Genomic DNA, 57,671 nt, shown 5'->3' with positions numbered 1-57,671 from the left:
CCAGACACGTTCATGCTCGGCGGAGCGGCGCCGGCCACGCGCGCGTTGTAGCAAGGCGTCGAACAGCTGGCGCAGCAGCGGCGTCTCCCAGCTCTCGCGTCCGCCCAGCCCCCGTTCCAGGTGCTGGCGCAGCTGGCGCACTTCCTTGGTGTCGACCTTTTGCGCCTTGCCGCCGAAGATGCGCTCGATTTTTTCGATGGCTTCCTTCACGTGCGGCGAGGCGGTGGACGTTTCGGCGTGTTTTTCCTCTTCGCCCCGTAACTGGAATTCCAGCAGCCAGCGCTGGCCGGCATCGGCTTCGGCCACGCAGTGTACTTCCAGCGTGCCCACTTCCGTCATCACGGTAGCCAGTTGCACGGTGATTTCGCGCTTGTCGCCGGCATCCTGTTTATCATGCAGCACGCTAGCCAGCGGTGGCAGGCGCAGGTACTCGCCTGCGTCCAGGTCGACGATGTCGCCCAGCTTGGGCGGCGTGCCCGCTTCCGAGATCGAGGACGCCAGGTGGAAGCGCACGGGCCGGCCCAGGCGCAGCGCGAACAGCCGCTCGCTCAAGCGGATTTCCTCGCCGCTGGCGCTGGCACGGGGCAGGATGCAGACGGCGCGGTTGTCTTTGCCCGCTTCGCCCAGCACGAGAAAATAACTGCGCGGCGAGCCGCCACCGATGCGCGGCGCCTGGCCACGCCGCGCCAGCGCGTAGGCGACGGCGCCACGCGCCACGGCCACGTCGGGATTGTCGTTGTGCAGGATGGTGAGGGGCTGACCCCTCCAGTGTTCCAGGGTGGCGGCCAAGCGGCGCGCCAGCGCATCGGCGCGGAACACGCCGCCGTTCAGCAGCAGGGTGTCGGGCAGCTCGCCCTGATGCTGGTGCAAAAAGCTGGCCAGGTGGCGCGTGATGGCCGCGTCCTGCGCGTAGGGCAGACCGAATTCGACGATGCCGGCGCGGCCTTTTTTCGCCGTCTCGCCCAGTTCCACCTTCGGGAAAAAGCCATCGACCACCAGGGCCGCCACTTCCTCGCGCGTGACGTCGGCGGAACGGCTGGCGCCAATCAGGCGCGAACCGGCGCCCAGCAGGGTGACAGTGGCGCTCTCCGGCGCGTCGTTCGACAGCAGCAGTTCCTTGGCGGCGCGGCAGCGCTCCATCAGCTGCGACAAGCGCGCGGCGGACAGCTTCATGCCACCTTCGACGCCTGCCGCCATGCGCGTTTCCACCAGGTGGGCCAGCGCCAGGTCCATATTGTCGCCGCCGAGTATCAAATGGTTGCCCACGCTGCTGCGCGTGAGCTGCGGTTCGCCATCCTCGTCGAAGGCGACGTCGATCAGGCTGAAATCGGTGGTGCCGCCGCCCACGTCGCAGACTAGAATGCGGCGCGTATCGGCCAGGTCTGCGCGCAGGGTGTCGCGCCTGCGCTGCAGATAATCATAAAAGGCCGCCTGTGGCTCTTCCACCAGGCGTAGCGTGGGCAAGCCCGCCAGACGCGCCGCTTCCAGTGTGAGTGCGCGCGCACCCTCGTCGAACGAGGCGGGGATGGTCAGCACCAGTTCCTGCTCTTCGAGCGGAGAATCCGGGAAGCGGTGATTCCAGGCGGCGCGCACGTAGGCGAGGTAGCTGGCGCTGGCCGCCACGGGCGACACCTTGGCCACGTCGGCATCGGCGCCCCACGGCAAAATCGGCGCCTGACGGTCCACGTTCGCATGCGACAGCCAGCTCTTCGCACTGGAAACGAGCCGGCCCGGCACTTGCGCGCCGAGCTGGCGCGCGAGCGCCCCCAGCACGGCATGCTCAACGTCCTGCTGCGGCCACGGCAGCTGCAAGTCGCCCACCGCCAGTTCGCCGGCAGCGGGGTGGTAGCGCAAGGAAGGCAGCAGGGGGCGTGCGCCCACTTCGCCGGGAGCGAGCAGCTGTTCGATGGCGAACAGGTTTATGCCCGCCTGCGCATCGGCCGCATTGGCATAGGCGACCACCGTATTGGTGGTGCCCAGGTCGATGCCGACCAGCCAGGCCGGCTTGCCCACAGCGCCGCGCATGCTTATTGCTGCGGCGTGCCGCGCACGTCGAATTCCACCTTCCAGCGTTCGGCGCCGTCAGGGGAGACGGCCAGCAGCTCCAAGGTGCCCGCTTCCGTGACTCTGGCGTGCAGTTTGACTTGCACCACGTCGCCAGCCGAGCGGCCTTCGGCGGACAGCGTCGCCTGGATTTCGCTCAGTTCCTGCAATTCATCGGGGCCCCAGAAGTCGAGCAAGTCGCCGATCTGGTCGTTGCGGCGCGTGGACGAGGCGAAGAAGCGGAAGTGCACGGGCTCTCCCACCACCAGGCCGAATTGCTGGCCTGGCAATTCCAGTTCGCTGCCTTCTTCCATGCCGAACGGCGCCACGCACAGGGCCTGGATCGGCGGTTCCATGCCGGGAATGGCGGGCATGGCCGATTCGATGGCCACGTAGAAGGCGCTGGCCGTGCCGCCGCGGATGCGCACGCCATGGCCGCGCCGCACGTAGCTGTAGTAGGCGGCGCCGCGCGCGACGGCCAGGTCCAGGTCGGCCCCGGCCAGCATGCGCGCCGGTTCCGCGCCTTCCAGGTACAGCCAGTCGTTGACTGTCGCCATGATGCGCTGCACCAGCAAGTCGGACTTGAAGACGCCGCCGTTGAACAGCACGGCGGTCGGGTGCAAAAAGCTGGCATCTTGCGACTGGCGGCCCGCGAAGCCTTCCAGTTCGCTGGTGGCCGCCACTTGGCGGCCCAGGAAGGCTGCCAGGTGGCGCGTGATGGCCGCGTCCTGCGCATACGGCAAGCCCAGTTGCGTCAGGCCGGCGCGCGTGCGCACGGCAGGGCGGCTCGATGCTTCCACCTGCGGGAAGAAACCGTCGAGAATGAAGGTGGACACTTCCGCGCGCGTCAGTTCCGTGCGGATGGAGCCGCCGATCAGTTTCGAGCCGCGGCTGGGCACGACGATCGGTGCCACATCGAGGCCGCTGTCGGCCAGCAGGCTTTCCTTGGCGCTGCGGCAGCCGTAAGTGAGCGCGCGCATTTGCCAGGCGTCCAGCTGGGTGCCGTTGGCGGCCAGCTTGCGGGCCACCAGGTGGGCCAGCGCCAGGTCCATATTGTCGCCACCGAGCAGGATGTGCTCACCGACGGCGACCCTGTGCGGTTCCAGCACGCCATCGCGTTCCAGCACGGCGATCAGCGAAAAGTCGCTGGTGCCGCCGCCCACGTCGACCACTAAAATGATGTCGCCCGGCTTGACTTCCTTGCGCCAGCGTCCTTCGCTGGTCTGGATCCAGCTGTACAGGGCCGCCTGCGGTTCTTCCAGCAAGGTCAGCGAGGTGTAGCCGGCCGCCTGCGCCGCTTCCATCGTCAGCTCGCGCGCGGCCGGGTCAAACGAGGCGGGGATGGTGACGGTGATTTCCTGCTGCGCGAACGGCGCTTGCGGGTGGGCGTTGTCCCAGGCTTGGCGCAAGTGCGTCAGGTAGCGCGTGGCGGCCGTGATGGGCGAAATGCGCGCCACCTCAAGCGGCGCGTCGTTCGGCAGAATCGCCGCGCGGCGGTCCACGCCAGGGTGGCACAGCCAGCTTTTCGCGCTCGAGACCAGACGAATCGGCGTGGTGGCGCCGCGGCTGCGGGCCATTTCGCCGACGACGAACGGCGCTTCGGCTTCCTCGGTGACCCAGGGCAGGGCCAGGTCGCCCGCCGTCACTTCGTCGGCGTGCGGCAAATACACGAACGACGGCAGCAGCGACAATTCTTCTACCGTGCCGGGCGCCGACAGTTGCGGGACTTTCAGCACGCCGTGGCTGGAATTTTCGCCATCGCTTTCGACCAGGTTCACATACGACAGGGCGCTGTGGGTGGTGCCCAGGTCGATGCCGATGGCGTAGCGCGGGGTGTTGTTGGCTTGATCGCTCACAGTTCCACCTCGGCTGGCGCCAGGATGGCGGCGTCGTGCTGCTCGCTCAGTTTCGGCAGGCGCACGCTCGAAGCGCGCCAGCCGCGGTGGCTGAGGGTGCCCGTGAACGGCGCGGAACCGACGACGTTGCCAGTCAGGCGTACCTGGGCACTGTCAAAGCCTTCCTGCAGGACGATGCGGCTGCCTTCGGCTTCCTGGCGCACGGCGTCGATGGTGAAATACTCGCGCATGACCTTGGCGCAGCCTTCATGCACGACGCGGGCGGCCGCGCCGATGTCGGCATCGGCATGGCTGCCCAGGTTTTCCTGGGTGAAGTCGATCAATCGCGCTTCGCGTTGCAGCAGGGTCAGCAGTTGCAGGGCGGCGTCCGGCGTCGCTTCCTTCAAAATGACGGGTGCGGCGGCCGGCGTTGGCACGGGGGCAGGCGCAGGAACAGGGGCCACCGGCGCCACCTCGGGCAAGGACAGTTTTTCCACGCGGGCCGCATAGGCGGCGTCCGACAGGGTGCTGAAAAAGGCGCCAAAAGCCAGCGGGACTCTGCGCCAGAACGATGGGTGGGACGATGAGGTGCTCATAGGGAACTCGTTTCTCTGATCTGTAGGGTGGCGTCGGCGGCGCGCCGGGTGGCGGGGCCGCTTCGCAGGGTAGTGCGTGTGCCGGCCCCGTCGTACATATCGGGCCGGCTGCGTTTGCCCGCATGATACCAGCTACCGGCCCGCCGCCAAAGCCGCCGGCCCCGGCGCAGCCAGCCTGACGCATGGTTTTTCTTTGTTCCTGCGCAAGGAAACGCTCGATTCCGGGCCGTTTCGACTAGAATCGCGCATTATCTTTTCGCCAGACCTTGATGCCATGGCTACCGACTTTCCCCTCGACTTTTCCCTATATCTGGCAAGCAGCACATATATCGACAGCGAGCACCCAGCCGTGCGCGCCAGGGCGGCCGAGCTGGCTGTCGGCGCAGTGGGTGACGCCGCCATCGCGGCCCGCTGCTTTGCCTTCGTGCGCGACGAGATCGCCCACAGCTGGGATTATCAGCGCAATCCCGTCACCTGCCGCGCTTCCGACGTCTTGCAGCATGGCACGGGTTACTGTTATGCAAAGAGCCATCTGCTGGCCGCGCTGCTGCGTGCCAACGGCATTCCTGCCGGCCTGTGCTACCAGCGTCTGGCCGTGGGCGAAGTGGGACCGCCATTTTGCCTGCATGGCTTGAACGCCGTGTATCTGCAAGCGTTTGGCTGGTACCGCATCGATGCGCGCGGCAACAAGCCTGGCGTCGACGCGGCGTTCGTGCCGCCACGCGAGCAGCTGGCCTTTCCCGTGCTGGCGCCCGACGAGCGCGATTTGCCGGAAATCTGGGCGGAACCATTGCCGCAGGTGGTGGCGTCCCTGACCGGCCATGCGACGGTGCAGGACGTGGCGGCGCACTTGCCCGATATCGAATTGTTGCCTCTGCAAAAATAATCCAAAGAAAGAAACCATGAAAAAAGTGTATATCAGCCTGATCGGCCTGTTGCTGCTGGCCGGTTGCGGCGGCAAGGGCGAGAGCGCCGGACAGTCCAGCGCCGCGCGCCTCGATGGCAAGGAAAAAGGCAGCGAGTTTCTTGCCTATGAGCACAATGTCAGTGTCGATACGAATGAGGCGCAAGTGCGGCCCCTGTATGAACAAGTGGTCGCCGCCTGCAAGGCCGACACGGACAATGGCTGTCTGCTGCTCGACTCCAGCATTGACGGCGGCCGTTACGTGCATGCGCGCATCAGCATGCGCGCCAAGCCGGCCGGCATCAAAAAGCTTGTGGCGCTGGTCGCGGCCGGAGGTGATGTCACCAGCCAGGGCACCAAGGTGGAAGACCTGGGGCGTCCCGTGCTCGACAGCAAGAAACGCCTGGACATGCTCAAGCAGTACCAGGCGCAATTGCAGGACCTGGAAAAGCGCTCGGGCGCGAATGTCGATGCCCTGATCAAGGTGACCAAGGAACTGGCCACCGTGCAGGTGGAACTGGAGCAGGCGACGGCGGCCAATGCGCTGTTGATGCAGCGCATCGACACGGACTTGCTGAACGTGGCCATCAGCGCCGAAGGCAAGCAGTCGTTCTGGCGCCCCGTCAAGCGCGCGCTGGGCAATTTCACGGAAAACCTGTCCGAAGGCGTGGCCAACGCCATCACGGCCATGGCGTATATCCTGCCATGGCTGATCGCGTTCGTGCTGCTGTTCCCGCTGGGCCGCAAGGGCTGGCGCCGCTTGCGCGGCATCAAACGCTAGGCGCGCACCGCAAATGTGAACAGGGCCTGCGCGTTGCAGGCCCTGGAACGGCGTCACACGCTTGCCGCAGCTTGATTAGACGCTGCGGTTTGCCGTGATGGCAGACACGACTTCGGCCGTTTTTTTCGGACGCTTCTTGATATTGCTGCCCGTACTGCCTTCATCGTCAACCTTGACCTGGCTCGTGCTTACGCCATCCGCCGGGGTCGTAGGTGCGGCACATGCGCTCAACAGCAACAGGGCGCACACGCCCGCGATCATATTTTTCATGAGTGAACTACCTAAGTGAGTTAAGTAAAGGGAAAGAAGCAAGTGCCACGCTGATTTCAGTTTACTTACGCCGCCAAGCAATGCGACGCAAGAGAATCACATCTTAGTGCGCTTATCAAGAAAGCTCAATTAGTTTTTAAGTAATTATATTATTGGCATTTCCTCGCCGTTTTTCCTGTCGACGGCGCACCCCTCCCCCGGATTCCCCAGGAAGTGGCGCTGCCGCACCAAAACGGTGGGCCGCGCGCCACCCTTGCTGCCCATTCCCCGCAACTCCAGGGCAATGTGCCTGGCATGCATTCTGCTTTAACAACATCGTATGCCCAGTCCGTCACCCCACGAACCATTCACAGGAGTCCCCATGTCACGACGCATTATCCTGAAAGCGGCTGCCGCCGGCGCATTCGCCCTGGCCACGTCCACTTGCATGCAGGCAGCCTTGGCCGCTGATACCATCAAGGTGGGCATCTTGCACTCCCTGTCGGGCACCATGGCCATTTCCGAAACGTCGCTGAAAGACGTGGCGCTGATGACGATTGCCGAAATCAATGCCAAGGGTGGCGTGTTGGGCAAGAAGCTGGAAGCCGTCGTCGTTGACCCCGCGTCGAATTGGCCCCTGTTCGCGGAAAAAGCGCGCCAACTGGTGGCGCAAGATAAAGTGGCCGTGGTGTTCGGCTGCTGGACGTCTGTCTCGCGCAAGTCGGTTTTGCCCGTGTTCAAGGAACTCAACAGCCTGCTGTTTTACCCCGTGCAATACGAGGGCGAGGAGCTGGAAAAGAATGTGTTTTATACGGGCGCCGCACCGAACCAGCAGGCGATCCCCGCCGTGGAATACCTGATGAGCAAGGATGGCGGCGGCGCCAGGCGCTTCGTGCTGCTGGGCACGGACTATGTGTATCCGCGCACCACCAACAAGATCTTGCGCGCCTTCCTGAAAAGCAAGGGCGTCAAGGATAGCGATATCAGCGAGGTCTACACGCCGTTCGGCCATGCCGACTATCAAACCATCGTCGCCAACATCAAGAAGTTTTCCACGGGCGGCAAGACGGCCGTCATTTCCACCATCAATGGCGATTCGAACGTGCCGTTCTACAAGGAGCTGGGCAATGCGGGCCTGAAAGCCACGGACGTGCCCGTCGTCGCGTTTTCCGTGGGTGAGGAAGAGCTGCGCGGCATCGATACCAAGCCGCTGCTCGGGCATTTGGCGGCGTGGAATTACTTTGAATCCGTCAAGAACCCCGTGAATACGGCCTTCATCAAGCAGTGGAAGGCGTATGCCGTGGCGCAAAAGTTGCCGAACGCGGGTTCGGTGGTGACGAACGACCCCATGGAAGCGACTTATGTGGGCATCCACATGTGGGCGCAAGCCGTGGAAAAGGCCAAGTCGACGGACACGGACAAGGTCATCGCCGCCATGGCCGGCCAAAGCGTCAAGGCACCATCGGGCTTCACCCTGACCATGGATGCGACGAACCACCATCTGCACAAGCCCGTGATGATCGGCGAGATCAAGGCCGATGGGCAATTCAATGTCGTGTGGAAAACCAAGGAGCCGATACGCGCCCAGCCGTGGAGCCCGTATATCAAGGGCAATGAGGGCAAGCAGAAGCTGTAGGAGCTCTCACCCACCAGCAAATGCCGGGGTCGGACCCTGAGGGACTAGGCGTCCCCATCCGACCCCAGTCCTCGCCTTTGGGGGAAGCGTTCGCCCCGTGCAGTTTTTCCATGGAATTTACAATGAGGTTCATCCCCAAACTGCTGGTCCTCTCCTGCCTGTTGCTATCCTCGCTGGCGCAGGCCGCCATCCCTCCAGAATTACTCAAGCCGCTGTCCGGCGACGACCCCGACAGCAGGATCGGCGCCGTGGCGCAGATCGCCGCCCTGGCCACGCCCGAGGCCGCTCGCGTACTGCAAGCCTTGCAGGACGACGCCTTGTATGCCGCGCCCGATGGCAAGGTGTATGTCGTCGATGGCGAGCAGGCGTATGACCCGGCGATCGGCCAGAACGTGCCGCTGCCGGACGGCATCGATAGCGTGATGGTCAACAACCGCTTGCGCGCGGCCGTGGCGGGCGCCTTGTCGGGCCTGCAGCTGCTGGCGCCGGAACGGACGGTACGGCTGGCGGCCGCGCAAGCCTTGCAGAAGGCCGTTGATCCCGCGCAGCTTCCCCTGATCCGCACCGCGCTGGCGCGGGAAAACGACGCTGACATCAAACGGATCTTGCAGGTGCTGATCGCCAGCGCCAACCTGCATGCGCCCGATGCTGCCACGCGCAAGGCCGCCGTGCAGGACCTGGCCGGCAGCAGCGATGCGCGCTTGCTGCCCGTGCTGCAAGCCATGCTGGAGAAAGAGGGGGAGCCCGACGAAGCCGTGCAGCTGGCCGCCATCGAGACCATGCGCCAGATCAAGGGACGAGTGTCACGCATGGAATTGGCCGGCAATGTGTTCTACGGCATTTCCCTGGGCAGCGTGCTGCTGCTGGCGGCGCTGGGCCTGGCCATCACCTTCGGCTTGATGGGCATCATCAACATGGCACATGGCGAATTGCTGATGATAGGCGCTTACACGACCTATCTGTGCCAGCTGTTTTTCCGCAGCTACTTGCCGGCCGAGCAGGACTGGTATTTGCTGGCTGCCTTGCCGGCCGCCTTTGTTGTTGCCGGCCTGGTGGGCGTGGCGCTGGAACGCACGGTGATCCGCTGGCTGTATGGCCGGCCGCTGGAAACCCTGCTGGCCACCTGGGGCATCAGCCTGATCCTGATGCAGGCGGTGCGTACGATCTTCGGCGCGCAAAACGTGGAAGTGGCCAACCCGGCCTGGATGTCGGGCGGCGTCACCGTGCTGGGTGGCCTCGTGCTGCCGTACAACCGGCTGGCCATCATCGTCTTCGCCATCGTCGTCGTCATGGCCGTGTGGTTGATCCTGAACAAGACACGGCTGGGCCTGTTCGTGCGGGCCGTGACGCAAAACCGCCGCATGGCCGATTGCGTGGGTGTGGCCACGGGCAAGGTCGACATGCTGACCTTCGGCCTCGGTTCCGGCATCGCGGGACTGGGCGGCGTAGCGCTGTCGCAGCTGGGCAACGTGGGGCCGGACCTGGGCCAAAGCTACATCGTCGATTCCTTCATGGTGGTGGTGCTGGGCGGCGTGGGCCAGCTGGCCGGCACCGTGATCGCCGCGCTGGGCCTGGGTGAAGTCAACAAATTTCTTGAGCCGGTGGCGGGTGCCGTGCTGGCGAAGATCGCCATTCTCGTATTCATCATCATTTTCATCCAGCGCCGGCCGCAGGGCCTGTTTGCCATGAAGGGACGCAGCGTCGAATGACTACCTCCTACCCGATAAAGCAGGGCCTGTTCACGCGGCCCGTCTGGCTGGCGATTGCCGCATGCACGGTGCTGGCGGCGCTATTGCCGATTTTTAACCTGGCGTTTGCCGAAGGGCATGCGCTGCACGTGTCCGCCTACACGGTGGCGCTGGTGGGCAAGTTCATGTGCTACGCGCTGGCCGCGCTGGCGCTGGACCTCGTCTGGGGCTACACGGGCATCCTGTCCCTGGGCCACGGCGTGTTCTTTGCGCTGGGCGCATATGCGCACGGCATGTATCTGATGCGCGCCATCGGCGACCAGGGCCAGTACCACAGCAGCTTGCCCGACTTCATGGTCTTTCTCGACTGGAAGACTTACCCTTGGTACTGGGCCTTCACGGAACACTTCTGGTATTGCATGGCCCTTGTCGTGCTGGTGCCAGGCGTGCTGGCTTTTGTCTTTGGCTATTTTGCGTTTCGCTCGCGCATCAAGGGCGTGTATTTTTCCATCATCACGCAGGCGATGACGTATGCCTTCATGCTCTTGTTCTTCCGCAATGACACCGGCTTTGGCGGCAACAACGGTTTCACGGATTTCAAGACGATCTTGGGCCACAGCATCACGGCGCCCGCCACCCGGGCCGTGCTGTTCCTGCTGACGCTCACCTTCCTGCTGGCGGCGCTGGTCGGTGCGCGCGCCATCGTGCGCTCGAAGCTGGGCCGCGTGCTGCAGGGCGTGCGCGACAGCGAGGCGCGCTTGATGTTCCTCGGCTACAACCCGCTGTGGTTCAAACTGTTCGTCTGGACCCTGTCCGCCGTGCTGTGCGGCATCGCCGGCGCCCTGTATGTGCCGCAGGTGGGCATCATCAACCCGTCCGAAATGTCGCCCGCGAACTCCATCGAGATGGTCGTGTGGGTGGCGGTGGGCGGGCGCGGCACCTTGCTCGGCCCCATCCTGGGCGCGTTTACCGTTAACGGTCTGAAAAGCTGGTTCACGGCCGTCTTGCCGGAACTGTGGCTGTTCGCGCTGGGCCTGCTGTTCATCGTCGTCACCCTGTTCATGCAGCAAGGCATGCTGGGCGTGTTGAGCAAGCTCAAACGCAAGCCCGTCGTGGCAGAGGAGGCCGCATGAGCATCCGCATGTTGCCCGGCATGGCCAGCGCGGAAGCTGGCCCCACGTATTCGCGCGTGAAAGGCGAGGGCGTCGACACCACGCATGGCGCCATTTTGTATCTGGAAGACATCAGCGTGTCGTTTGACGGCTTCAAGGCGATTAACAAGCTGAGCCTCGATATTTCCGTGGGCGAATTGCGCTGCATCATCGGCCCTAACGGGGCGGGCAAGACGACGATGATGGACGTGATTACCGGCAAGACGCGGCCCACCTCCGGCACGGCCTGGTTCGGCCAGACCATGAATCTGGCGACGATGACGGAAGCGCAAATCGCCCACGCGGGCATCGGCCGTAAGTTCCAGCGCCCCACCGTGTTCGAACAGCACACTGTGTTCGATAACCTGGAACTGGCCATGAAGATGGACAAGCGCGTGGCGCCCACCCTGTTTGCGCGCTTGTCTTCCGAGCAGGCGGGCAGGATCGAAGCCATATTGCGTTTGATCCGCCTCAACGGTCACGAGGCGCGGCCGGCCGGCTTGCTGTCGCACGGGCAAAAGCAGTGGCTGGAAATCGGCATGCTCTTGATGCAGGAGCCGCAGCTGATCCTGCTGGACGAACCGGTGGCCGGCATGTCGGACGCGGAAACGGCGCGCACGGCGGAATTGCTCAATGAATTGCGCGGCAAGCACTCGATCATGGTGGTCGAGCACGACATGGGTTTCGTCACGGACATTGCCCAGCAAGGCATCGTCACCGTGCTGCACGAAGGGGCAGTGCTGGCGCAGGGCCGCATGGACGAAGTGCAAGCCGACGAGCGGGTCATCGAAGTCTATCTGGGGAGGTAACCATGCTCGAAGTGCAACAGTTAAATCAATACTATGGCTCCTCGCATACCTTGCGCGGCATCAATCTGTCGGCGCGCAAGGGCGAATGCCTGGCCTTGCTGGGGCGTAATGGCGTGGGCAAGACGACCTTGTTGAAATGCCTGATGGGCGTGCTGCCCGTGGCGCAGGGCAAGGTGGTGTTTCAGGGGCGCGACATCACGAAGCTGGCGCCACATGCGCGGGCAAAGCTGGGCATCGCCTACGTGCCGCAGGGGCGCGACATCTTTGCGCGCCTGACGGTCGAGGAAAACTTGCTGATGGGTATGGCGGTGAAGCGGGGCAGGCAAGCCTCGCGCATCGATCCCCATGTGTATGAACTGTTTCCGGTGCTCAAAGAGATGCTGCAGCGGCGCGGCGGAGATCTATCTGGTGGGCAACAGCAGCAGCTGGCCATCGCCCGCGCACTGCTGGCCGAACCGCAATTGATCATCTTCGACGAGCCGACGGAAGGTATCCAGCCTTCCGTCATCAAGGATATCGGCCGTGTCATTTCCTTGTTGAAACAGCGGGGCGACATGGCCATCGTGCTGTGCGAACAGTATTTTGATTTCGCCCGCGAACTGGCCGACGACTTCATCGTGCTGTCGCGGGGGCAGGTGGTGGCCAGCGGCAAGGCGGAACAGATGGATGGCGAGGAGGTGAAGCGGCACCTGGCCGTGTAGCAACTACACCAATTGCAGCCAGCCCAGCACGGCGCCGGCCGCCAGCAGCCACAATAAATGGATTTTCGTGCGCCAGATGATCAGGCCGGCCACGATGGACAGGCTCCACAGGGGCCAGTCCGTGCGGATGTCATGGTTGGCGCCGCCCAAAATCATGCCGGTGGAAATCAAGAGGGCGACGACGATGGGCGCCATGCCTTGCTTGAAGGCGCGCACGGGGCGCAGGTCGCGGTTGCGGTAGCCCCACTGGGCCGCCACGTAGGTGAGGGTGGTGCTGGGCAGCATGATGCCCACCATGGTCACCAGCACGCCCAGGTACGCGGCCGTGTAGCTGCCCGCATTCATGCCCACGTTCCAGCCCATCAGGGCGACGAACAGCACGTTCGGGCCGGGCGCGGCCTGGGCGATGGCGATCGATTCATTGAATTGCGCCTGCGTCAGCCAGCCGTGCTGCTCGACGAGGAAACGGTGCATTTCGGAGGTGGTGGAGATGGCGCCGCCGATCGACATCAGCGACAGCATCAGGTAGTGGCCGAACAGGTTCAGCCAGTCGCCCGTGCTCAACACCAGTTGCAGTGGCGGATTCATGCGGACAGCTTTCGGTAGGTCAGCAGGCAGCCGATGCCGCCCAGGCCCAGCAAGATGTACAACAGGGGCCAGCGCAGCACGGCCACCATCAGCACGCCCAGCACGGTGATGGACAAGGTCAGCCACAGGGGCAGCGGATGTTTGACAAGCGCGGTCGCCAGTTTCACGCCCGTGGCGGCGATCATGCCGGCCGACACGGCGGCCATGCCGCGCAGGGCGCCCGCCATCTGCGGATTGTCACCGAAGCGCGTGTACAGCACGCCCAGCAGCAGCACGATGACGAGGGGCACGGCCAGCATGCCGGCCAGCGCCGTCAGTGCGCCCTGCAAGCCGAAATAGCGCCCGCCCACCATCAGTGACAGGTTGACGACATTCGGTCCGGGCATGATTTGCGCCACCGCCCAGTCTTCCAGGAATTCCTCTTGCGTCAGCCAGCGCTTGCGTTCGACCATTTCGCGCTGGATCACGGCCAGCACGCCGCCGAACCCCTGCAAGGCCAGCCAGGTGAACGAGAAGAACAGGTCGGCCAGCGATGCCGGTTGCGGGCGGGACCGGTCGGGTGGGAGGGCGGCAAGGGGGGATGAGGGCATGGCTGATTATCGCCGTGGCCGATTGCGCTTGTCCATCGCTTTCGGCTCCAGTTGTGCCTGCAAGAAAAAAACTGTGGCTCATGTTTCCCTGCCATTGACATCGAGAGTTTATCAGCAATACTTTATCGGCAACACGACCACTGTTCCTGTCAGCGCTGGTGCGGTTCGTACCGCTACGCCGTCTCCACCCCTCCGTTCCCCTTCGCAGGAGTTGTTCATCATGCCTAATTCCACAGAAACGCTGCATATGCCCGTCAAAACCGTGGTGCCGCATGCCCGGGTCGATCAAAAGATGTGCGACATCGTCAATCTGGGCATCGCCGTGCAGGCCGCCTTCAGTACCTTGTGTGCGCTGGAATACCTAAAGTCATACAATGTCGCCCCGGAATTGATCGAACGCGTGCTGCTGCATCCGGAGCAGCGCCGCCAGACTGTGCATTGAGTATCCGCACAGCAACTGTGTTGCCGGCAGCGCCAGTTCGGTGTTGTCGGATTGATCATTACGGCTCAGTTATGCACAAATGATGGGTTAACGAAATTGGCGAAATAATTTTCTTGTGATTATGTGTGAATTTCTAAGTAGTTGATTTTAATGGTTTTTATTTTTGCTGTTTGATTGAGCAGTTTATTGAAAGCCGCACGGGCTGTGGCTTTGAAGCCTGTCAATAGGCGCTTATCCACAAAGATATCCACAGTCCGTGTGGATATCTGAAAAAGCGCTTAACAATCCGCTACTTAGGAAATAGGCGCCGGTCAGCGCATGCGATCGGCCAGCAAGATGGGCCAGAATGGGGCATGTTGCAAGCCTGTATGCCTATCCAGTGCTTTTGTTTTTATGACTGAAAGTAGCGGCAGATGGTCAGGGCTTGCCGCCGGCCGGTTGCGCTGGCGCGTCGCCGCAGTGGGCCAGGGCGGCGGCGAGGTCGGCGACTTGTTGCTGCGCTTCGCGCAAGGTGGCGTAGGTGCGCAGCGAGGCGATCACGGTAGTAAACAGCTTGCGCGTGGTCAGGTCGGTCTTGCACCAGAAATCATTGATGTCGTAGTCGATGATGATGCGGTGTTCCAGTGCCTGCCCAGGCTGGCCCGTGCGCAGGATGATGCGCACGGCACTGTTGTGCAAGTCTTCGCGAATCTGGCGCGCCACTTGCAGCCCGGCATCCTGGGTTTCCATGATGACATCGAGCAGCACCACGGCGATATCTTGTGTGCTGCGCAGCAAGGCGAGCGCCTCGGCGCCCGAATATGCGTGCAGAAAGCTCAGCCTGCGGCCCTGGAAACTGGCCTGGCTGAGGGCGAACTTGGTCACCACGTGCACATCGACATCGTCATCGACAATCAGCACGCGCCATGGCGCCGCGTTGGCGGACTCTGCCGCGGCGTCTGCCCGCCCGAGTGGCTCTTCGACCAGCCAGTCGGGTTCGTCCGCTCCCTTGGCGGCACTGTCGCTATCCATATTCATGCATTTATCCACCGTTGATCGTGCTCACTCACTCCACACTATGCCAGTCTGCGGGGTTTGTCAAAACAATGCGGTTCAGGCAAGACGGCCTGGAGCAAGATTGCTGATGCACAGAAAAATATATTTTCATGGTGTTCGAGTAACTTTGCTTTGGCGCAAAACCATGATTCTAAGTCATTGATTTCATTGGGGTAAAAAATTGCCTGTGAAATCAGCAAATTGTTGAAAGCCGCATCTATACTCGCGTTGCGGCTTGTCAAGAGGGGCTTATCAACAACTTTATCCACAGTTGCTGTGGATATCTGAAAAAGCCGTGCAAAAACCGGGGCTTAGCGCCCGTTTGTGCGGCAGGGTGGAAGCATTCACGCTGCCAGCCCCAGCCCGCTCAACTGGGCAAAGGCATGCAGGAAGCGCTGTTTGGCTTCGGCTGGACCCATGGCGTCGATTATACCGGGCAAGGGGGCGATGCCGTCAAGGTAAGCCCAGCGCTCGGCCGAGTGCGGCATCAGGTCGCGCTTTTCCGTGGCCAGCGCGATCAGGTCGGCTCGCTTGATGGGGGCGTAATCGGAAAAATCCAGGCCGTACGTGGCGGCGATGATGGCGCTGACCTTGTCTTCCAGTATGGCAAATTCCGGCAGCAGCACTTTCAAGGGCTTCACCATGTCGCCCAGGTAGGCTTCCGCCGCGTCGTGCAGCAGGGCGGCCAGGCGCAAATGGGGCGGCACCAGTTCGGCGACGATCAGGCTGTGCTGGGCGACAGAGTAAAACACTTGCGTCTGTCCATTGAAGCGGCACTGATAAGCGAGGCCGTGGGCAATGTCTTCAATGACTACCTTGTCGATATGCGGGCGCAAGGGATAAAAACGGTTGCCGGAGTAAGTGGAAACGTAGTCGGTGGTAATCATTGCCTGTGCTCGGATATGCAAGATGGCTCATCGTACACCCGATGGCCCAGGCTTGCCCCGGCCGCCACGCGTGTGGCGGGCTGCTGAGCCTATGCATCTTGGCAAATCCTTTCATTTATTTCATATCATTCATTGTTCTTTCTCAATACACTGTAGCAATCTTGTTTGTCTGAAACTTCATAGGGGCAGGGCAATGACGGCGCAACCTTCGGCAAGACCTTCGTATATCTATCAGGGCGGTTCGGTGATGATGCACTCGCCGCTGCAATTGAAACAGTCGGAAATGTACGGTTATTTCGTCAGGGGCGACCTGGCGAAACTGCAAGCGACCGTGAATACCACCCTGAACCAGGTGGCGGGCAGCAAGATGACCCTGAAAGCCCTGTCGCCGTATGTGATGCTGACGTTTACGCGCGTCAACCATGCGGATTCCGCCAATCCCGTCGACCAGGCCAAGGGCTGGATCACGGAAGTCGACATCGTCACCTGGATCATGGTGGGCCAGATGGATGCGGCGGGCAAGCTCGCGCATATCTATTGGTACCCGTGCCATATTTTCGTCGATGACGCCATGGCCCTGATCAACGGGCGCGAACTGTTCGGCTATCCGAAATACCTGTGCGACTACGAGATTCCCGCCGCCGGCAGCGAGCCGCTGCGCTGCGCCGTCGTCGCCAAGGGTTTCCAGCATTTTTCGCCGGAAACGAAACTGGCGCTGCACCCGCTGCTGGAAGTCAATGCCACCGTGCAGACGGGGCTGCACAAACCCGTCAACAGCTTCCTGGAACTCATCGAGCAGGCCTTCCAGATTTTCCTCTCCATTCCCGATTTCTTCGATATGGACCAGGCCGGCTGGGCCGACATCCTGTCGCTGTTGCGCAAGCCCCGCATCGACCAGATTTTCCTCAAGCAATTCCCCGACAGCGCGGGCGTGAAAGCCGTGTACCAGGCCCTGGTGGCCGCGCCGGCCGAAATCAACCGCCTGCACAGCGCGCGCCTGCTGGGCTACGAGTATGAATGCACCTTGCACGCCTTCGACAGCTTCCCGCTGGACCAGACCCTGGGCTTGCAGCTGGGGCCGCAGGCGGCGATATTGCCATTCCATGTGAACTTCGACTTCACGGCCATGCCGGGCGAGGAATTGGTCGACAATTCGCAGATCGCGCCGGAAAAGATCGCCATCCTCGGTGGCGGCGTGGCGGCCATGACGGCGGCCTATTATTTGACGAGCCAGCCGGGCTGGGAAAACCGGCACGCCATCACCGTCTACCAGCTGGGCTGGCGCCTCGGCGGCAAGGGCGCCAGCGGGCGCAATGCGCAAGTGGGCCAGCGCATCGAGGAGCACGGTTTGCACATCTGGTTCGGCTTTTACGCCAACGCCTTCAAGATGATCAAGGAAGCGTATGCGATCCTGGAACGCCCGCCCGGCGCGCCGCTGGCCACCTGGCGCGACGCTTTCAAGCAGCACGATTACGTGGCCCTGTCGGAAGACGTCAAGGGCCAGTGGCGCAACTGGTCCATCGTCTTTCCCACCTTGCCGGGCGAGCCGGGCGAGGGCGGCGAAGACATCACCCTGTGGCAGATGGCCATCGCCATGGTGGGCTGGATCGAGCAGTGGATACGCCAGATCCGCCAGGTGGCCGATGCTGACGCGCGCATAGAGCGTGCCAGTGCCAGCGCCAGCGCGTCGCAGGGAGAGGGCGTGTGGCCGGGCTGGCTGCGCCGCCTGGCCGACGAGGTGGTGGGGCAGGCCGATGAACTGGGACTGGACGTGGGCCTGTCCGTGGGCGCCCTGGCGGCGCTGGTGGCCGACCTGGCGCCGGACTCCACACGCCACGACCAGGCCCGCCACCAGCTGCTGGCCAGCACCCTGAACGGCATCCGCGCCTGGCTGCGCCTGCGCTACCGCGCGCTGATCGACGGCGACGATGCATTGCGCCGCCTGTTCACCTGCCTCGACCTGGGCATCACGGTCATGAAGGGCATGTTCGAGGATGGCGTGTTCAAGCACGGCTTTGACGTCATCAACGACATCGATTTCCGCGCCTGGCTGAGAAAACATGGCGGCGACGAGCAGTTCAGCGTCAATTCGGCGCCCGTGCGGGGTTTTTACGACCTGGTCTTCGCCTACGAGGGCGGCGATTTTGCCAAGCCGAACATCGAGGCGGGCACGCTCTTGCGCGCGATGGCGCGCATCGGTCTGGCCTACAAGGGCGGCATCATGTTCAAGATGCAGGCCGGCATGGGCGACACGATTTTTACGCCGATGTACGAGGTGCTGAAAAAAAGGGGCGTGGAATTCAAATTCTTCCAGCGCGTGGAGGAGCTGGTGCCGGGCGCGGGCGACATCGACAGCATCCGCATCACGCAGCAGGTGCAATTGAAGGACCCTGCCGCCGGCTACGCGCCGCTGGTGGACGTGAAAGGCCTGGCTTGCTGGCCCAGCGCGCCCGATTACGCACAGATCGAGCCGGCCCAGGCGGCGCTGCTGCAAGCGCAGGAAGTCAACCTGGAATCGTACTGGAGCGACTGGCCGCAGCAGTATCAGCAGGCGTTCGGCCGCCAGCTGCCCGCCACGGTCTTGAAGAAGGGCGTCGACTTTGACAAGGTGGTGTTCGGCATTTCCATCGGCTCGTTGCCCGCCCTGTGCCCGCAACTGCTGGCGCAAAGCCCGGCCCTGCAACTGGCGGCCGAGAAGGTGAAAACGGTGGCCACGCAGGCTTACCAGGTGTGGTTGAACAAAAACCTGGCGCAGATGGGCTGGACCACGCAGCCGAAAGGCCAGCAACCGGTGCTGTCGGCCTTTACGGAGCCATACGACACGTGGGCGCCGATGGATCAATTATTGGCGCACGAAGACTGGCCGGCGGGGCTGGAACCGAAAAACGTCTCGTACTTTTGCAGCGCCTTCCCCGTCGACAGCTACCCGCCCATCACCGACACGGGCTTTCCCGCCCGCTGCGCGGCCAGGGCGAAACAGGGCGCGCTGCATCAGCTGGAGCGGGAAATCGGTGCGCTGTGGCCCGAGGCGGGCGCGCCGGGCGCGTTTCCGTGGCAATGGCTGGTCGATGCGAAAGCTGGCACGGGGCCGGCGCGCTTCGACAGCCAGTACTGGCGCGCCAACGTCGACCCGTCCGAGCGCTACGTGATGTCAGTGGTGAACAGCACGCAGTACCGGCTGGCCACCGACCAGTCGGGCTTCAGCAACCTGTTCCTGACGGGCGACTGGATCAAGACGGGCCTCAACGCGGGCTGCGTGGAAGCGGCCGTGATGGCGGGCATGCAGACTTCGCGCGCGATGACGGGCTATCCGGCCGTGATCCAGGGCGAGACGGATTTCTAGCCATGCTGCGCCCGATGCTGCTGTGTCTTGTCCTGCTCCACCTGCACGCGGCTGCCGCGCCGGCCGGCGCGCTTCTGCTGTGGCCGGGCGCGCCGCCCGGCGGCGCGGCGCCGGGCCCGCAGCGCGACAGCGCCAAGGGTTCCATCACGCAGGTCGAACAACCGTATTTGATCGTGCACCGTCCGGCGCAGCCGAATGGCATGGCCATCCTGCTGGTCAGCGGCGGCGGTTATGCGCATATCGAGGCGGGCAAGGAAAGCGGCCCGGCCGCCAGCTGGCTGCAGGCGCAGGGCGTCACGGCGTTTGAACTCGTGTACCGCTTGCCGCAGGAGGGCGGCGGGGTGGCCGCGCCCTTCCAGGATGGCCAGCGGGCCATGCGCGTGATCCGCGCGCGCGCCGCCGAGTGGCGCATCGACCCGGCGCGCATCGGCATGCTGGGGTTTTCCGCCGGCGCGCACCTGGCCGGCATGACGGCCGTGCAGCCCGACGCGGCCCTGTATGCGCCCGTCGATGCGATCGATGGCGTATCGGCGCGGCCCGACTTTGCCGTGTTGCTATACCCCGTGCTGACCATGCAGCCGCCATTCGACACGACGCATGCGAAGAAGCAGTTGCTGGGAAGCCACCCCACGCAGGCGGCGCGCGACGCGCTGTCGGTGGAACTGCACGTCGATGCGGGCACGCCGCCCACTTTCATCGCGCAGGCGCTCGACGACCCGATTGCGCCGCCCGAGAACAGTCTATGGATGGCCGCGGCCCTGCGCCGCGCGGGCGTGCCCGTCGAGCTGCACCAGTTCCAGAGCGGCGGCCATGGCTGGGGCCTGGGCAAGCCGGGCAGCGAGCCGGCCGCCTGGCCGCAATTGCTGCTGGCGTGGCTGCAATCGCATGGCTGGCTGCCTCAAGCGCCGGGCTGAGCTTCCAGGTCGCGCCGCGCCACGTCCAGCGCCGCCTGCAACTGTGGCAGCAATGGCCCCACATTGTCGAGCTGGCCGTTCGAGGCCAGGGTTTCCATCTGGTGGCACAGGCCGTGCAGGGTGGGGCGGCTCAGGTAGCCGGCGCTGCCCTTCAAGGCGTGGAAGGCGGCAGCGGCCGCGCTGGCGTTGCCATCGCGCACGGCGTGGCAAGCCAGGTCCAGGCGCCGTGGCGCTTCCATCAGGAACGCTTGCGCGATGCGCTGCAAGTGCTGCGGCGACAAGCCTGCCAGCGGCAGGATGTGCACGGGCGCCGTCATGGGATCGGCCGGCGCGGATGGCTCGTCGTCGGCGTCGTCCAGGCCGAACTGGCGCGCCAGCGTGTCGTCGTCGACCGGCACGGCCGGCGGCAGCGCATGGCCGCGCGCCAGCAGCAGGTCGATGATGGCGTCGATTTTCTGGAACAGCAGCGCTTCGTCGACGGGTTTGCTGAGGAAGTCGTCCATGCCGCAGGCCAGGTAGCGTTGCCGGTCATGTTCGCTGGCGTTGGCCGTCAGCGCGAGGATGGGGATGTGCGCGTCGGGAATGGGGAATTGCGCGTTGCCGCCGTCGCGGATCAGGCGCGCGGCCTGTTCGCCATCCATCAGCGGCATGCGGCCATCCATCAGCACGCAGTCGTAGGCGCCCGTGCCCAGCGCGCGCAGCGCCTGTTCGCCATTTTCCACGATGGTCACCTCATGGCCCATGCTTTCGAGCAGGGTGCCGATGATGATCTGGTTGGTGCGCACGTCTTCGGCGCACAGGATGCGCAGGCGGCAGGCATGGCGCGCCTGATGCGTGGGCCGGCGCGCGTCGGCCGCCGGCGCGCTGCCGTCATGCAGCGGCAAGGTGAAATGGAAGCGCGAGCCGATGCCGACCCGGCTTTCCACGCCGATGCTGCCTTGCATCAGTTCGACCAGTTCCTTGCAGATGGCCAGGCCCAGTCCCGTGCCGCCGTAGCGGCGCGTGGTGGAATGGTCGGCCTGCTCGAATTTCTGGAACAAACGCGGCAAGGTGTCCGCGTCGATGCCGGGGCCCGTGTCGCTGATGATGAAGTCGATCTCGCTGCGGCCATCGCGGCGCGGTGGCGTGCGGGCGCGCCGCACTTCCAGCAGTACTTCGCCATTGGCCGTGAATTTCAGTGCGTTCCCCAGCAGGTTGATGAGAATTTGCCGCAGGCGCGTGGGATCGGCGCGCACGTAGCGCGGCAGGTCCAGCGCCAGTTCGCGGCGCAGCAGCAGGCTCTTGGCGTCGGCCTGGCCCTGCACGATGCCGGCCGCGTCGCCGATCAGCGCCAGCAGGTCGAAGTCCACCGTTTCCAGGGTCAGCTTGCCCGCGTCGATCTTCGAGAAATCGAGGATGTCGTTGAGAATGGTCAGCAGCGAGACGCCATTGTGCAGGCCGATGCGCAGGTATTCCTGCGTGCGGCCTTTGACGGACTGGTCGCGCAGGGCGAACTTCAGCATGCCGATCACGCCGGCCAGCGGCGTGCGGATGTCGTGGCTCATGGCGGACAGAAAATCGATGCGGTGGCGGCTGACCACTTCCGCGTGCTCCTTGGCCTTCAGCAGGGCGTCGTTGCTGAGGGTCAGCGCCAGGGTGCGTTCCTGCACGCGCTGTTCCAGGTTGTTGCGCAGCAGGCGGATCTGGTCGGCCAGGGCAAAGGCCAGCAGCAAGCCGTCGAGCGTGCCACCGAGCAGGGTCACCAGCTGGGCGTTGGCCACCATGGCCGGCATCAGGCCCAGGTTGGCCGGCAGGATCAGGAAGCCGGGCAGCATCAGGGCGACGAAGGCCAGCACGAAGAAGCGCGCCGGCTGGTAGCCGCGGCACCAGACGACGATGCCGCAGATCAGCGCCAGCAGCATCCAGATGCTGATGACGATGGTGGCCAGGGTGTGCGCATACGACAGGGCGAAGAAACAGCTGGGCAAGAGCAGCAGGGGCAGCACCAGGTTGACCTTGCTGAGGTGGTACAGCAGGGGCGAGTAGTCGCGCAGGCGCAGGAAATGCATGTAGAACAGGGTGCTGAAGACGGGCAGCAGGAAGAACGGCACGTAATGCAGCTGCAGCTGGTGCCAGTCGAACAGGTCGGCAAAGACGTGGAAAGTCATGGCCCAGGCCAGGCCATACGTCAGCACGTACAGCGCGTAATACGCCGAGGCTTTGTCCAGGGTGATGGAAAAAATGAAGAAATTGAACAGGCCCAGCGCCAGCAGGGCGCCGATGGACGCCACCATCAGGAAGTTTTCCTTGCCCACCAGATTGCGGTAGTCCTGCTGCGTCCTCACGCCGAACTGGGGCGCGCGCGCGTAGTAGGGGCTGGAAAAGCGGATCAGGATGTCATACGTGGCGCCCGGCGCCAGCTGTACGTTCCTGCCATAGTGCAGCAAATACTCGTGCGGGCGCTGGTAGCCCGTCAGCAAGGTGAGCGGCGCCGCATGCGGTGCGGGGCCATACACGTGCAGGTCGACCAGGTCGATCAGGGTGTCGTTCGGGTCGATGACCCAGGCCGCGACGCTGCTGTCGTTGCGCACCTGCGCATGCAGCCAATAGGCGCCGCCGAACAGGTCGACCCGTTCGGCCGGGCGCTGGCGCGTCAGCCAGGCGGGCAGGGCGGCCGCATCGGCAGGCGCGGTGTCATTTCCGGCGAAAAACAGTTGCCCGCCGCTGCCCAGGTGCGCAATGCCTTGATTGCTCAGGGACAAGGGGGCCGCCCGCGCCGTGCTTGCCAGGCCCAGCAGACCGAACAGCAGGCCGAACAGGAGCGGCCAGCCGCATAGCCAGACGCTGACGCGGGAGCGGGAAGCGCGGTGGCGGAAGAGGGGCGGGTGGATAGGCATCGATGAGTGTGGTGATGGTCGCGCGGGAACTGGCGGCAACGCCGTTTGTTGTTGAGTAGCCATTTTAATCGACTCTTGGTGGCGCACGGGTACTCATGTCCTGCCGGCATGGCGCGCCCTCCGGTATCATGACGCCTTTTGCCCGCGAGTTCACCATGCTCAGTCCCGACCAGTTCCTGGCCTTCCTGGCCGCCGCCGTTTTGATCACCGCCAGCCCCGGCCCCGACAACCTGATGGTGCTGGGCGTGGGCATGTCGCGCGGGCGCCGCCAGGGCATGGTATTCGGCCTGGGCTGCGCCCTTGGCTGCCTCACGCACACGCTGCTGGCGACCATCGGCGTGTCGGCCCTGCTGGCCGCCTCGCCCACGGCATTTACGGCGCTGAAAGTGGCTGGCGGCCTGTATCTGGTGTGGCTGGGTATCGGCGCCTTGCGCAGCCGTGGCGGCGCCAGAGTCGATGGCGCGGGCGCCTTGCCCGACGAGTCCTTGCTGCGCCTGTTCGGCAAAGGACTGTTTGCCAACAGTATCAATCCGAAAGTCGTGCTGTTTTTTCTGTCGTTCTTGCCGCAGTTCATCGTCGCGGGCCAGGGCAATGCCAGCTGGCAAACGGCGCAGCTGGGCCTGGTCTTTACGGCGCAGGCTTGCGTGCTGTTCGGCCTGCTCGGCTATTTTTCCGGCGCCGTCGGCCTGTGGCTCAACCGCCGCCCGCGCGCCGGCCTGTGGCTGGACCGCGTGGCCGGCACCATCTTTATCGGCCTGGGCTTGCGCCTGATCCTGGCGCGCTGAGTTTTTGCCGGGCGGTAATGCGAAACGCCAGTTCCATCTGGTCCTGCACGGCCATGGCGCCGCCCAGGATGGCGAACGGCACGATGCCGAAGTCGCTCTGTTTCAGCAGCAGGCTGCCGCTGGCCTGCAGGCGTCGTCCATCGGCCGCTTGCTCGATCCGCACTGGCAGCTGCACCGTGCGCGTCACGCCATGCAGGGTGATATCGGCCTCAAACACCTCTTTGTCCCCGGTGCGGCGCGCCTCGATGCTGACCCACGGATAACGCTCGGCGTCCAGCACGCGCACCAGCATATTGTGGCGCGTGCCGGCGATGGCGTCGGCCGACGGCGTCGTCGTCAGCCCGGCCGCCTGGCGCAAGCCCTCTTCATCCACCGTCATCTGGTCGAGTCGGAACTGGAATTGCGCGCGTCCCGGCGCGGGCGCCACCACGCCCTGCAAGGTGCGGCTGGCGATCACGTGGTCATGTCCCAGGCGGGCCAGCGCGCCGCCGCGCCGCACGGTGATGGTCAGCAGGGATTCCTGCGGGACGATATGCAGGATGCGCATGCCCGGCTGTTGCCACGCGGGCGCGGATGTGGCGGATAGGGCGGCAGGGACAGCCGGCGCCTGGACGGGAGCGGGCGGCAAGGGCGTGCAGGCCGCCAGCACGGCGCAGGCGAGCAGGAACGTGGTGCGGATGGCGGACGGCAGGCGGTGGTTCTGGCTGGGCATGGGCAGAGAAGAAGGCAGGGACGATGGGGGAATAGTACGCGATCGGCGCGGCGGCGCGCGTGCGATGTTAGCGCTACGTCATAAGGCGGTCATATGGCGCTGCTATGATGCTTTTGTTGGCACACAGCATGCGTTGCGCACATCACTACGTTCCGGGAGCGATAGGATGCAGGCATGACTCAACAGCTTAGCCGGTGAGCTCAAGCATCGGCACCAGACACGTGAAACTTGTTTTATAGTAATGATTGCAGGGTGGGGGCAGGGTAAATGCAGGGATAGTGCGGGGATTTAATGAAGTCCTAAGCCTGAGTCAACGAAGGGCTGGCATAGTGGATACATGGCGCACGGAAACCCCGAGCGCAGGGTTGCCGGACACCTCAATGACCGGCACGATTTCCGCTTTCTTGTTTTCCCCAGTTTATCCCTGCGCTCTGAAACAGCGTTTCAACCGGCTACCGCAATCTGCGAAGCCGGTTTTTTTTGCCTGCGTTTTCATCGGTGCTCATCGCTTCCCGGCGCCGCGGCGCCGGGAATTCCACTTAGCCCGTTTGCTTGGCCAGCCACGCATCGACCGCCGGCAGGCGCTCGGTGCGCACCTTGATGCGGTACTTGATGCCGGCCACGGAACTGTCGGCGTCGCCACGCGCGCCGGCCGGCAGGTTGGCCTGCGCATACGCTTCCAGCTTGGCGATCATCTCCGGCTGCGCCGAGCCGGCGGCCAGGCGCGGGAAGTAGCGGCTGCGCGAACTGGCGTCGATGCGCGCATTGACTTGCTCCAGGTGCGCCAGCGCGAAGTCGAAGGCCAGTTCCGGATGCGTGCGCGACACGCGCGAGATCATGGCCGGGCTGTTGGTCACGCCCGGTTCATCCGTCAGCGCCAGCGCCAGCGCGCGCTGCGCCAGGGCTGGATCATCGCTCGACGCCAGCAGGTCGTACAGCTGGTTTTTCACCAGCGGCGTCTTTTCCTGCTGCGCCCTGGCGTGCAACTGCTCCCAGGTGGCGGCGTCCGCATGCTGGGCCACGACGCCCAGGATGGTGCGGCGCAGCGGCGCTGGCATGGCGGCAGGATCCTGTTCGCTGGCCGCATAGCGGCGGCGCGCCTCGGCCAGCACGCCCGGTTCGCCCATGTCGCCCAGAATGGCGATCAGTTGTCCGCGCAGGGTCGCCACGCTCGATGCTTCGCCCGCGCGCGCTTCCCAGCCCGTTTGCGCCATCATGGGCGCCAGGCGCGCCATGGCGAAGCGGCCAAAGGCCTGCTGGCGCGCGGGGTCGCCGGCGTATTGTTCGTACAGGCTGTTGAGCGAGGCGGCTACCTTGCCCAGCACCTGCGGGTCGGCCGACAGCGGCGTGGCTTTGATCAGTTCCAGGAAGCCGGCCGGGTCTTGCAAGCCCGCCATGCCCAGCGACTGGCTGTCCGACAGCAAGCCCAGTTGATCGATCGGCGCCAGGCGCGCGAAGCTGCCCGCCAGCGCGCGCGTGCCGGCTGGCGCGTACAGGGTGCGGTAGTAGCCGCTCTGGCCCGCGTTCACCAGCAGGGCGCCGCAACCGGGCACGTTCAGGGTGGCCTTGCCATTCCTGACCAGCACCGTGGCCAGCTTGCCGTTGCCGACCGTCGAAGCGATTACCGGCACTTTCCATGACAACGGTTTCTTCTCCGGCTGGTCCTTGCTGAACTCCGTCTGCGTCAAGGTCACGCGCGTGCTGCCCTTCCTGCATACGGCGTCGCCCACCGTGATCATCGGTACGCCCGGCTGCAGGGTGAAATCATGGGCGATGGCGCTGACGGGCTTGCCCGCGGCCGCATCGACTTCGCGCCACAGGTCGTCCGACACCGTATTGCCATACGCATGCTTGCGCATGTAGCTGCGCACGGCCGTGCGCCAGGTATCGGCGCCCACGTACGCTTCGAGCATGCGGATCACCGCTTCGCCTTTTTGATAGGTGATGCCGTCGAAGGCCTGGCTGGCTTGCTCCACGGTGGCGATGCGCTGCACCACCGGATGCGTGGTGCGCAGCGCATCCTGGCTCATGGCCGATTCGCGCCCGCCCACGTTGGACAGGGCCGTGTTCCATTCGGGGTGCAGACGCTCCGTGGTGCGGCTTTCCATCCACGACGCAAAACCCTCGTTGAGCCACAGGTCGTCCCACCAGCGCATGGTGACCAGGTCGCCGAACCACTGGTGCGCCATTTCATGCGACAGGGTGGTATAGATGTTTTCCTTGTCCGACTGGGTCGAAATGGCCGGGTCGAGCAGCAGGCCGTATTCGAACGTGAAGACGGCACCCCAGTTCTCCATGGCGCCGAAGAACTGGCTGCGGCCCGGCGCGGCGATGTTGTCGAGCTTGGGCAGTGGGTAGCGCACGCCGAAATAATCGTTGTATTCGCGCAGCAGGGCGGCTGACTCGTCGAGCGCGAAGCGGCTTTGCGCCAGCGCGCCTTTCTTGGTGATGACGCCTATTTCCGTACCGTCGCTCATGGCCGTGGCGCGCTCGAAGTCGCCCAGGCCGAAGAACAGCAGATACGTCGACATGCGCGGCGTGGTGGCGAAGTACACGTGCTTCATGCCATAGCCCATCTCCTCGCTGCGGGCAATCGGCATGTTGCTGACGGCCATCTGGCTGCTCGGCACGACCACACTGAGATCGAAGGTGGCCTTGTAGTCCGGCTCATCCCACGATGGCAGCATGCTGCGCGCATCGGAATTTTCGAACTGCGTGTACAGCGCGCGCTGGCGCCCTTGCGGCGTGTCGTAGTCGAGCGAGAACAGGCCCGTGGCCTGCGTGCCGATCTTGCCGCTGTAATCGATGCGCAACAGGTACTCGCCCTTGGCCAGTGGCTCGGCAAAGTGCACGGTGGCCGTCTGCTTGTCCGCATCGAACTCGATCTTGCGCGTCACCTGCTTGCTGCCGCCCTGGCCTTCGATGGCGGCGGCGGCAAATGCCAGGTTCAAGGCATTGAAGGTGATGCTGGCCGTTGGCCTGTCGACGGCCACCTTGATGGCGGCTTCGCCCTTGAAGGTGGAGGCGGCGGCGTCTGGCGTGATCGAGACTATATAGTGCAAGGGCGTGACGCCGCGCGGCAGCTGCGTGGTGGTGCTGGGCGCATGGCTGGCCGAGACGTACCTGGCGGCGGGAGCGGCGTGGCTCGCATGGGCTGCGGTGATGGAAGCCAGTGCCAGGACGGCGGCGGCCAGTTGGCTGCGCCGGAAGCGCGGAGTCGGTGTGCGATGCATGGTATGCCCTTGGTTCATGGATAAAACGCCCGCCAGCCGGATAGGCTGCGGGCGTTGATGACGGTTTGGGGGACATCGCTGGAACTGGTGGCCAGCGTTCCCGTACAGCAATCTAAGGCGAAACGGGGGCAAAGTCAACGCGCCAGGGGCGGCGCACGCCTGCCGTGCGCTGGTATGATGGACGCCTGACTGTACTGCCACAGGCCAGTCCCGCAGCTGATTGGCCACCACCATAACGAGACGAGACCCACGCACATGAAACTGACTATCAGCCCCCGCACGCCCAATCCGCGCCGCGTCACCATGTTCATCGCCGAGAAAGGCATCACCGGCATCGAGGAAGTGGCGCTCGACCTGATGGCGGGCCAGCACCGCGATCCCGCCTTCCTGGCGAAAAACCCGCTGGGCCGCGTGCCCGTGCTGGAGCTGGCGGACGGGCGCGTGCTGACCGAGACGCGCGCCATCTGCACCTACCTGGAAGGACTGCAGCCGCAGCCGAACCTGATGGGCGAAGGATTCGAGGAGCGCGCCTTCATTGAAATGGCCGACCGCCGCGTGGAACTGCACCTGTTCAGCGCCGCCGCCAACTGGGTGCGCCATGGCCATCCGGCCCTGGTGGCGCTGGAAAACCCGCAGTTTCCCGACTTCGCCACGGCGCAGGCGGGCAAGCTGCGCGAAACGGCGCAGTGGCTGGACCAGGTGCTGGCCGGCCAGCCCTACATCGCCGGCGAGCGCTTTACGATTGCCGACATCACGGCCTTCTGCGCGCTGGAATTTGCGCGTGGGCTGATGAAGTACCGGCCGGGCGCGGAAGGGTTACAGAACCTGCAAGCCTACCGCGACCGCATCGCCGAGCGCCCCAGCGCGCAAGCGAAGTAAGCTCCCGAAAAAGCCGGGTAGGTCGGATTGGCGCGTGAGCGCGTAATCCGACATCACCACTTACTTCAGCTGCTCGTGCAGGAAGGTGTAGGTCAGTGCCCACATCAGCGCCTGCTGGTCGTTGTTGGCGGCGCCCGCATGGCCGCCTTCCGTCTTTTCCCAGTACAGCACGTCGTGGCCTTGCTCTTCCATCTTCGCCACCATCTTGCGCGCATGGCCGGGGTGAACCCGGTCGTCGCGCGTCGAGGTGGTAAACAGCACGCGCGGATACTTTTTGTCCTTGAAGACGTTCTGGTACGGCGAGTACTTGCTGATGTAGGCCCATTGTTCCGGCACGTCCGGGTCGCCGTACTCTCCCATCCACGAGGCGCCCGCCAGCATCTTGTTATAGCGGCGCATGTCGAGCAGCGGCACCTGGCTGACGACGGCGTTGAACAGGTCGGGACGCTGCACCAGCACGGCGCCCGTCAGCAGGCCGCCATTGCTGCCGCCCATGATGCCCAGGTGGCGCGGACTGGTGACCTTGCGCTTGATCAGGTCTTGCGCCACGGAGATGAAGTCGTCGTATGCGCGCTGGCGGTTTTCCTTCAAGGCCGCCTGGTGCCAGCGGGGGCCGAATTCGCCGCCGCCGCGGATATTTGCCAGCACGTACACGCCGCCTTTTTCCAGCCACGCCACGCCCGTGGTGCCGCTGTAGCTTGGCTTCAGCGACACTTCAAAGCCGCCGTAGCCATACAGCACGGTGGGGTTGCGGCCGTCGAACTTCGTCTTCTTTCCCATGATGGCGAAATACGGCACCTTGGTGCCATCCTTCGACGTCGATTCGAATTGCTCCACCTTGTACGGCGTCGCGTTGTAGTAGGCGGGCAGCGACTTGATTTTCGTGCGTTTGTCGCTCTGTGCCGTGGCCAGGTACAAGGTGGTCGGGTTGAGGAAGTCCGTCACCGTCAGGAAGTACTGGTCCGAGTCGACGGGGTCGAGCGCGCTGACGGCCAGGGTGCCCAGCTTCGGCGCGTCGACGGCGCGGCGCTGCCACTTGCCGTTCACGTGGCGCAGTTCCGTCAGACGGTTCTTGACCTTGTCCAGAGTCGTCACGAGGATGGCTGACTTGGTCGGCGTGACATTGTCCAGCGACGACGTGGCCGTGGGCGCGTACAGCACTTCCAGCGCCTGTTTGCCCTGCATGAAGCCCTTGAAGTCTGTCGCCAGCAGCGAACCTTGCAGGTAGGTCTTGCCGTTCACTTTCCAGTCCGAGCGCAGGGTGATGATCAATTGGTCGCGCACGGTGAAGGCCGTGGCGTCGTCCGGCTTCGGCACTTTCTTCAAGTCGGCGCCGTCGCGCAGGAACATTTCGCCGCTGTAGAAATCGATCTGCCGCTCGATGAATTGGTGTTCGTAGCCGGGCGTGAAGTCCTTGTAGGCGCCGGCGCTCAGGTCGTCGGCCTTGGCTTCATACAGCGTGTGTGCCTGCGCCAGCGGCGTGCCGCGCTGCCACTCTTTGATGATGCGCGGGTAGCCCGAGCTGGTCATCGAGCCGGGGCCGAAATCGGTGGACACGAACAGGGTATCGGCGTCGATCCAGCTGGCGCTGCCCTTCGCTTCCGGCAGGGTAAAACCGCCGTCGACAAAGGCACGTTTGGCCACGTCGTATTCGCGCACCACCTTGGCGTCGCCGCCGCCGCGCGACAGGGAAATGAGGCAGCGTTCGCCCTTCGGATACAGGCAGGAGGCACCGCCCCAGACCCAGTTTTCATGCTCGCCGGCGGCCAGCTGGTCGAGGTCGATCACGGTTTCCCAGGCCGGTTCGGCCAGCTGGTACTGCGCCAGGGTGGTACGGCGCCAGATGCCGCGCACATGCTGGGCGTCGCGCCAGAAATTGTAGTAATACTCGCCTTCCTTGCTGACGTAGGGAATGCGTTCCTTGGAATTGAGGATGGTTTTCAGGCGCGCCTGCAGGGCCGGGAAGCCGGGCCGGGCTTCCAATTCTTTGGTGGTGATGGCATTGTGCTGCTTGACCCAGGCCAGCGGCTTGTCGCCGAGGACTTCTTCCAGCCACAAGTGGGGATCGGTGTTGGCGGCGGCAGGGGCGGGGGCTTGTGCGTGGGCGATGCCCGCTGCGGCCAGGCCGAGCAGCATGCTGCTGGCAAAGATACGATATGACGACATGTAAGGTTCCTGGTTGGTCCGATGGAGGCCGCGTTGCAGGCAAAACGGCGCAGCCATGGTGCCATGGATTGCAGTGGGGAACCAGTGTCTATGGACGGCTACTTAAAAAAATAGTTACTTTTCCAATATTGTTTGCTGGAAAAGGGCGAGGCCGTAGAATCTGCGGCGTGTTGGCTCTTCAGGGGGCGCCAGTCCGTGCTGTTGCCCGGCGGATGTTGTGGAAGTCAGAGGGCACACGCTTGTTTAGTGATCGCTATGCGTAGGTGCGCCCGTGTCGTTTTGTTTGTCTTTCAGTACTTCAATGCCGAGTACGAAAAAGGGAATAAAAAGCGGCAGGAAATATATCAGCCATCCTGGGATATAGTAGCCTCGTCTCCGTTCATATTCTTCCCATGGTTCCTTGATCGAATTGACCGATGGATGCAGAGGGTCGTAATAAATGGAAAAAGCATGGCCAGGTCTGATATCTGAACACGAGGAAAGCGATAATTCCGCATTAGAAGTCCAGCCGTAATATCTTTTCCCATTGATCACATAGGAATAAGATACCGTGCCATGGTTTTCGCATGCCGTACCATTGACAGTCGCTGGGCTGATGACTGCGCGCTCGGCCAGTCCCTGGTATTTTTCCGCTTTTTCATGGCAGCCCACGAGTGGCACGAGGAGCGCGATGAATGCCAGAATGAATTTAATGGAATGCATGAAAGTAAAATCAGGACTCAGCAGTTTTATTGCGTGAGTATAACAACACGACGCCTGCGAAAAAATAATGGATTCGGTGGCTGTTGCCGTACCCTGACCCGCGACGTTCACGGCAACTGATTGACCCACACGGGCGCCGACCAGACGATGTTGCCGTCATCCTGCGTCAGGCGCGCGTAATAGAAATGGGGGCCGGGCGCGGGCGTGAGGGTGAGCTCGGCCTGATCCGATACCTGCGTGACGGAACCGTTACCGCCCGGCACACCGTGCAAGATGGCGATGGCCGCCGCTTGCCGCCCCGCGCTGTTGCTGAAATGGGTGGCCAGGTGCAGCGGGCCGTGGTTGTCGAAGCGCTCGCCCATCAGCCTGTCATTCGCCGTGAACAGCAGCTGTGCGTGCTTGTCCATGGTGGCAAAGACGCGGCGCGCGCGCAGCGCGTCGAGGACGCTGTCGCGGGAAACGGGCATGCCGGCGGCCGGGTTGGCCACCAGCACGGCCGTGCGGTTGCCATACGACGCGCCCCAGTTGGCGCAGTGGTTGTCCTGGTTGCTGCTGAAGGCCACGTGGTAGCCGGCCGCCAGGGCCCGGTTGCAGGCCGCCTCGTAATTGCTGCGCCGTGTCTCCGTTTCCTCGTCGTTGGTGGAAAAGGCGGACGTGTTCATCACTTCGCACAGCACCATGGCCGTGTCGCCATCTTGTGTGTAGCCCAGCGGCTGGCCGTTGACGAGAAACTGGCCCGCATACGCAGGGTGGTTGAACTGGCCGAGCCAGCCCCGTTCGCGCATCAGCGCATACAGGGCGGCGTAGTCGCTTTTCGGCGTTTCCATGTCGGCCAGCAATTCTCCGCTGGCATTCCTTTCCCAGCCCAGCAACTGCTCGCTATTGAAGATATTTAAATGGCCGCCCTTGTTGATGACGCCCCATTCCATGCCGTACAGGGCCAGGAATCCCGGGTGGGCAGCCGTGTAGGCGGCCGCTTCGGCCAGTCCCGTCTGGTACAGGGCCTTGGCTTCTGCCGGCACGGCGGCGGCGTTGGTGCCGTCCGAGCCGTCATACATATGGTTGTGCTCGGATGTCAGCAAGGCGTCCAGACCGTGATCCTGTGCATACTTATAGGCATCGATGGGGCCGAACGGCGCCGTTTGCGGCTCCTGCGCGCCATGGCAGGCGTCCAGTGCCGCGCCGCCGTCGCTGTGGCGCGTCTGGCTGTGCAGATTGGCGTAGACGATGCGGTAGTCCACCTGGTCACTCAGGCTGGACAGGTGTCGCAGGCCCGCCTGGAAGGCGGGCACCCTGAGTGCCGTGCTGGCGCCCCGTCGCACCTGGATTTGCCATTGCTGCTCCACTTGCGCCTCCTGCGGTGTGCTGGCATCGGCCACGGCCAGCAGGCGCAACTGGTACAAGCCATCGGGCGCCAGCATGCGCCGTTCGCGCGCATCGGCGTCGGCGCGGCCATCCCAGGATACGGTGACGCTCCGGCCACCGGCTGCCACTTGCTGCGTGCCTGACCAGCGCCGCAGCACGGCCCCTTGCGGGCCGGGGCCGGACAAGGTCAAGGTCCAGCGCACGGCGTGCGCGCGGCCTTCGTCCGGATAACTGAGGCGCACAATAAATGTACGCGCCTGCGTTGTCCGCGCAGCGGCTGCGGCGCGGAAGGGCGCAACGACGGTGGCATCGAGTTCGCTATGTTCACGGGGCTCGGGGGAGCCATCTTGCGCCGCAGCACTGTTACTCCAGGCGATCAACAACGTACCCACACAGGCGCACGCCAGCGCACGCGCCACGCCGCGCCATGGCTGCACTTGCCGCAGTTGCCCGACCATGCCGGCCTCCGCTTCATGAGCTTCATGGTAATTAGACAAACATTGCCACGTTTGAGTTCCTTTTCGCACCAAGAAGAGGCGTGCCTGCACCGCCAGGTGCCATGATCTGGCGCAAAGCCGGTGCGCATGGTGCCGCGCGCCCCTGGGAAAGCTGGCACGGCGCTTGCTACACAACAGATACGGATCAACGGCGATCCCCTGAATAAACGCACAACGGTCCAACGACGGACCACCTGGACAACGGCGTCCGCTCTGGCTGATTTTTTTCATCGGCGGGGGCGGGCGCCGTTTTTGTTTGCATTTTTGTTATTTTCGGGATACTTCGGGAACCTATCATGGCCAGCCAAAAAGCAACGCGCATCGCGCTCTTCTCCCTCGCCACGCCGCCCATGCGGGCATTCCACCTGACGTGGATGGCATTTTTCGTGTGTTTCTTCGCCTGGTTCGCCTGCGCGCCGCTGATGCCCGTCATCAAGGGCGAGTTCGGCCTTTCCCTGGCGCAAGTGGCGAATATCAATATCGCGGCCGTCGCCATCACCATCCTCGTGCGCCTGATCGTCGGACCCTTGTGCGACCGCTACGGCCCCCGCAAGACGTACACGGGCTTGCTGCTGCTGGGCGCCATTCCCGTGCTGGGCGTGGCTGCCTCGCAAAGCTATGAAAGCTTTCTGTTCTTCCGCCTGGGCATCGGCGCCGTCGGTGCCAGCTTTGTCATCACGCAATATCACACCTCGGTGATGTTCGCGCCCCGCGTCGTCGGCACGGCGAATGCGGCCGCCGCCGGCTGGGGCAATGCGGGCGGCGGCGCGGCGCAGGCGCTGATGCCGCTGCTGCTCGGTGCCGTGCTGATGCTGGGCGTGTCCGAATCGCTGGGCTGGCGCATCGCCCTGCTGGTGCCGGGCGTGCTGATGCTGGTGATGGCAGTGCTGTACTGGCGCTATACGCAGGATTGCCCTGAAGGTAATTACTCGGACTTGCGCGCCGCCGGCGTGGCCATCGAAGGAGGAAAAAAGGGTGGCTGGGCCAGCTTCAAGGCAGCCAGTTCCAACTATCGCGTGTGGCTGCTGTTCGTCACCTACGGCGCCTGCTTCGGCATCGAGATTTTCATCCACAACATCGCCGCCGTGTATTACGTCGACCATTTCGGCCTGTCGCTGAAATCGGCGGGCCTGGCAGCCGGCAGCTTCGGCTTGCTGGCCCTGTTTGCCCGCGCCCTCGGTGGCTGGATGTCGGATAAATTGGCCCTGCGCGGCAATCTGAACAGCCGCGTGACCCTGCTGTTCATGCTGATGATAGGCGAAGGCGTGGGCTTGCTGTGGTTTGCCAAAGTCGACAGCGTCACGTACGCCGTCATCGCCATGCTGGTCTTCGGCCTGTTCACCCACATGGCTTGCGGCGCCACGTATGCGCTGGTGCCCTTCATCGACAGCAAGGCGCTCGGTGGCGTGGCCGGCATCATCGGCGCCGGCGGCAACGTGGGCGCCGTGGCGGCCGGTTTCCTGATGAAGGGCACGGGCGACATCCGCCAGACCCTGATCATCCTCAGCGCACTGGTGGTCGTCTCGGCCCTGTGCGCCATCGCCGCCCGTTTTACGGGGCTGGCGGCCGAACCGAACATGGCTGCGGCCTGAGGAGACAGCAATGAACCACCCCCTGAAGATCGTCGTCCTCGGCCATGGCATGGTCGGGCACAAATTCCTCGAACGCCTGGCGCTGGAAAACGCGCCGCACTTGTCCGTGACGGTCTTGTGCGAAGAGCCGCGCCCCGCCTATGACAGGGTGCACCTGTCCGAATTTTTCAACGGCAAATCGGCCGAGGACCTGTCCCTGGTGGCGCCCGGCTTCTTCGACAAGGGCAACGTCGTGCTGAAACTGAATGCGCGGGCCGTGTCCATCGACCGCGTGGCGAAAACCGTCACGGCCAGCACGGGCGAAGTGCTAGCCTACGACAAGCTGGTGTTCGCCACGGGCTCGACGCCGTTCGTGCCGCCGCTGCCGGGCAAGGAGCGCGATGGCTGCTTCGTCTACCGCACCATCGAAGACCTGGAAGCCATGCTGGCCTGGGGCGGAAAATCAAAGACGGGGGTGGTGATCGGCGGCGGCTTGTTGGGCCTCGAATGCGCGAAGGCCTTGCGCGATTTGAAGCTCGACACCCATGTGGTGGAATTCGCCCCGCGCCTGATGGCCGTGCAGGTCGATGAAGGCGGCGCGCGCGTCCTGCGGCGCAAGATCGAGGAACTGGGCGTGACCGTGCACACGCAAAAGAACACGCTGGCCATCGTCGACGGTGTAGCGGCCACGCACCGCATGCAGTTCGCCGACGGCAGCCACCTGGAAGCGGACATGATCGTCTTCTCGGCCGGCATCCGTCCGCGCGACGAACTGGCGCGCGCTTGCGGCCTGGACGTGGGTCCGCGCGGCGGTATCGCCATCGATGACCGCTGCGTCACTTCCGACCCCGATATTTATGCGATCGGCGAATGCGCGCTGTGGGGCGGCCTGGTGTTCGGCCTGGTGGCGCCTGGCTATGAAATGGCGCGCATCGTGGCGCGCCATGTGCTGGAAGAGGAGGGCGAAGCGTCGTTCAAGGGCGCCGACATGAGCACCAAGCTTAAACTGATGGGCGTGGACGTGGCCAGCCTGGGCGACCCGCACGGCAATGCGCCGGGCAGCCGCTCCTACCAGTTCATGGACGAGCGCAAGCAGATCTACAAGAAGATCGTCGTCTCCGATTGCGGCAAATATCTGCTGGGCGGCGTGATGGTGGGCGACGCCAGCGAATACGGCACGCTCTTGCAAATGATGTTGAATAAAATCGAGCTGCCGGCATCCCCCGAATTCCTGATCCTGCCGCAGGCCGACGGCCAGCAAAAAGTCGGCCTGGGCGTGGATGCCTTGCCCGAGTCGGCGCAAATCTGCTCGTGTAACGACGTGTCGAAAGGCGCGCTGTGCGCGGCCGTGGCCGATGGCGCCACCACCATCGGCGCATTAAAATCCTGCACGAAAGCCGGCACGGCCTGCGGCGGCTGCGTGCCGCTGGTGACGCAGATCATGAAGGCGGAAATGCAGAAGCAGGGCCTGGCCGTCAATAACCACGTGTGCGAGCATTTTGCGTACTCGCGCCAGGAATTGCACCACCTGGTCCGCGTTGGCAAGATCCGCAGCTTCGGCGCGCTGCTGTCCGCGCATGGCCAGGGTCTTGGTTGCGACGTGTGCAAGCCCGTGGCGGCAAATATCCTGGCCTCGTGCTGGAACGATTTTGTCCTGTCGCCCGTGCATGCCAGCCTGCAGGACAGCAACGATTATTTTCTCGGCAATATCCAGAAGGATGGCACCTACTCCGTCGTGCCACGCATGCCGGGCGGCGAGGTGACGGCCGACGGCTTGATCGCCGTAGGCATGGTGGCGAAAAAATACGGCCTGTACACCAAGATCACGGGCGGCCAGCGGGTCGACCTGTTCGGCGCGCGCGTCGACCAGTTGCCGGCCATCTGGGAAGAACTGATCGCGGCCGGCTTCGAATCGGGCCACGCCTACGGCAAATCCTTGCGCACGGTGAAATCCTGCGTGGGCTCCACCTGGTGCCGCTACGGCGTGGCCGACAGCGTGGGTTTTGCGATCCAGCTGGAAAACCGCTACAAGGGCTTGCGCACGCCGCACAAGATCAAGTTCGGCGTGTCCGGCTGCACGCGCGAGTGCGCCGAGGCGCAGGGCAAGGATATCGGCCTGATCGCCACGGAAAAAGGCTGGAATCTGTACGTATGCGGCAATGGCGGCATGAAGCCGCGCCATGCGGAACTGATTGCATCGGATCTCGATGAAGCCACCCTGGTGCGCTATGTCGACCGCTTCCTGATGTTTTACGTGCGCACGGCCGACCGCCTGCAGCGCACCAGCGTGTGGCGCGACAATCTGGAAGGGGGCCTCGATTACCTCAAGCGCGTCATCATCGACGACAGCCTGGGCATCGCCCACGAGCTGGAAGCGGACATGCAGCACGTGGTCGACACCTATGCCTGCGAGTGGAAGGAAGCCATCTCCAACCCCGCCGTGCGCCAGCGTTTCCGCCATTTCGTCAACAGCGAGAAAAACGATGAAAATGTGGTATTCGTGGAAGAGCGGGGCCAGATCCGGCCCGCCACGCTTGACGAGCGCCGCAGCACCGTGATCCCCATCCTTGCCGTGGAGGCTTGAGCCATGAATGCGATGAATGAACTGACCGGCGCCACCGCCGACAACTGGATGGCCGTCTGCCCCCTGACTGACATCGTGCCCGACACGGGCGTGTGCGCGCTGCTGAATGGACGCCACGTGGCCGTGTTCCGCGTCGGCGATGCCGCGCCGCGCGTGTACGCCATCGACAATGTCGACCCGAACGCGGGCGCTTCCGTGCTCTCGCGGGGCCTGGTGGGCAGCATCGGCGAGCGCGTCGTCGTCGCCTCGCCCATCTACAAGCAGCATTTCGACCTGGCCAGCGGCGAGTGCCTGGAAGCGCCCGAGCATTCGGTCGCCGCCTGGCCGGCACGCGTGTTCGGCGGCATGGTGTGGGTGGCGCTGTGAACACCGCCGCGCGGCCGTCTTTAGTCGTGGTCGGCAACGGCATGGCCGGCATGCGCACGGTCGAGGAGTTGCTGAAACTGGCCCCCGACCTGTACGACATCACCGTCTTCGGCGCCGAACCGCACGGCAATTACAACCGCATTTTGCTGTCTCCCGTGCTGGCCGGCGAAAAGACGGTGGACGACATCATGCTGCACACGCGCCACTGGTATGCGCAAAACGGCATCACCCTGCACGCGGGCGACCCCGTGGTGCGCATCGACCGCCAGGCGCGAAAGGTGGAGGCGCGGTCCGGCGTCACGGTAGCCTACGACCGCTTGCTGCTGGCCACCGGCTCGACGCCGTTCATCGTGCCCGTGCCGGGCCACGCGCTGCCCGGCGTGATCGGTTTTCGCGACATCAGCGACGTCGACACCATGCTGCAGGCGGCGCGCACGCACCGCCACGCGGTGGTCATCGGTGGCGGCTTGCTGGGGCTGGAAGCGGCCAACGGCTTGCAGCGCCAGGGCATGGATGTGACGGTGGTGCACATGAGCGGCGCCCTGATGAACCAGCAGCTCGACGCACCCGCATCGATGCTGCTGAAAACGGCACTGGAAGCGCGCGGCCTGCGGTTTTTGATGCAGGCGCAAACGGCGGAAATTCTTGGCACCGACCGGGTGCAGGGCGTTCGCTTTGCCGACGGTACGTCGATCCCGGCCGACCTGGTGGTGATGACGGCCGGCGTGCGCCCCAACATCGCGCTGGCGCAAGCGGCCGGCCTGCACTGCGAGCGGGCCATCGTCGTCGATGACTGCCTGCAAAGCTATGACCCGCGCGTGTACGCGGTGGGCGAATGCGTGCAGCACCGCCGCGCCACCTTCGGCCTGGTCGCGCCCATCTGGGAGCAGGCGCGCGTGTGCGGCGCGCACCTGGCCGGCGCGGGACACCGGCGCTACGTGCAGCAGGCCAGCGCCACCAAATTGAAAGTGACGGGCATCGATCTGTATTCGGCCGGCGACATCATCGGCGGCGAAGGCAGCGAAGACCTGGTGCTGCGCGATCCGCGCCGCGGTGTCTACAAGCGCCTGGTGGTGCAGGGTAGCCGCCTGGTGGGCGCCGTACTGTATGGCGAGGTGCAGGACGGTCCCTGGTATTTCGACCTGATCCAGCAGCGCCGCGACATCAGCGCGCTGCGCTCCCATTTATTGTTTGGCCAGGCCCTGTGCGGCCAGGCCGCCTGACAGCGACCAACAGGATACGCCCATGACAAGCTGCACGCCCGTAAAAACCACTTGCCCGTACTGCGGCGTCGGCTGCGGCGTGGAAGCGACACGCCTGCCCGACGGCGCCATCCGCATCGCCGGCGATGCCGCGCACCCCGCCAATCTGGGGCGCCTGTGCGTGAAAGGCTCGGCGCTGGGCGACACCCTGGATCTGGACAACCGTTTGCTGCAGCCGCAAGTGCGCGTCGATGGTGCGTTGCAGCCGGCTTCATGGGACGTGGCGCTGGATAAAGTGGCCGGCGGCTTGCGCGCCATCATCGATGCACACGGCCCCGACGCCGTGGCCCTGTATGTCTCGGGCCAGCTGCTGACGGAAGATTATTATGTGGCCAACAAGTTCATGAAGGGCTATGTGGGCAGCGCGAATATCGACACCAATTCGCGCCTGTGCATGTCGTCGGCCGTGGCGGGACACAAGCGCGCGTTCGGCGAGGATATCGTGCCGGGCTGCTATGAAGACCTGGAACTGGCCGACATGGTGGTGCTGGTGGGCTCGAACACGGCCTGGTGCCATCCGATCCTGTTTCAGCGCATCGCCCGCATCAAGGAAAGCCGGCCACACATGAAACTGGTGGTGATCGACCCGCGCCGCACGGCCACCTGCGAGCTGGCCGATGTCCATTTGCCCGTGAAGCCGGGCACCGACGTGTGGCTGTTCAACGGCTTATTGTGTTATCTGGCGAGGGAAGGCGCGATCGACGATGCGTTCGTCACGCGGCACAGTTCCGGACTGGATGCGGCGCTGGCGGCCGCGCACGTGGATTGCAGCGATCCGCTGCAGGTAGCGAAAATCTGCAAGGTCGACCCTCTTGCCTTGCTGGCGTTTTACCAGGCGTTTGCCGCCACGCGCAAGGTCGTCACGGCGTTTTCGCAGGGCGTGAACCAGTCGTCCTCCGGTACGGACAAGGTCAACAGCATCATCAACTGCCACCTGGCGACGGGGCGCATCGGCCAGCCCGGCATGGGGCCGTTTTCGCTGACGGGCCAGCCGAACGCCATGGGCGGACGCGAAGTGGGGGGGCTGGCCAATATGCTGGCGGCGCACCTGGAACTGGATAATCCGCTGCACCGCGACACGGTGCAAACGTTCTGGGATGCTCCCCGCATCGCCAGCAAGCCTGGCTTGAAGGCGGTGGAACTGTTCCACGCCATCGAAGCGGGCAAGGTGAAAGCCGTGTGGATCATCGCCACCAATCCCCTGGTCAGCATGCCGGATGCGGACCAGGTGCGCCGCGCGCTGGCCAAGTGCGAACTGGTGGTGGTGTCGGACATCAGCGCCGAATCGGACACGAATACGCATGCCGACGTGTTGCTGCCAGCGCTGGGTTGGGGTGAGAAAGATGGTACGGTGACCAATTCCGAGCGGCGCATCTCGCGCCAGCGCGCCTTCTTGCCGGCGCCCGGCGAGGCGCGCGCCGACTGGGACGTGCTGTGCGAGGTGGCCACGCGCATGGGCTATGCGGGCTTCGATTTCACCTCGCCGCAGGCTATCTTCGACGAACACGCGCGCCTGTCCACCTTCCGCAATGTGGGCGAGCAGGCGCGCCTGTTCAATCTGGCGGGCCTGGACAAGCTGGATGCGGCGCAATACGACGCGCTGGCGCCGCAGCAGTGGCCGCAGGGCAGGGCGCGCTTGTTCGGCGACGGCCGCTTCGCCCATGCGGACGGGCGCGCGCGTTTCGTGCCCACGCCGCCGCGCGCGCCGCGCAATGCGCCCGACGAAGAGTATCCGCTGATCCTCAACACGGGCCGGGTGCGCGACCAGTGGCATACGATGACGCGCACGGGCAAGGCGCCGAAATTATCCGGTCACGTCGCCGAGGCCTTCATCGACCTCCACCCGCAGGATGCGCTGCTGTACAGCGTGCGCGAAGGCGAGCTGGCGCGCATTTCCAGCGCCTGGGGCGCGATGGTGGCGCGGGTCGTGCATGGCGGCGGGATCGCGCGCGGCCAGGTCTTCGTGCCGATCCACTGGAGCGATGCGAATGCCTCCGACGCGCGCGTGGGCGCCGTCGTCAACCCGGTCGTCGATCCCGTCTCGGGCGAGCCTGAATTCAAGCATACGCCCGTGCGCATCGAGCAGTTCCGCGTGCACTGGCATGCGTTTGTGCTGAGCCGCACGCCCTTGAACCTGGACGGCGTGGCGCACTGGACGCGCATCCAGGGCGAGCAATTCCTGCGCTACGAGCTGGCCGGCCGCCAGCGCATCGAGGATCTCGGCGCCTGGGCGCGCGCGCTGCTCGGCGTCACGGACGACAAGGCCGACTGGCTCGATTATGCCGACGCCAGCGCCGGCGTGTACCGCGCCGTGCACCTGGATGAAGGGCGCATCGCGCAATGCGTGTACGTCTCGCCGCGTCCCGACCTGCCGTCGCGCAGCTGGCTGGCGGGCCTGTTTGCACACGCGCAAATGGAGGCGGCGGACCGCGCCGGCGTGCTGCTGGGCCAGCCCATCGGCAAGGGCGTCGACGCCGGGCCCACCGTGTGCTCGTGCTTTGGCGTCGGGCGCAACACCATTTGCGCCGCCATCCAGGAGCAAAAACTGACGACGACGGCGCAGGTGACTGCCTGCGTCAAGGCGGGCGGCAATTGCGGCTCCTGCGTGCCCGAGATACGACAGTTGCTGCTTGAGGCGCGCAGCGCGGCCTGAAAATCTGTCCTTTCCGGCACGGCTTTGTTATATTGCCAGCTCTATAACAGAGAGGCAGTGTGATGACAGTAGCACAACACCCCACGGTCTGGCTGACGGGCTTGAGCGGTGCCGGCAAGACCAGCATCGCGCTGGCGCTGGCGCAAGCGCTGAAGGCGCAGGGCCGCGCCGTGGCGCTGCTCGACGGCGACCAGCTGCGCCATGGTCTGAACCGCGACCTCGGTTTTACGCCGCAAGACCGGCATGAAAACATCCGCCGCACGGCCGAAGTGGCGCGCCTGATGAACGGGGCGGGATTGGCCGTCATCGCCGCCTTCATTTCGCCGTACCGCGCCGACCGGGCCATGGCCGCCGACATTATCGGCGCGGCGCATTTCATCGAAGTCCATGTCAGCACGCCGCTGGCCGTGTGCGAGGCGCGCGATCCCAAGGGCCTGTATGCGCAGGCGCGCGCGGGGCAGTTGGCGCAATTCACGGGCATTTCCGCGCCTTATGAAGCGCCGCTGGCTGCCGCGCTGACCCTGGACACGGGCATGCTGGCGCTGGACGAGTCGGTCGGGCGCCTGTGCCGGCATTTGCAGCAGCGGTTGTGACGGCGTGGTGACGATGCGTATGAGATTGCGCAAATTGCTGCGCCGACGTCTGCCGGCCAGCCTGAAGGCGCGCATGAGCGTGGTCGTCTTCCTGCTCGTGCTGGCGGCCGTGGCTTCGCTGGCGCTGGCCACCCTGAGCGTGGCCGAGCGCGGCATGCGCGACGTGACGGGACGCCAGCAGTATATATCGCTGGCCAGCGCCGCCGTTTTCATCGATGAAGAACTCGACGCGAAGCGCAATGTGCTGCGCGCGATGGCGGATAGCCTGGCGGCCACCGGCGCGCACGATGGCGCCGGCCTGCAGCGCTTCCTGGCCGCGCAAACGGTGCTGGGCAAGGAATTCTACACGGCCGGCGTGGCGGCCACCGATGGCTCCCTGCTGGCCAGCATGGGCCCCGTCAAGCCGCAGGCGGGGATGAACCTGAAAGGCCGTCCGTATTTCGACCAGACGCTGGCGACCCGGCGTTCGGTGATTTCCGCGCCGCTCAACGGCAGTATTTCGGGCATGCCCATCGTGGTGGTGACGCAGCCCGTGTTCGACGCGCAGGGCGCCATGCGCTATGTGCTGGCGGCCAGCGTGAACCTGCGCCAGCCCGATTTCCTGGGGCGCCTGGGCGCACTCAAGCCGGGCCCGGGCGGCTATCTGTACATCATGACCAGCGAAGGCGTCATCGTCGAGCATCCCGACAAGTCGCGCATCATGCAGCATATCGACGCGCATGGCCCCATCAGCGAACCGACGCGGCGCGCCATGCAGGGCTTCGAGGGCTGGCTGACGGGCACCACCACGCAAGGCGTCGATGCCTTGTTTGCCTATCACCGCATCGCCTCGACGGGCTGGATACTGGCGTCCGTCTATCCCATGAGCGACGCGTTCGCGCCGCTGCACGCCATTCGCAGCAAGATCCTGCTGGCCGCCGTGCTGCTGGCGGCGCTGGCGGGACTGGCCGGCTGGCGCGTGGTGCTGCACCTGTTGCAGCCACTGGAGCGCTTGCGCCGCCAGGTGCACCAGATCCGCCGCCAGCGCCTGGGCATCGAGGCGCTGCAAATCGAGCGGCGCGACGAAATCGGCGACTTGAGCCGCGATTTTTACTCGCTGGTGGCCGAGCGCGAAATCGCCGAGGCGCAGACGCGCGACAGCGAACGGCGCTTGAAGCTGCTGACGGACCATGTCCCCGTGGTGATCGTCTACATCGACCGCGAGCATCGCTACCAGTTCATCAACGCCACGTTTGAAAAATGGTTCGGCCGGTCACGCAAGGAAAGCATGATGCAGTCGATACGCGACGTGCTGGGCGAAGAAGCGTATCAATTGCGCGAAGCCTACCTGCAGCGCGCCTTCTCGGGCGAGGAGGTTGAATATGAATTCACCATCGACGGCGGGGGGGAGGCGGGCCGGCGTGCCTTCCAGACCAGCTATGTTCCCGATGTGGGCGAAAGCGGCGCGGTGGAGGGCGTGTATGGCCTGATCCACGAAATCACCAAGACCAAGGCGGTGCATACGGCGCTGCAGTTTGCCGCCGCCACCGACACGCTGACGGGCATCGCCAACCGGCGCCGCTTCGACGAACAGCTGGTGCAAAGCATGCAGCGCACGCGCGTGGCGCGCGCGCCGATGGCGCTGGCCTATCTCGATATCGATCGTTTCAAGGCCATCAACGACAGTTTGGGACACAAAACGGGCGACGAGGTGCTGAAGGAATTCGCCGCGCGCCTGGTGCGCAGCGTGCGCGCCAGCGACCTGGTGGCGCGCCTGGCCGGCGATGAATTCGTGATCATTTTCGAAGGCGTGAACGGCGCGGCGGAAGTGCGCCAGATCGGCGCGAAGATCATCGATGCCATCCGCCAGCCCTTCGACCTGGCCAGCGGCCCGCTGCCGGTGACGACCAGCGTCGGCATCGCCATCTTCCGGGATGGCGCGCTGACGCCGGCGCAGTTGCTGGACCTGGCTGACCAGGCCCTGTATGCCGCCAAGGGGCAGGGCCGCGACGGCGTGGCGCTGCTTGAGGCGGCGCCGTAGGTATTACAGAGTGGCAGTCCAGTGGTCGAGCTGCTGCGTGATGGCCGTGACGCCGCCGCAGACGATGACCAGCACATTGCGGTAGGGCGCCAGTTCCGGCACCTTGCCGTAGACGGCGGCCAGCGCCGCGCCGCAGGCCGGCTCCACCACCAGGCGCTGGTCGTCAATAAAGCGCTGGCAGGCATCGACGGCGGCCTTGTCCGAGACCACCACGCTGTGCAGCAGGCGCGTCTGGCTGATGGCGTAGGCTTGCGCGCACACCTGGCGCGCGGCCAGCGAGGTGGCGATGCTGCTCACGGCGGGCAGGGCCACGTGTTCGCGCGCGGCCACGGCGGCGGCCAGCGAGGCCGCGCCTTCGGTTTCCACGGCCACCAGGGCCACGTCGTCCCAGCCGTTGCGCTGCAAGCCTTCGGCCACGCCGGCCAGCAGGCCGCCACCGCCCACCGACAGCACCACCGCGTCCGGTTTCAGGCCAGCGCTGGCCACTTCATCGATCATGCCCGCGTGGCCCTGCCACAGCAGCGGATCGTCGAAGGGATGCAGGAAAGCGTCTTGCGGCGTGAGCATGGCTTGCGCCAGCGCGTTGGCCTCTTGCCAGGCGGCGCCGTGCACGATGACTTCGGCGCCTTCCTGGGCGATCAGGGCCCTGGCCCGCGCGCTGGTCGTTTCCGGCACCACGACGATGACGGGAATGCCCAGCTGGCGTCCCGCGTAGGCGACGGCGATGCCGGCATTGCCGCCGGAAGAAGAGATGAAGCGGCTGGCGCCGCGCCGCGCGTATTCTTCGCAGGCGAGGCCGATGCCGCGGATCTTGAAGGAGCCGGGCGGCTGCAAGGCTTCGAGCTTGAGCCAGATGGCGCGGTCGCTGTGCAGGCTCAGGGCGCGCGAGTTGAGCAGAGGGGTTTCGATGTGCAGGGCCATGCGTGTTCCTGGTAAACGGTCAGGCCAGCATCATAGCCGAAGCGCCCGTGCCACCGTGCTACCCTTGCCGCAAGCCGCCTTAATTCAGGGGCGCGCTCTTGAGCTGATGCGTGCGCGCCACTTCCTTCATTGCCTCGAGCAGGTCGTCGCGCAGCTGGCGCGGCAGCTTGCCGAAGAATTCCTCGTCGTTCTGGTCGGCCATCTCGGCCAGCACGGGCACCAGCGCTTCGCCTTCCGTGGTCAGCTCGATCGAATGCTGGCGGCGGTCGGCCAGCAGGATGGACTTGCTGACCATGCCCTTGCTTTCCAGGCGGTCGATCAGCTTCGACACGGCGCCCTTGCTCATGCCGGACACTTGCGCCAGCACTGTGGGCGAGGTGCAGCCCAGGCGGAACATTTCGCGCAGCACCACCCATTCGGACACCGTCACGCCGTTGGCTTCGGCTTTTTTCTGGAAGCTGTGGGAAACGTGGTTGGAGACGAAACGCAGCCAGTAGCCGAGATGGGCTTCCAGCTCGCTGACGGGAACGCTGTTGGGATGGGCGGCGTGCGGCATGCCGGCCGTTTCAAAATTATGGCTCATTTCTTTTCCTTCACTGGGCGGCGTTACCGGCATGGTTAGGGCCTTGACGCTTGCTGTCGAGTGGTTTGTTTGGGAATAATCATCGTGCTTGAGGTAGTTTTAACACTGTTTTCACAGGAAATCACTGACCAACAAAGAGTTTTTCCTCATTTCCTTGCTCTGGATAGATAAAAAGCAGTATCAAGCGAGTAATCGTATTGCCGGAGAGGAAGATTAAAAAAATAACTCATGTTGCATCAATGGTAACAGCTTTTTTTGCCGAATTGATAAATATTTCAGATCATTCGCTGCGCTTGCCCCTACCTGCCGCTCAGGCCACCACCACCTTTACGCCCGCGTCGCGCAGTACGTCGGCAAAGCGGGCCGGTGGCGGCGCATCCGTAAACAAGATATCGATTTGCGCCAGATCGGCCAGGCGCACCAGCGCCTTGCGGCCGAATTTATGCTGGTCAGCCACCAGCCACACTTCGCGCGACTGCTCGATGATGGCTTGCGCCACCTTCACTTCGCGCGCATCGAAGTCGCGCAGGCTGCCGTCTTCGTCGATGCTGGAAATGCCGATGATGCCGATGTCGACCTTGAACTGGCGGATGAAGTCGATGGTGGCTTCACCCACGATGCCACGGTCGCGTCCGCGCACCACGCCGCCGGCCACGATGACTTCGCAGGCGGCGTTGTCGGCCAGGATGGCGGCCACGTTCAGGTTGTTCGTCACCACGTGCAAGCCCGTGTGCTGTCCCAGCGCGCGCGCCACTTCTTCGGTGGTGGTGCCGATATTGATCAGGAGCGAACAGCCATGCGGCACTTGCGCCGCCACGGCGGTGGCGATGCGCCGCTTGGCGTCGCTGTTGAATACCTGGCGCTGGCTGTAATCGATGTTTTCCACGGACGAGGGCAAGCCCACGCCGCCGTGATAGCGGGCCAGCAGGCGCGCTTCTTCCATCTGCTTGACGTCGCGCCGCACGGTTTGCGGCGTGACGTCGAGTTGCTGGGCCAACTCCTCGACCGACATGGTGACTTTCTGGCGCACCACTTCAAGCAAGCGGCGCTGGCGGGGATTCAAATTCATGGGTGTGTCTCTTTAAAATTGCATAAGCGAACAAAATCGAACAAATGTGGGTGAAAACATGTTGCTATGAGTTCGATTTATGGCGTAATCTTATCCATATTGCATTCGTATGACATCCGTATTGATCTTAACCACAGTCGCCGGGTGTGCCTAGTCTTTCTTGGTCGCTTGTCCTTGATAACGATGGAGTCCCGATGGCCTCAATGCAGCAGGGAATCGACGCAGTGCCGCAGCCGGCGATGGCATGCGACGTACTGGTGGTGGGCGGCGGCATCAACGGCGCCGGCATCGCGCGCGACGCGGCCGGGCGGGGTTTGTCCGTGGTGCTGTGCGAAAAAGACGACCTGGCCGCGCACACCTCGTCCGCGTCCACCAAGCTGATACACGGCGGCCTGCGCTACCTCGAATACTATGAATTCGGCCTCGTGCGCAAGGCGCTGATCGAGCGCGAAGTGCTGCTGCGCTCGGCGCCGCACATCATGTGGCCCTTGCGCTTCGTCATGCCGCACGCGCAGGGCCAGCGCCCCGCCTGGCTGATACGCGCCGGCTTGTTCCTTTACGACATGCTGGCGAAGCGCGAAATTCTGCCTGCCTCGCAAGGCATCGACCTTGAGCGCCACGCGGCAGGACAACCGTTACAACCCCAGTTCAAGCGCGGCTTCGTGTATTCCGATGGCTGGGTCGATGATGCGCGTCTGGTGGTGCTGAACGCCATCGACGCGGCGGACAAGGGCGCGACCATCCTGACGCAGACGCGCTGCACGGCCTTGCGGCGCGATGGCGCGGGTGCGGACGCTTCCTGGCAGGCCACCTTGCAGCAAGGCGATGGACGTGAGTTGTCCGTGCGCGCGCGCAGCGTCGTCAATGCGGCCGGGCCGTGGACGGCCGAGTTCCTGCAACAGGCGGCGCCTGGCGGACAGGGCCGGCATTTGCGGTTGATCAAGGGCAGCCATATCGTCGTCAAGCGCTTGTTCGAGCATGATCACGCGTATATCTTCCAGCATCCCGATGGACGCATCGTGTTTGCCATTCCGTATGAGCATGATTTCACCCTGATCGGCACCACCGACCTCGACTACCAGGGCGAGCGCGGCAAGGTGGAAATCGATGACGCGGAAATTCGTTACTTGTGCGAGCTTTCCAGTTACTATTTCAGCAAGCCCGTCGTGCCGGCTGATGTGGTCTGGACGTATGCGGGCGTGCGCCCGTTGGTGGAAGACGCGTCCGCCGACGCCAAGGCCGTCACGCGCGATTACCGCTTCGAACTGGACCAGGAAGGCGCGCCGCTGCTGAGTATCTTCGGCGGCAAGATCACCACCTTTCGCAAGCTGGCCGAGGAAGCGCTGGATTTACTGGCGCCCTCGCTGGGCAATACGCGCCCAGCCTGGACGGCCAGCGCTTGCCTGCCCGGCGGCGACGTGTTCGGCAGCGTGCCGCAGAACCGGGCCGTGCGCGAATTCGGCCAGTTCGTGCAAGGCTTGCAGCGCGACTATGCGTGGCTGCCGGCGGCGCTGGTGGCGCGCTATGCGCGCGCCTATGGCACGCGCATCCATCTGATGCTCGAAGGGCGCAAGGATGTGGCGGCCATGGGCGAGGAAGTCGCCGCCGGCCTGTACGGGGCGGAAGTGGACTATTTGCGGCGCCATGAATGGGCCGGCAGCGCGGCCGACATCCTGTGGCGGCGCTCCAAGCTGGGCCTGCACCTGCCGCGCGAGACGGCGGGCAGGCTCGACGCCTGGCTGTTGCAGCACCCTTTGTCGTAAGCAGCACACGTTGGCGACCACGCCCCGCAGAGGGTGCCGCGAAGAACAGGAAACCATCACTGGAGGAGACGCGCGTGCAACTGGTACTGGACAAGATCAGCAGGAAGCAGGGGGCTGACGATTATTTGTATCCGATGTCGCTGGCGCTGGTGCCGGGCGCCATCAACGTCTTGCTGGGCACTACGCGTGCCGGCAAGACCACCCTGATGCGCGTGATGGCGGGCCTGGACAAGCCCAGCGGGGGCACGGTGACGGCCGACGGCGTCGACGTGACGGGCGTGCCCGTCAGTAAGCGCAATCTGGCCATGGTGTACCAGCAATTCATCAACTATCCGGCTTTTACCGTGTACGATAATATCGCCTCGCCCTTGCGCTTGCGCAAGGTGCCCGAGGAACAGATCCGCACGAAAGTGCTGGCGCTGGCCGAGCGCCTGCATATCACGCCGTATCTGCAACGCACACCCGGCGAACTGTCGGGCGGCCAGCAGCAGCGCACGGCGCTGGGACGCGCGCTGATCAAGGATGCGTCGCTGTTGCTGCTCGACGAACCGCTCGTCAATCTCGACTACAAACTGCGCGAGGAATTGCGCCGCGAATTGACGGAACTGTTTTCCAGCGGCAGCACGACGGTCGTGTACGCCACCACGGAGCCGCTGGAAGCGCTGCAGCTGGGCGGCCACGTGGCCGTGCTGCACGAGGGACGCTTGCTGCAGCAGGGGCCGACGCTGGACGTGTTCAACGCGCCCAATTCCATCGATGTGGCGCGCACCTTCAGCGATCCGCCCATCAACCTGATTCCCGCGCGCGTCGATGCGCAGGGCGTGGCGCAGGCGGCTGATGGCCTGTCCATTCACCTGAGCGGCGAACAGCGCGCCCGCCTGGGCGACAGCACGGAGGTGATCCTCGGCGTGCGCGCGCACAGCCTGTATCTGTCTCCCCAGTCCGATGGCGACGTGGCCATCGCAGCGACGGTGGACCTGGCGGAAATCAGCGGCTCGGAAACCTATGTGCATGCGCGCCGCGGCGACTTGGCCCTGGTGGCGCAACTCGGTGGCGTGCACAACCTGGAGATCGGCAGCGCTTGCACCGTGTATTGCCAGCCGCATGCCTTGCTGATTTTTGCCGACGATGGCGGCCTGCTGTTCGCCCCTGTGCAAGGAGGAGTGTGACATGGCGCGCATCGAACTGGTCGACCTGGCCCACGCCTACAAACCGAACCCGGCGGCACCCGCCGACTATGCGCTGCGGCCCATGAGCATGGCGTGGCATGACGGCGGCGCGTATGCCTTGCTGGGGCCTTCCGGCTGCGGCAAGACGACCTTGCTCAATATCATCTCCGGCCTGGTGAAACCGTCGCATGGCAAGGTGCTGTTCGATGGCAAGGATGTGACGCAGTTGCCGACCGAAGCGAGGAATATCGCGCAAGTGTTCCAGTTTCCCGTCATCTACGACACCATGACCGTGCACGACAACCTGGCGTTTCCGCTGCGCAATCGCGGCTGGAAAGAGATCGAGGTGAAAAAGCGCGTGCAGCAGGTGGCGCAGATGCTGGAGCTGACGAGCGACCTGAAACTGCGCGCCAGCGGCTTGTCCGTGGACGCCAAGCAAAAGATTTCGCTGGGACGGGGGCTCGTGCGCCCCGACGTGGCGGCCGTGCTGTTCGACGAACCGCTGACGGTGATCGATCCGCATTTGAAATGGCTGCTGCGCCGAAAACTCAAGGAAATCCACCACGAACTGAAGTTATCGTTGATCTACGTCACGCACGACCAGGTGGAAGCCTTGACCTTTGCCGACCAGGTGGTCGTCATGACGCAGGGCGAAGTGGTGCAGACGGGCAGCGCGCAAGCGCTGTTCGAGGAGCCTGAGCACACCTTTGTCGGCTATTTCATCGGCAATCCGGGCATGAACTTGCTCGATTGCACTCTGGACGATGGCGGGGCGAGGGTGGCGGGCCAGCCGCTGGCCGTGTCCGCCGCCGCCCGCGCGGCCCTGGCTGGCGCGCAAGGCAAGATCACGCTGGGCGTGCGGCCGGAATTCGTCGAATGCCTGCGGGCGGGCGCGGGTGGCGACCATTGCCTGGATGCCACGGTGACTGCCGTGCGCAACATGGGCACGCATTACCTGGCCGAATTTCAGCTGGGCGGCGCCACGGTGGCGGCCAAGTTGCGCGCCATCGATGCGGTGGCAGGGGAGGCTGTACGGCTGCGCTTTCCGCCGCAACGCACCTTGTTCTATGTCAACGATAAGCGGGTGGCCTGATGATACATAACGGTAAAACCGATAACAACCGCCGCGCCTGGCTACTGATCCTGCCCGTGCTGCTGTGCGTGGCCTTTTCCGCCATCCTGCCCCTGATGACCGTGGTGAACTATTCCGTGCAAGATATCCTGAGTCCCACGCAAAAGGTGTTTGTGGGTACGGAGTGGTTCCGCATGGTCATGCTCGACGGCGACTTGCACAGCGCCTTGCTGCGCCAGTTGCTGTTTTCCGGCTCCGTGCTGGCGATCCAGATTCCGCTGGGTATTTTGATCGCCCTGTGCATGCCGGCCGAGGGCTGGAAGGCGTCGCTGGCGCTGGTGCTGATCGCGCTGCCCTTGCTGATACCGTGGAACGTGGTGGGCACGATCTGGCAAATCTTTGGCCGTGGCGACATCGGCCTGATGGGCTACACCCTGAATCAGCTGGGTTTTGATTACAACTACAACGGCAACTCGCTCGACGCGTGGCTGACGGTGATGGTGATGGATATCTGGCACTGGACGCCCCTGGTGGTGCTGCTGTGCTATGCGGGTCTGCGCGCCATTCCCGACGCGTATTACCAGGCGGCACGCATCGATGGCGCCTCGCGCCTGGCCGTGTTCCGCTACATCCAGCTGCCGAAACTGCGCAATGTGCTGATGATCGCCGTCTTGCTGCGCTTCATGGACAGTTTCATGATCTACACGGAACCGTTCGTGCTGACCGGTGGCGGTCCCGGCAATGCCACCACCTTTTTGTCGCAATACCTGACGCAAAAGGCCGTGGGCCAGTTCGACCTGGGACCGGCTTCCGCGTTTTCCCTGATTTACTTCCTGATCATCCTGCTGTTCTGCTTTGTGCTGTACACGTGGATGCAGAGAGTCGGCACGGGAGACCAGAAATGATGCACAAGAAAATCAGTGCCACCATCCTGATCGTCTTCCTGCTGGGTTCCTTGCTGCCCATCTACTGGATGCTCAATATGTCGCTCAAGACCAACGAAGAAATCGTCGGCGTGCTGAGCCTGTGGCCCGAACACCTGACGTTCGCCAATTACAAGACCATCTTTACCGACCCATCGTGGTACAGCGGCTACATCAATTCCATGATTTACGTGGCGCTGAACATGGTGATGTCGGTCACGGTGGCCTTGCCGGCCGCGTATGCCTTTTCGCGCTACAACTTTGTCGGCGACAAGCATCTGTTCTTCTGGCTTTTGACCAACCGCATGACGCCGCCCGCCGTCTTCCTCGTGCCGTTCTTCCAGCTGTATTCGACGGTGGGCCTGATGGATACGCATCTGGCTGTGGCGCTGGCGCACATGGTCTTCAACGTGCCGCTGGCCGTGTGGATACTGGAAGGTTTCATGTCCGGCGTACCGAAGGAAATCGACGAGACGGCGTATATCGACGGTTACAGCTTCCCGCGCTTTTTCATCCGCATCTTCTTGCCGATGATCAAGTCGGGTGTGGGCGTGACGGCCTTCTTCTGTTTCATGTTCAGCTGGGTGGAATTGCTGTTGGCGCGCACCTTGACATCCGTCAACGCCAAGCCCATCGCCGCCACCATGACGCGTACCGTCTCGGCGGCCGGCATGGACTGGGGCGTGCTGGCGGCGGCAGGCGTCTTGACCATCGTGCCCGGCGCGCTGGTGATCTGGTTCGTGCGGCATTACATTGCCAAGGGTTTCGCGATGGGGAGGGTGTGATATGGAAAACAATACTGATAGCACAGCCAGCCTGTTCGGCTGGATGGCGTGGACGCCGGAAGTGGCCATCTTCTTCATCTGCATCGGCTTGATGCTCGCTGGCATGACGGTGTGGCAAATCCGTTCGCCCAGCATCGCGCGCAAGGGCTTCTTGCCCATGCCCACCACGCGCGGCGACCGTTTGTTCATCGGCTTGCTCACGGCGGCCTACGTCAACCTGGCCTGGGCGGGGTTGACGGAGATGCAGCAGGCCATCGGGGCTGCCATCAGTTTTGTACTTTTATTAGTGGTAATGCGTTGGGGGTGAGCCGGCTTGCCGGTGTTGATGGAGGCCGGACCGTCAGCAGGCGGCCGGCAATACAATAAAAGGAGATTCACGATGAAATTGAAGTTCACGGTCTTCGCGGCGGTGGCCATGCTCGTGTCGAATGCGGCCCTGGCCGACGCCAAGCAGGCGCAAACCTGGATCGACAAGGAATTCCAGCCATCCAGCCTGAGCAAGCAGCAACAGCTTGCTGAAATGAAATGGTTCATCGATGCGGCGGCCAAGCTGAAAGCCAAGGGCATCAAGGAAATTTCCGTGGTCTCGGAAACCATCGATACCCACGTCTACGAATCGAAGACCCTGGCCAAGGCCTTCGAGGAAATCACGGGCATCAAGGTGCGCCACGACATCATCCAGGAAGGCGACGTGGTGGAAAAGCTGCAGACCTCCATGCAGTCCGGCAAGAGCATCTATGACGGCTGGATTTCCGATTCCGACCTGATCGGCACGCATTACCGCTATGGCGCCGTCGAGCCGCTGTCCGATTACATGGCCGCCAAGGGCAAGGAATTCACCAATCCCGGTCTCGATTTAAAAGATTTCATCGGCATCAGCTTTACCACGGCGCCCGACGGCAAGGTGTACCAGTTGCCCGACCAGCAATTCGCCAACCTGTACTGGTTCCGCGCCGACTGGTTCGCGCGCAAGGATTTGCAAGCCAAGTTCAAGGCGAAGTATGGCTACGAGCTGGGCGTGCCGCAGAACTGGTCCGCGTATGAAGACATCGCCGACTTTTTTACCAATGACGTGAAGGAACTGGATGGCAAGAAAGTGTATGGCCACATGGATTACGGCAAGAAAGATCCATCCCTGGGCTGGCGCTTCACCGATGCCTGGCTGTCGATGGCCGGCGCGGCCGACAAGGGCATCCCGAACGGCTTGCCCGTCGACGAGTGGGGCATCAAGGTAGCGGCCGACAAGTGCACGCCTGTGGGCGCGTCCGTTTCACGCGGCGGCGCCACCAATTCGCCGGCGGCCGTGTATGCGCTGACGAAATACATCGACTGGATGAAGAAATACGCGCCGCCGCAGGCGAACGGCATGAATTTCTCGGAAGCGGGTCCCGTGCCGGCGCAGGGTGAAATTGCCCAGCAAATCTTTTGGTACACGGCATTTACGGCTGGCATGACGAAACCGGGCTTGCCGGTGGTCAACAAGGACGGCACGCCGAAATGGCGCATGGCGCCGTCGCCGCACGGCCCGTACTGGAAAGAGGGCATGCAGAACGGTTACCAGGACGTGGGTTCCTGGTTCCTGTTCAAGTCCACGCCGGACGACCGCAAGGCCGCCGCTTGGCTATATGCGCAATTCGTCACCTCGAAAACCGTGTCGCTGAAGAAATCCATCGTCGGCCTGACTTTTATTCGCGATTCCGATATCCGCCACGATTATTTTACGAAACACGCGAACGAGTACGGCGGCTTGATCGAGTTTTACCGCAGCCCCGCCCGCGTGGCGTGGACGCCGACGGGCAACAACGTGCCCGACTATCCGAAGCTGGCCCAGTTGTGGTGGAAAAACGTGGCCACGGCGATTACGGCGGAAAAAACGCCGCAGGCGGCCATGGATAATCTGGCCGAGGAAATGGACCAGGTCATGGCGCGCCTGCAGCGGGCGGGCATGAAGGCGTGCGCGCCCAAGCTCAATGCCAAGGGCGATCCGAACCAGTATCTGTCGGACCAGCACGCTCCATGGAAAAAGCTGGCGAATGAAAAGCCGAAGGGTGAAACGATTGCCTACGATAAATTATTGCAGGCTTGGAAAGAAGGCAAGGTAAGGTAGTCGTGTAAACTTCTGCCGCCGTTGTCCCGGGGCACGGGTGCTTGCCCGTGCCTCTTCACTGTATAGACGTAGTAGCGACCATGACCAAATACATACTTGCTTTAGACCAAGGTACCACCAGTTCGCGTGCCATCCTGTTTGATCATGCGGGCCGGCCGCACGCCAGCGCGCAGCGCGAATTCCGCCAGATTTTCCCCCAGCCGGGCTGGGTCGAGCATGACGCGAACGACATCTGGGCCTCGCAGGAAGGCGTGCTGCGGCAGGTGCTGCGCGACAGCGGCGTGGCCGCTTCCGATGTGGCCGCCATCGGCGTGACCAACCAGCGCGAAACGACGGTGCTGTGGGACCGCGCCACGGGCGAGCCCGTCGCCAACGCCATCGTCTGGCAAGACCGGAGAAATGCCGCCTATTGCGAGCAACTGGTCGGGCAGGGCAAGGCGGACCTGATCCAGCAAAAGACGGGGCTCGTGCTGGACGCCTATTTTTCCGCGACTAAATTGAAATGGCTGCTCGACAACGTTCCCGGCGCCCGCGCGCGCGCCGAGCGGGGAGAACTGGCCTTCGGCACCATCGACAGTTGGCTGATCTACAAGATGAGCGGCGCCCACTTGACGGATACGAGCAACGCGGCGCGCACCATGCTGTTCAATATTCATACTTTACAGTGGGACACGGATCTGCTGGCGCTGCTCGACATTCCCGCCTCGCTGCTGCCAGACGTCGTGCCATCGAGCGGCGTGGCCGCGCACACGCGCGTGGACTTGCTGGGCATCTCCGTGCCGATCGCCGGCATCGCGGGCGACCAGCAGGCCGCGACGTTCGGCCAGGTGTGTCTGAAGCCGGGCATGGCGAAAAATACCTACGGCACGGGCTGCTTCATGCTGATGAACGTGGGCAAGCGCCCCTTGCCATCGAAAAACCGGCTGTTGACGACGGTGGGCTGGAGCCTGGGCGCGGGCAGCGACAAGACCGACTACTTGCTCGAAGGCAGCGCCTTTATCGCGGGCGCAGCCGTGCAGTGGATGCGCGATGGGCTGGGCATCATCCGCGACTCGTCCGAAGTGGAAGCGCTGGCCACCAGCGTGCCCGATTCGGGCGGCCTGGTCTTCGTGCCCGCGTTCGCCGGTCTCGGTGCGCCGTACTGGGACCCGTATGCGCGCGGTACCCTGATCGGCATCACGCGCGGCACGGGCAAGGCGCACATCGCGCGCGCGGCGCTGGAAGGCGTGGCGTACCAGAACGTCGATGTGCTGTCCGCCATGCAGGACGACGCGGGCATTGCGCTCTCCGAATTGCGCGTCGACGGCGGCGCGGCGCGCAACGACATGCTGATGCAGTTCCAGGCCGACATCTTGAATGTGCCCGTGGTGCGTCCCGTGGTGACGGAAACGACGGCCCTGGGCGCCGCCTACCTGGCGGGCCTGGCCGTGGGGTTCTGGGAATCGCAGGAAGAAATCGCCGCCCAGTGGCAGGTGGGGCGACGTTTCGAACCGGCCATGGCGGCCGACGAGCGCCTGACGCGGCTGCACAAATGGCGGCGCGCCGTGGAGCGCTCGCGCGACTGGAGCGAGTGAGCTGGTATCAATGGCGCATGAAATACACGGCGTACCCCACCGTTTCGCGCGGCACGGAATACAGGTCGCGCAGTTCAACATAGGGCGCGTGCACCTGGCCGCTGACGGTGATGCCGGCCCGCTCCAGTGCCAGGCGGAAGCGGGGCACGTGAAAATATTGCGTGGCGACCATGGCCGTCTTCCAGCCGTGCTGGCGCATGAGAAACGCCGCGTTGCGCGCCGTGGCATCCGTGGTCCAGCCTTGACTATCCTCGATGATGGCACTGGCAGGCACGCCGCGATTGATCAGATAGCGGGCCATCGATGCGGCCTCATCAAAACCTTCCTTGCCCGTCGCCCCGCTGACGAGGATGCGCGGCGTCCGGTGTTCCTGGAATTGCTGGAGTGCCACGTCGAGCCGCGCCTGCAGGCGGGGGCTGGGCGTGCCGTCGGGCAGGATGGTGTTGCCGGGCACGACGATCACGTCGGCGGGCGCCAGTTTGTCGTGCAGGCCCGCCAGCACCAACGCGGCGGTAGAAAGCAGGAAAACACCCGCAGTCGTCAAGCCCAGCACAGTTATTTTTCGCATCGTTCATCATCAAGTAGGGAATGGACGCATGATACCCGCCCATGCCTGCCCGCGTCAGTTCGCCTGCGCTTGTCGCGCGCGCTGGTTCGACAGATAAATATTATCCTTTTCCAGCGGCTTGCCCTCGCGCACGGCAGCCAGCCAGTCCTGCGTGCTGGCGACGGCGGCGAAATTCGAGTGGAATACGGCGCTGAAGACGCGGTGGATTTCCTCGGCGCTGGCCGTGCCACCCGCATTCGCGTAGGGCAGGGTGCCGGTAGCGTCCTGCAGGAACTCGACTTGCAAGCCGTCGTGCGCGGCGTGGTAGATGGTAGCGGCGTCGCAGTTGTGCGTCATGTAGCCGGTCACCGTCAGGGTGTCGATGTTGCGGTTCTCCAGCCAGGCGCGCAAGTCCGTGCCCGCGAAGGCGCTGCCCATGACCTTGTTGATACGGTGGTCGGCGGCAAAGGCGGCTACTTGCGGGTGCAGCTGCCAGCCGTCGCTGCCCTTGGCGAAGATGGGGGAAGTTTCCGGCGCATCGTGCTGGACGACGATGACGGGCACGCCGGCGGCGTGGGCGGCGGCCATGGCCTGGACGATGTTGGGCAGGGAAATGTCGACGGACGGATATTCGATGGGCATGTCGCCCGTGAAGTATTCATTTTGCACGTCGATGACGAGCAGGGCGCGGCGTGGGGCGGT

At 64.0% G+C, this 57,671-nt stretch carries 46 protein-coding genes (2 of these 46 only partly in view); 27 read left to right on the top strand and 19 right to left on the bottom strand.

Annotation, left to right across the window (positions count from 1 at the left end; genetic code table 11):
- The 3 genes in view from O0882_RS16810 to O0882_RS16800 are tightly spaced (at most 2 nt apart) and all read right to left on the bottom strand, a layout consistent with a single transcriptional unit that may run on beyond the window.
- Positions 1-2,025, bottom strand: partial view of an Hsp70 family protein gene (locus O0882_RS16810; protein ID WP_289949755.1) — the 5' portion only. Its footprint begins 738 nt before the window's first position; 2,025 of the gene's 2,763 nt are visible here — the first part of the coding sequence; it begins with the start codon at positions 2,023-2,025; the stop codon falls past the left edge of the window.
- Positions 2,026-2,027: 2 nt separating this feature from the next.
- Complete coding sequence (locus tag O0882_RS16805; protein ID WP_289949753.1) at positions 2,028-3,899, bottom strand: Hsp70 family protein; 1,872 nt, start codon at positions 3,897-3,899, stop codon at positions 2,028-2,030.
- Entirely contained in the window at positions 3,896-4,474 is a 579-nt protein-coding gene (locus O0882_RS16800) for a DUF2760 domain-containing protein (protein ID WP_289949751.1), read from the bottom strand. The genes O0882_RS16805 and O0882_RS16800 overlap by 4 nt, the downstream gene beginning before the upstream one ends.
- 274 nt (positions 4,475-4,748) lie before the next feature.
- Between O0882_RS16800 and O0882_RS16795 the strand changes: the two genes are divergently transcribed.
- The gene (locus O0882_RS16795) at positions 4,749-5,360 is read left to right on the top strand and encodes a transglutaminase family protein (protein WP_289949748.1); all 612 of its coding nucleotides are present in this window, start codon (positions 4,749-4,751) and stop codon (positions 5,358-5,360) included.
- A 16-nt stretch (positions 5,361-5,376) separates the two neighbouring features.
- The gene (locus O0882_RS16790) at positions 5,377-6,159 is read left to right on the top strand and encodes a DUF4349 domain-containing protein (RefSeq protein ID WP_289949746.1); all 783 of its coding nucleotides are present in this window, start codon (positions 5,377-5,379) and stop codon (positions 6,157-6,159) included.
- A gap of 75 nt (positions 6,160-6,234) precedes the next feature.
- Here the strand turns inward: O0882_RS16790 and O0882_RS16785 are convergent, their stop codons facing one another.
- A complete protein-coding gene (locus tag O0882_RS16785; RefSeq protein ID WP_289949744.1) occupies positions 6,235-6,429 on the bottom strand; it encodes a hypothetical protein in 195 nt (64 codons plus the stop codon).
- A 361-nt stretch (positions 6,430-6,790) separates the two neighbouring features.
- Here O0882_RS16785 and urtA point away from each other — a divergent pair, with 361 nt between their 5' ends.
- The 5 genes from urtA (at position 6,791) to urtE (ending at position 12,393) form a co-directional block, all read left to right on the top strand.
- The gene (urtA, locus tag O0882_RS16780; protein WP_289949743.1) at positions 6,791-8,044 is read left to right on the top strand and encodes an urea ABC transporter substrate-binding protein; all 1,254 of its coding nucleotides are present in this window, start codon (positions 6,791-6,793) and stop codon (positions 8,042-8,044) included.
- A gap of 122 nt (positions 8,045-8,166) precedes the next feature.
- Positions 8,167-9,753 carry an urea ABC transporter permease subunit UrtB gene (gene urtB / locus O0882_RS16775; RefSeq protein WP_289949742.1) on the top strand — a complete coding sequence of 529 codons (1,587 nt, stop codon included), beginning with the start codon at positions 8,167-8,169 and terminating at the stop codon, positions 9,751-9,753.
- Positions 9,750-10,865, top strand: coding sequence for an urea ABC transporter permease subunit UrtC (gene urtC / locus O0882_RS16770; RefSeq protein ID WP_289949740.1), 1,116 nt, complete (start codon positions 9,750-9,752; stop codon positions 10,863-10,865). Before urtB ends, urtC begins: the two co-directional genes overlap by 4 nt.
- A gap of 20 nt (positions 10,866-10,885) precedes the next feature.
- Entirely contained in the window at positions 10,886-11,692 is an 807-nt protein-coding gene (gene urtD / locus O0882_RS16765) for an urea ABC transporter ATP-binding protein UrtD (protein ID WP_242428400.1), read from the top strand.
- A gap of 2 nt (positions 11,693-11,694) precedes the next feature.
- Positions 11,695-12,393 carry an urea ABC transporter ATP-binding subunit UrtE gene (urtE, locus tag O0882_RS16760; protein WP_289949738.1) on the top strand — a complete coding sequence of 233 codons (699 nt, stop codon included), beginning with the start codon at positions 11,695-11,697 and terminating at the stop codon, positions 12,391-12,393.
- 3 nt (positions 12,394-12,396) lie between these two features.
- Here urtE and O0882_RS16755 read toward each other — a convergent pair whose 3' ends face one another.
- Together O0882_RS16755 and O0882_RS16750 are read right to left on the bottom strand one after the other, a co-directional pair.
- Positions 12,397-12,981: a chromate transporter gene (locus O0882_RS16755; RefSeq protein WP_289949737.1), complete on the bottom strand. Its 585-nt coding sequence runs from the start codon at positions 12,979-12,981 to the stop codon at positions 12,397-12,399.
- A complete protein-coding gene (locus tag O0882_RS16750) occupies positions 12,978-13,571 on the bottom strand; it encodes a chromate transporter (protein ID WP_289949735.1) in 594 nt (197 codons plus the stop codon). Before O0882_RS16750 ends, O0882_RS16755 begins: the two co-directional genes overlap by 4 nt.
- Here O0882_RS16750 and O0882_RS16745 point away from each other — a divergent pair.
- Positions 13,570-14,013 (top strand): hypothetical protein, encoded by a 444-nt coding sequence (locus tag O0882_RS16745; RefSeq protein ID WP_289949733.1) that lies wholly within the window; start codon positions 13,570-13,572, stop codon positions 14,011-14,013. The genes O0882_RS16750 and O0882_RS16745 overlap by 2 nt on opposite strands.
- Positions 14,014-14,430: 417 nt before the next feature.
- Here O0882_RS16745 and O0882_RS16740 read toward each other — a convergent pair whose 3' ends face one another.
- Both O0882_RS16740 and O0882_RS16735 read right to left on the bottom strand, forming a co-directional pair.
- Positions 14,431-15,030, bottom strand: coding sequence for a response regulator (locus O0882_RS16740; protein WP_289949731.1), 600 nt, complete (start codon positions 15,028-15,030; stop codon positions 14,431-14,433).
- Between the two features lie 362 nt (positions 15,031-15,392).
- The gene (locus O0882_RS16735) at positions 15,393-15,935 is read right to left on the bottom strand and encodes a phosphohydrolase (RefSeq protein WP_289949729.1); all 543 of its coding nucleotides are present in this window, start codon (positions 15,933-15,935) and stop codon (positions 15,393-15,395) included.
- Positions 15,936-16,128: 193 nt separating this feature from the next.
- On the opposite strand from O0882_RS16735, the gene O0882_RS16730 reads away from it, so the two are divergent.
- Both O0882_RS16730 and O0882_RS16725 read left to right on the top strand, forming a co-directional pair.
- Positions 16,129-19,278: an NAD(P)-binding protein gene (locus O0882_RS16730; RefSeq protein WP_289949728.1), complete on the top strand. Its 3,150-nt coding sequence runs from the start codon at positions 16,129-16,131 to the stop codon at positions 19,276-19,278.
- Positions 19,279-19,280: 2 nt separating this feature from the next.
- Positions 19,281-20,192, top strand: a complete 912-nt coding sequence (locus tag O0882_RS16725) for an alpha/beta hydrolase (protein ID WP_289949726.1) — start codon at positions 19,281-19,283, stop codon at positions 20,190-20,192.
- Here the strand turns inward: O0882_RS16725 and O0882_RS16720 are convergent.
- Positions 20,177-23,068 (bottom strand): hybrid sensor histidine kinase/response regulator, encoded by a 2,892-nt coding sequence (locus O0882_RS16720; RefSeq protein ID WP_289949724.1) that lies wholly within the window; start codon positions 23,066-23,068, stop codon positions 20,177-20,179. The genes O0882_RS16725 and O0882_RS16720 overlap by 16 nt on opposite strands.
- A 155-nt stretch (positions 23,069-23,223) precedes the next feature.
- Between O0882_RS16720 and O0882_RS16715 the strand changes: the two genes are divergently transcribed.
- Positions 23,224-23,853, top strand: a complete 630-nt coding sequence (locus tag O0882_RS16715; protein WP_289949860.1) for a LysE family translocator — start codon at positions 23,224-23,226, stop codon at positions 23,851-23,853.
- On the opposite strand, the gene O0882_RS16710 is transcribed toward O0882_RS16715, so the two are convergent.
- Together O0882_RS16710 and O0882_RS16705 are read right to left on the bottom strand one after the other, a co-directional pair.
- Positions 23,816-24,565 carry a YceI family protein gene (locus O0882_RS16710; RefSeq protein ID WP_289949722.1) on the bottom strand — a complete coding sequence of 250 codons (750 nt, stop codon included), beginning with the start codon at positions 24,563-24,565 and terminating at the stop codon, positions 23,816-23,818. The genes O0882_RS16715 and O0882_RS16710 overlap by 38 nt on opposite strands.
- A 539-nt stretch (positions 24,566-25,104) precedes the next feature.
- A complete protein-coding gene (locus O0882_RS16705; RefSeq protein ID WP_289949720.1) occupies positions 25,105-27,798 on the bottom strand; it encodes a M1 family metallopeptidase in 2,694 nt (897 codons plus the stop codon).
- 255 nt (positions 27,799-28,053) lie between these two features.
- On the opposite strand from O0882_RS16705, the gene O0882_RS16700 reads away from it, so the two are divergent.
- Positions 28,054-28,677: a glutathione S-transferase family protein gene (locus O0882_RS16700; protein WP_100873597.1), complete on the top strand. Its 624-nt coding sequence runs from the start codon at positions 28,054-28,056 to the stop codon at positions 28,675-28,677.
- Positions 28,678-28,737: 60 nt separating this feature from the next.
- Here O0882_RS16700 and O0882_RS16695 read toward each other — a convergent pair whose 3' ends face one another.
- From O0882_RS16695 to O0882_RS16685, 3 genes are all read right to left on the bottom strand, one after another.
- Positions 28,738-30,843: a prolyl oligopeptidase family serine peptidase gene (locus O0882_RS16695; RefSeq protein WP_289949716.1), complete on the bottom strand. Its 2,106-nt coding sequence runs from the start codon at positions 30,841-30,843 to the stop codon at positions 28,738-28,740.
- 243 nt (positions 30,844-31,086) lie between these two features.
- Positions 31,087-31,656, bottom strand: coding sequence for a hypothetical protein (locus O0882_RS16690; RefSeq protein WP_289949713.1), 570 nt, complete (start codon positions 31,654-31,656; stop codon positions 31,087-31,089).
- A complete protein-coding gene (locus O0882_RS16685; protein WP_289949712.1) occupies positions 31,653-33,368 on the bottom strand; it encodes a CehA/McbA family metallohydrolase in 1,716 nt (571 codons plus the stop codon). The genes O0882_RS16690 and O0882_RS16685 overlap by 4 nt, the downstream gene beginning before the upstream one ends.
- A 335-nt stretch (positions 33,369-33,703) precedes the next feature.
- Between O0882_RS16685 and O0882_RS16680 the strand changes: the two genes are divergently transcribed.
- The 7 genes from O0882_RS16680 (at position 33,704) to O0882_RS16650 (ending at position 44,456) form a co-directional block, all read left to right on the top strand.
- A complete protein-coding gene (locus tag O0882_RS16680) occupies positions 33,704-34,999 on the top strand; it encodes an MFS transporter (RefSeq protein ID WP_289949709.1) in 1,296 nt (431 codons plus the stop codon).
- Between the two features lie 10 nt (positions 35,000-35,009).
- Positions 35,010-37,562, top strand: a complete 2,553-nt coding sequence (nirB, locus tag O0882_RS16675; RefSeq protein ID WP_289949707.1) for a nitrite reductase large subunit NirB — start codon at positions 35,010-35,012, stop codon at positions 37,560-37,562.
- A 3-nt stretch (positions 37,563-37,565) separates the two neighbouring features.
- On the top strand, positions 37,566-37,928 hold the full coding sequence (gene nirD / locus O0882_RS16670; RefSeq protein ID WP_289949705.1) for a nitrite reductase small subunit NirD: 363 nt from the start codon (positions 37,566-37,568) through the stop codon (positions 37,926-37,928).
- Positions 37,925-39,151 (top strand): FAD-dependent oxidoreductase, encoded by a 1,227-nt coding sequence (locus O0882_RS16665; protein WP_289949703.1) that lies wholly within the window; start codon positions 37,925-37,927, stop codon positions 39,149-39,151. Before nirD ends, O0882_RS16665 begins: the two co-directional genes overlap by 4 nt.
- A 22-nt stretch (positions 39,152-39,173) precedes the next feature.
- Positions 39,174-41,843 (top strand): nitrate reductase, encoded by a 2,670-nt coding sequence (locus tag O0882_RS16660; protein ID WP_289949701.1) that lies wholly within the window; start codon positions 39,174-39,176, stop codon positions 41,841-41,843.
- Between the two features lie 62 nt (positions 41,844-41,905).
- The gene (gene cysC / locus O0882_RS16655; RefSeq protein ID WP_289949699.1) at positions 41,906-42,436 is read left to right on the top strand and encodes an adenylyl-sulfate kinase; all 531 of its coding nucleotides are present in this window, start codon (positions 41,906-41,908) and stop codon (positions 42,434-42,436) included.
- 19 nt (positions 42,437-42,455) lie between these two features.
- Positions 42,456-44,456, top strand: coding sequence for a diguanylate cyclase (locus tag O0882_RS16650; RefSeq protein ID WP_289949698.1), 2,001 nt, complete (start codon positions 42,456-42,458; stop codon positions 44,454-44,456).
- Between the two features lie 3 nt (positions 44,457-44,459).
- On the opposite strand, the gene O0882_RS16645 is transcribed toward O0882_RS16650, so the two are convergent.
- The 3 genes from O0882_RS16645 to O0882_RS16635 all read right to left on the bottom strand — a co-directional run bounded on the left by O0882_RS16645 (position 44,460) and on the right by O0882_RS16635 (position 47,029).
- Complete coding sequence (locus O0882_RS16645; RefSeq protein WP_289949696.1) at positions 44,460-45,377, bottom strand: pyridoxal-phosphate dependent enzyme; 918 nt, start codon at positions 45,375-45,377, stop codon at positions 44,460-44,462.
- Between the two features lie 79 nt (positions 45,378-45,456).
- Positions 45,457-45,960 carry a MarR family transcriptional regulator gene (locus tag O0882_RS16640; RefSeq protein WP_289949694.1) on the bottom strand — a complete coding sequence of 168 codons (504 nt, stop codon included), beginning with the start codon at positions 45,958-45,960 and terminating at the stop codon, positions 45,457-45,459.
- A 310-nt stretch (positions 45,961-46,270) separates the two neighbouring features.
- Positions 46,271-47,029: a DeoR/GlpR family DNA-binding transcription regulator gene (locus O0882_RS16635; RefSeq protein ID WP_071076562.1), complete on the bottom strand. Its 759-nt coding sequence runs from the start codon at positions 47,027-47,029 to the stop codon at positions 46,271-46,273.
- Positions 47,030-47,232: 203 nt separating this feature from the next.
- Between O0882_RS16635 and glpD the strand changes: the two genes are divergently transcribed.
- The 8 genes from glpD (at position 47,233) to glpK (ending at position 56,422) form a co-directional block, all read left to right on the top strand.
- The gene (gene glpD, locus O0882_RS16630) at positions 47,233-48,792 is read left to right on the top strand and encodes a glycerol-3-phosphate dehydrogenase (protein ID WP_289949856.1); all 1,560 of its coding nucleotides are present in this window, start codon (positions 47,233-47,235) and stop codon (positions 48,790-48,792) included.
- Positions 48,793-48,866: 74 nt separating this feature from the next.
- The gene (locus tag O0882_RS16625) at positions 48,867-49,961 is read left to right on the top strand and encodes an ABC transporter ATP-binding protein (RefSeq protein ID WP_289949692.1); all 1,095 of its coding nucleotides are present in this window, start codon (positions 48,867-48,869) and stop codon (positions 49,959-49,961) included.
- Between the two features lies 1 nt (position 49,962).
- Positions 49,963-51,054 (top strand): ABC transporter ATP-binding protein, encoded by a 1,092-nt coding sequence (locus O0882_RS16620; RefSeq protein WP_289949690.1) that lies wholly within the window; start codon positions 49,963-49,965, stop codon positions 51,052-51,054.
- Positions 51,054-51,938: a sugar ABC transporter permease gene (locus O0882_RS16615; RefSeq protein ID WP_071076566.1), complete on the top strand. Its 885-nt coding sequence runs from the start codon at positions 51,054-51,056 to the stop codon at positions 51,936-51,938. Before O0882_RS16620 ends, O0882_RS16615 begins: the two co-directional genes overlap by 1 nt.
- Positions 51,938-52,741, top strand: coding sequence for a carbohydrate ABC transporter permease (locus O0882_RS16610; RefSeq protein ID WP_205704634.1), 804 nt, complete (start codon positions 51,938-51,940; stop codon positions 52,739-52,741). The genes O0882_RS16615 and O0882_RS16610 overlap by 1 nt, the downstream gene beginning before the upstream one ends.
- Before the next feature lies 1 nt (position 52,742).
- Positions 52,743-53,048 carry a DUF2160 domain-containing protein gene (locus tag O0882_RS16605; protein ID WP_289949687.1) on the top strand — a complete coding sequence of 102 codons (306 nt, stop codon included), beginning with the start codon at positions 52,743-52,745 and terminating at the stop codon, positions 53,046-53,048.
- A gap of 72 nt (positions 53,049-53,120) precedes the next feature.
- Complete coding sequence (locus tag O0882_RS16600) at positions 53,121-54,848, top strand: extracellular solute-binding protein (protein WP_071076569.1); 1,728 nt, start codon at positions 53,121-53,123, stop codon at positions 54,846-54,848.
- Positions 54,849-54,928: 80 nt separating this feature from the next.
- A complete protein-coding gene (gene glpK / locus O0882_RS16595) occupies positions 54,929-56,422 on the top strand; it encodes a glycerol kinase GlpK (protein WP_289949685.1) in 1,494 nt (497 codons plus the stop codon).
- A gap of 7 nt (positions 56,423-56,429) precedes the next feature.
- On the opposite strand, the gene O0882_RS16590 is transcribed toward glpK, so the two are convergent.
- Positions 56,430-56,990, bottom strand: a complete 561-nt coding sequence (locus O0882_RS16590) for a YdcF family protein (protein ID WP_289949683.1) — start codon at positions 56,988-56,990, stop codon at positions 56,430-56,432.
- Positions 56,991-57,044: 54 nt separating this feature from the next.
- Positions 57,045-57,671 carry the 3' portion of a cysteine hydrolase family protein gene (locus O0882_RS16585; protein ID WP_289949682.1) on the bottom strand. The gene runs 18 nt beyond the window's last position, so 627 of the gene's 645 nt are visible here — the last part of the coding sequence; its start codon lies beyond the right edge, outside the window; it ends in the stop codon at positions 57,045-57,047.

It is taken from the genome of Janthinobacterium sp. SUN073 (assembly GCF_030397665.1).
Lineage (GTDB): Bacteria > Pseudomonadota > Gammaproteobacteria > Burkholderiales > Burkholderiaceae_D > Janthinobacterium.
This window is presented reverse-complemented; position numbering and strand designations above follow the sequence as displayed.

Bases quoted from the DNA above. Each gene is read 5' to 3' on its own strand.
- O0882_RS16800 (WP_289949751.1), bottom strand. From the start codon at position 4,474: ATGAGCACCTCATCGTCCCACCCATCGTTCTGGCGCAGAGTCCCGCTG.
- O0882_RS16795 (WP_289949748.1), top strand. From the start codon at position 4,749: ATGGCTACCGACTTTCCCCTCGACTTTTCCCTATATCTGGCAAGCAGC.
- O0882_RS16790 (WP_289949746.1), top strand. From the start codon at position 5,377: ATGAAAAAAGTGTATATCAGCCTGATCGGCCTGTTGCTGCTGGCCGGT.
- O0882_RS16785 (WP_289949744.1), bottom strand. From the start codon at position 6,429: ATGAAAAATATGATCGCGGGCGTGTGCGCCCTGTTGCTGTTGAGCGCA.
- urtA (WP_289949743.1), top strand. From the start codon at position 6,791: ATGTCACGACGCATTATCCTGAAAGCGGCTGCCGCCGGCGCATTCGCC.
- urtB (WP_289949742.1), top strand. From the start codon at position 8,167: ATGAGGTTCATCCCCAAACTGCTGGTCCTCTCCTGCCTGTTGCTATCC.
- urtC (WP_289949740.1), top strand. From the start codon at position 9,750: ATGACTACCTCCTACCCGATAAAGCAGGGCCTGTTCACGCGGCCCGTC.
- urtD (WP_242428400.1), top strand. From the start codon at position 10,886: ATGGCCAGCGCGGAAGCTGGCCCCACGTATTCGCGCGTGAAAGGCGAG.
- urtE (WP_289949738.1), top strand. From the start codon at position 11,695: ATGCTCGAAGTGCAACAGTTAAATCAATACTATGGCTCCTCGCATACC.
- O0882_RS16755 (WP_289949737.1), bottom strand. From the start codon at position 12,981: ATGAATCCGCCACTGCAACTGGTGTTGAGCACGGGCGACTGGCTGAAC.
- O0882_RS16745 (WP_289949733.1), top strand. From the start codon at position 13,570: ATGGCTGATTATCGCCGTGGCCGATTGCGCTTGTCCATCGCTTTCGGC.
- O0882_RS16750 (WP_289949735.1), bottom strand. From the start codon at position 13,571: ATGCCCTCATCCCCCCTTGCCGCCCTCCCACCCGACCGGTCCCGCCCG.
- O0882_RS16740 (WP_289949731.1), bottom strand. From the start codon at position 15,030: ATGAATATGGATAGCGACAGTGCCGCCAAGGGAGCGGACGAACCCGAC.
- O0882_RS16735 (WP_289949729.1), bottom strand. From the start codon at position 15,935: ATGATTACCACCGACTACGTTTCCACTTACTCCGGCAACCGTTTTTAT.
- O0882_RS16730 (WP_289949728.1), top strand. From the start codon at position 16,129: ATGACGGCGCAACCTTCGGCAAGACCTTCGTATATCTATCAGGGCGGT.
- O0882_RS16725 (WP_289949726.1), top strand. From the start codon at position 19,281: ATGCTGCGCCCGATGCTGCTGTGTCTTGTCCTGCTCCACCTGCACGCG.
- O0882_RS16720 (WP_289949724.1), bottom strand. From the start codon at position 23,068: ATGCCTATCCACCCGCCCCTCTTCCGCCACCGCGCTTCCCGCTCCCGC.
- O0882_RS16715 (WP_289949860.1), top strand. From the start codon at position 23,224: ATGCTCAGTCCCGACCAGTTCCTGGCCTTCCTGGCCGCCGCCGTTTTG.
- O0882_RS16710 (WP_289949722.1), bottom strand. From the start codon at position 24,565: ATGCCCAGCCAGAACCACCGCCTGCCGTCCGCCATCCGCACCACGTTC.
- O0882_RS16705 (WP_289949720.1), bottom strand. From the start codon at position 27,798: ATGCATCGCACACCGACTCCGCGCTTCCGGCGCAGCCAACTGGCCGCC.
- O0882_RS16700 (WP_100873597.1), top strand. From the start codon at position 28,054: ATGAAACTGACTATCAGCCCCCGCACGCCCAATCCGCGCCGCGTCACC.
- O0882_RS16695 (WP_289949716.1), bottom strand. From the start codon at position 30,843: ATGTCGTCATATCGTATCTTTGCCAGCAGCATGCTGCTCGGCCTGGCC.
- O0882_RS16685 (WP_289949712.1), bottom strand. From the start codon at position 33,368: ATGGTCGGGCAACTGCGGCAAGTGCAGCCATGGCGCGGCGTGGCGCGT.
- O0882_RS16680 (WP_289949709.1), top strand. From the start codon at position 33,704: ATGGCCAGCCAAAAAGCAACGCGCATCGCGCTCTTCTCCCTCGCCACG.
- nirB (WP_289949707.1), top strand. From the start codon at position 35,010: ATGAACCACCCCCTGAAGATCGTCGTCCTCGGCCATGGCATGGTCGGG.
- nirD (WP_289949705.1), top strand. From the start codon at position 37,566: ATGAATGCGATGAATGAACTGACCGGCGCCACCGCCGACAACTGGATG.
- O0882_RS16660 (WP_289949701.1), top strand. From the start codon at position 39,174: ATGACAAGCTGCACGCCCGTAAAAACCACTTGCCCGTACTGCGGCGTC.
- cysC (WP_289949699.1), top strand. From the start codon at position 41,906: ATGACAGTAGCACAACACCCCACGGTCTGGCTGACGGGCTTGAGCGGT.
- O0882_RS16650 (WP_289949698.1), top strand. From the start codon at position 42,456: ATGAGATTGCGCAAATTGCTGCGCCGACGTCTGCCGGCCAGCCTGAAG.
- O0882_RS16645 (WP_289949696.1), bottom strand. From the start codon at position 45,377: ATGGCCCTGCACATCGAAACCCCTCTGCTCAACTCGCGCGCCCTGAGC.
- O0882_RS16640 (WP_289949694.1), bottom strand. From the start codon at position 45,960: ATGAGCCATAATTTTGAAACGGCCGGCATGCCGCACGCCGCCCATCCC.
- O0882_RS16635 (WP_071076562.1), bottom strand. From the start codon at position 47,029: ATGAATTTGAATCCCCGCCAGCGCCGCTTGCTTGAAGTGGTGCGCCAG.
- glpD (WP_289949856.1), top strand. From the start codon at position 47,233: ATGCAGCAGGGAATCGACGCAGTGCCGCAGCCGGCGATGGCATGCGAC.
- O0882_RS16620 (WP_289949690.1), top strand. From the start codon at position 49,963: ATGGCGCGCATCGAACTGGTCGACCTGGCCCACGCCTACAAACCGAAC.
- O0882_RS16615 (WP_071076566.1), top strand. From the start codon at position 51,054: ATGATACATAACGGTAAAACCGATAACAACCGCCGCGCCTGGCTACTG.
- O0882_RS16610 (WP_205704634.1), top strand. From the start codon at position 51,938: ATGCACAAGAAAATCAGTGCCACCATCCTGATCGTCTTCCTGCTGGGT.
- O0882_RS16605 (WP_289949687.1), top strand. From the start codon at position 52,743: ATGGAAAACAATACTGATAGCACAGCCAGCCTGTTCGGCTGGATGGCG.
- O0882_RS16600 (WP_071076569.1), top strand. From the start codon at position 53,121: ATGAAATTGAAGTTCACGGTCTTCGCGGCGGTGGCCATGCTCGTGTCG.
- glpK (WP_289949685.1), top strand. From the start codon at position 54,929: ATGACCAAATACATACTTGCTTTAGACCAAGGTACCACCAGTTCGCGT.
- O0882_RS16590 (WP_289949683.1), bottom strand. From the start codon at position 56,990: ATGCGAAAAATAACTGTGCTGGGCTTGACGACTGCGGGTGTTTTCCTG.